General features: G+C 37.7%; 36 protein-coding genes, 1 tRNA gene and 2 pseudogenes (1 of these 39 running past the window's edge). 12 read left to right on the forward strand and 27 right to left on the reverse strand.

Features of this window, described 5'->3' with window-relative positions; translation table 11 throughout:
• On the reverse strand, nt 1-5,923 hold a 5,923-nt coding region (locus MM236_RS08400), incomplete at its 3' end, for an MBG domain-containing protein (protein ID WP_241274522.1).
• 831 nt (nt 5,924-6,754) lie between these two features.
• On the opposite strand from MM236_RS08400, the gene MM236_RS08405 reads away from it, so the two are divergent.
• From MM236_RS08405 to MM236_RS08420, 4 genes are all read left to right on the forward strand, one after another.
• Nucleotides 6,755-7,693 (forward strand): App1 family protein phosphatidate phosphatase, encoded by a 939-nt coding sequence (locus MM236_RS08405; RefSeq protein WP_241274523.1) that lies wholly within the window; start codon nt 6,755-6,757, stop codon nt 7,691-7,693.
• 65 nt (nt 7,694-7,758) lie between these two features.
• Complete coding sequence (locus tag MM236_RS08410) at nt 7,759-8,631, forward strand: diacylglycerol/lipid kinase family protein (RefSeq protein ID WP_241274524.1); 873 nt, start codon at nt 7,759-7,761, stop codon at nt 8,629-8,631.
• A 159-nt stretch (nt 8,632-8,790) separates the two neighbouring features.
• Nucleotides 8,791-9,348, forward strand: a complete 558-nt coding sequence (locus MM236_RS19845; protein ID WP_241274525.1) for a Crp/Fnr family transcriptional regulator — start codon at nt 8,791-8,793, stop codon at nt 9,346-9,348.
• 77 nt (nt 9,349-9,425) lie between these two features.
• Nucleotides 9,426-10,109, forward strand: coding sequence for a hypothetical protein (locus MM236_RS08420; protein ID WP_241274526.1), 684 nt, complete (start codon nt 9,426-9,428; stop codon nt 10,107-10,109).
• Nucleotides 10,110-10,275: 166 nt separating this feature from the next.
• Here MM236_RS08420 and fucP read toward each other — a convergent pair whose 3' ends face one another.
• The 3 genes from fucP to MM236_RS08435 form a co-directional block, all read right to left on the reverse strand.
• Complete coding sequence (fucP, locus tag MM236_RS08425; RefSeq protein ID WP_241274527.1) at nt 10,276-11,532, reverse strand: L-fucose:H+ symporter permease; 1,257 nt, start codon at nt 11,530-11,532, stop codon at nt 10,276-10,278.
• A gap of 184 nt (nt 11,533-11,716) precedes the next feature.
• Nucleotides 11,717-12,628 carry a ribose-phosphate diphosphokinase gene (prs, locus tag MM236_RS08430; protein ID WP_241274528.1) on the reverse strand — a complete coding sequence of 304 codons (912 nt, stop codon included), beginning with the start codon at nt 12,626-12,628 and terminating at the stop codon, nt 11,717-11,719.
• Entirely contained in the window at nt 12,621-14,102 is a 1,482-nt protein-coding gene (locus MM236_RS08435) for a nicotinate phosphoribosyltransferase (protein WP_241274529.1), read from the reverse strand. The genes prs and MM236_RS08435 overlap by 8 nt, the downstream gene beginning before the upstream one ends.
• A gap of 554 nt (nt 14,103-14,656) precedes the next feature.
• Here MM236_RS08435 and MM236_RS08440 point away from each other — a divergent pair.
• Nucleotides 14,657-15,385 carry a hypothetical protein gene (locus MM236_RS08440; protein ID WP_241274530.1) on the forward strand — a complete coding sequence of 243 codons (729 nt, stop codon included), beginning with the start codon at nt 14,657-14,659 and terminating at the stop codon, nt 15,383-15,385.
• A 64-nt stretch (nt 15,386-15,449) separates the two neighbouring features.
• On the opposite strand, the gene MM236_RS08445 is transcribed toward MM236_RS08440, so the two are convergent.
• Nucleotides 15,450-16,256: a DMT family transporter gene (locus MM236_RS08445; protein WP_241274654.1), complete on the reverse strand. Its 807-nt coding sequence runs from the start codon at nt 16,254-16,256 to the stop codon at nt 15,450-15,452.
• A gap of 145 nt (nt 16,257-16,401) precedes the next feature.
• Between MM236_RS08445 and MM236_RS08450 the strand changes: the two genes are divergently transcribed.
• Nucleotides 16,402-16,854 carry a peroxiredoxin gene (locus tag MM236_RS08450; RefSeq protein ID WP_241274531.1) on the forward strand — a complete coding sequence of 151 codons (453 nt, stop codon included), beginning with the start codon at nt 16,402-16,404 and terminating at the stop codon, nt 16,852-16,854.
• Nucleotides 16,855-16,870: 16 nt separating this feature from the next.
• Here the strand turns inward: MM236_RS08450 and MM236_RS08455 are convergent, their stop codons facing one another.
• Nucleotides 16,871-17,530, reverse strand: coding sequence for an ABC transporter ATP-binding protein (locus MM236_RS08455; protein ID WP_241274532.1), 660 nt, complete (start codon nt 17,528-17,530; stop codon nt 16,871-16,873).
• Between the two features lie 138 nt (nt 17,531-17,668).
• On the opposite strand from MM236_RS08455, the gene sucC reads away from it, so the two are divergent.
• The 3 genes from sucC to MM236_RS08470 all read left to right on the forward strand — a co-directional run bounded on the left by sucC (nt 17,669) and on the right by MM236_RS08470 (nt 20,523).
• On the forward strand, nt 17,669-18,880 hold the full coding sequence (sucC, locus tag MM236_RS08460) for an ADP-forming succinate--CoA ligase subunit beta (RefSeq protein ID WP_241274533.1): 1,212 nt from the start codon (nt 17,669-17,671) through the stop codon (nt 18,878-18,880).
• 50 nt (nt 18,881-18,930) lie between these two features.
• A tRNA-Arg gene (locus MM236_RS08465) sits at nt 18,931-19,004 on the forward strand.
• A gap of 367 nt (nt 19,005-19,371) precedes the next feature.
• On the forward strand, nt 19,372-20,523 hold the full coding sequence (locus MM236_RS08470; RefSeq protein WP_241274534.1) for a site-specific integrase: 1,152 nt from the start codon (nt 19,372-19,374) through the stop codon (nt 20,521-20,523).
• On the opposite strand, the pseudogene MM236_RS19775 reads toward MM236_RS08470, so the two are convergent.
• Together MM236_RS19775 and MM236_RS08475 are read right to left on the reverse strand one after the other, a co-directional pair.
• Nucleotides 20,449-20,649 (reverse strand): annotated as a pseudogene (locus MM236_RS19775) (hypothetical protein); the annotation flags it as partial. The gene MM236_RS08470 and the pseudogene MM236_RS19775 sit on opposite strands and share 75 nt — an antisense overlap.
• Nucleotides 20,650-20,761: 112 nt before the next feature.
• Nucleotides 20,762-20,983 (reverse strand): hypothetical protein, encoded by a 222-nt coding sequence (locus tag MM236_RS08475; RefSeq protein WP_241274535.1) that lies wholly within the window; start codon nt 20,981-20,983, stop codon nt 20,762-20,764.
• Between the two features lie 392 nt (nt 20,984-21,375).
• Here MM236_RS08475 and MM236_RS19850 point away from each other — a divergent pair, with 392 nt between their 5' ends.
• Together MM236_RS19850 and MM236_RS08480 are read left to right on the forward strand one after the other, a co-directional pair.
• Nucleotides 21,376-21,663, forward strand: a complete 288-nt coding sequence (locus tag MM236_RS19850) for a DUF6922 domain-containing protein (RefSeq protein ID WP_439648014.1) — start codon at nt 21,376-21,378, stop codon at nt 21,661-21,663.
• On the forward strand, nt 21,660-22,421 hold the full coding sequence (locus tag MM236_RS08480; RefSeq protein ID WP_241274536.1) for a nucleotidyl transferase AbiEii/AbiGii toxin family protein: 762 nt from the start codon (nt 21,660-21,662) through the stop codon (nt 22,419-22,421). The genes MM236_RS19850 and MM236_RS08480 overlap by 4 nt, the downstream gene beginning before the upstream one ends.
• Before the next feature lie 461 nt (nt 22,422-22,882).
• On the opposite strand, the gene MM236_RS08485 is transcribed toward MM236_RS08480, so the two are convergent.
• The 12 genes and pseudogenes from MM236_RS08485 to MM236_RS08540 all read right to left on the reverse strand — a co-directional run bounded on the left by MM236_RS08485 (nt 22,883) and on the right by MM236_RS08540 (nt 41,625).
• Nucleotides 22,883-23,890 carry an alkaline phosphatase D family protein gene (locus MM236_RS08485; protein WP_241274537.1) on the reverse strand — a complete coding sequence of 336 codons (1,008 nt, stop codon included), beginning with the start codon at nt 23,888-23,890 and terminating at the stop codon, nt 22,883-22,885.
• A gap of 18 nt (nt 23,891-23,908) precedes the next feature.
• Complete coding sequence (locus MM236_RS08490) at nt 23,909-24,544, reverse strand: Crp/Fnr family transcriptional regulator (protein ID WP_241274538.1); 636 nt, start codon at nt 24,542-24,544, stop codon at nt 23,909-23,911.
• Nucleotides 24,545-24,647: 103 nt separating this feature from the next.
• Nucleotides 24,648-27,839: a TonB-dependent receptor gene (locus MM236_RS08495; RefSeq protein ID WP_241274539.1), complete on the reverse strand. Its 3,192-nt coding sequence runs from the start codon at nt 27,837-27,839 to the stop codon at nt 24,648-24,650.
• Between the two features lie 421 nt (nt 27,840-28,260).
• Nucleotides 28,261-28,395: a hypothetical protein gene (locus tag MM236_RS19690; protein WP_255742359.1), complete on the reverse strand. Its 135-nt coding sequence runs from the start codon at nt 28,393-28,395 to the stop codon at nt 28,261-28,263.
• Between the two features lie 428 nt (nt 28,396-28,823).
• A pseudogene (locus tag MM236_RS08505) lies at nt 28,824-30,437 on the reverse strand (beta-N-acetylhexosaminidase).
• Between the two features lie 47 nt (nt 30,438-30,484).
• Nucleotides 30,485-31,633 carry an N-acetylglucosamine-6-phosphate deacetylase gene (locus tag MM236_RS08510; RefSeq protein WP_241274540.1) on the reverse strand — a complete coding sequence of 383 codons (1,149 nt, stop codon included), beginning with the start codon at nt 31,631-31,633 and terminating at the stop codon, nt 30,485-30,487.
• A 3-nt stretch (nt 31,634-31,636) separates the two neighbouring features.
• Nucleotides 31,637-33,118, reverse strand: coding sequence for a sodium:solute symporter family protein (locus MM236_RS08515; RefSeq protein WP_241274541.1), 1,482 nt, complete (start codon nt 33,116-33,118; stop codon nt 31,637-31,639).
• Nucleotides 33,119-33,120: 2 nt separating this feature from the next.
• Nucleotides 33,121-34,683 (reverse strand): family 20 glycosylhydrolase, encoded by a 1,563-nt coding sequence (locus MM236_RS08520; protein ID WP_241274542.1) that lies wholly within the window; start codon nt 34,681-34,683, stop codon nt 33,121-33,123.
• Nucleotides 34,684-34,803: 120 nt separating this feature from the next.
• Nucleotides 34,804-35,565 carry a 6-phosphogluconolactonase gene (locus MM236_RS08525; protein ID WP_241274543.1) on the reverse strand — a complete coding sequence of 254 codons (762 nt, stop codon included), beginning with the start codon at nt 35,563-35,565 and terminating at the stop codon, nt 34,804-34,806.
• 94 nt (nt 35,566-35,659) lie between these two features.
• Entirely contained in the window at nt 35,660-37,108 is a 1,449-nt protein-coding gene (locus MM236_RS08530) for a CBM96 family carbohydrate-binding protein (RefSeq protein ID WP_241274544.1), read from the reverse strand.
• A 36-nt stretch (nt 37,109-37,144) separates the two neighbouring features.
• Nucleotides 37,145-38,512, reverse strand: a complete 1,368-nt coding sequence (locus MM236_RS08535; RefSeq protein ID WP_241274545.1) for a RagB/SusD family nutrient uptake outer membrane protein — start codon at nt 38,510-38,512, stop codon at nt 37,145-37,147.
• An 11-nt stretch (nt 38,513-38,523) separates the two neighbouring features.
• Entirely contained in the window at nt 38,524-41,625 is a 3,102-nt protein-coding gene (locus MM236_RS08540; RefSeq protein ID WP_241274546.1) for a SusC/RagA family TonB-linked outer membrane protein, read from the reverse strand.
• A gap of 241 nt (nt 41,626-41,866) precedes the next feature.
• Here MM236_RS08540 and MM236_RS08545 point away from each other — a divergent pair, with 241 nt between their 5' ends.
• Nucleotides 41,867-42,889, forward strand: a complete 1,023-nt coding sequence (locus MM236_RS08545) for a LacI family DNA-binding transcriptional regulator (RefSeq protein WP_241274547.1) — start codon at nt 41,867-41,869, stop codon at nt 42,887-42,889.
• A gap of 161 nt (nt 42,890-43,050) precedes the next feature.
• Here MM236_RS08545 and MM236_RS08550 read toward each other — a convergent pair whose 3' ends face one another.
• The 7 genes from MM236_RS08550 to MM236_RS08580 form a co-directional block, all read right to left on the reverse strand.
• Complete coding sequence (locus tag MM236_RS08550; protein WP_241274548.1) at nt 43,051-47,043, reverse strand: hybrid sensor histidine kinase/response regulator transcription factor; 3,993 nt, start codon at nt 47,041-47,043, stop codon at nt 43,051-43,053.
• A 226-nt stretch (nt 47,044-47,269) separates the two neighbouring features.
• Nucleotides 47,270-49,306 (reverse strand): alpha-galactosidase, encoded by a 2,037-nt coding sequence (locus MM236_RS08555; protein ID WP_241274549.1) that lies wholly within the window; start codon nt 49,304-49,306, stop codon nt 47,270-47,272.
• Between the two features lie 4 nt (nt 49,307-49,310).
• Complete coding sequence (locus MM236_RS08560; protein ID WP_241274550.1) at nt 49,311-50,606, reverse strand: purple acid phosphatase family protein; 1,296 nt, start codon at nt 50,604-50,606, stop codon at nt 49,311-49,313.
• Between the two features lie 330 nt (nt 50,607-50,936).
• Complete coding sequence (locus MM236_RS08565; RefSeq protein ID WP_241274551.1) at nt 50,937-52,487, reverse strand: beta-helix domain-containing protein; 1,551 nt, start codon at nt 52,485-52,487, stop codon at nt 50,937-50,939.
• Nucleotides 52,488-52,519: 32 nt separating this feature from the next.
• Complete coding sequence (locus tag MM236_RS08570; RefSeq protein WP_241274552.1) at nt 52,520-54,121, reverse strand: beta-helix domain-containing protein; 1,602 nt, start codon at nt 54,119-54,121, stop codon at nt 52,520-52,522.
• Nucleotides 54,122-54,127: 6 nt separating this feature from the next.
• On the reverse strand, nt 54,128-56,920 hold the full coding sequence (locus tag MM236_RS08575) for a TonB-dependent receptor (RefSeq protein WP_241274553.1): 2,793 nt from the start codon (nt 56,918-56,920) through the stop codon (nt 54,128-54,130).
• Between the two features lie 412 nt (nt 56,921-57,332).
• Nucleotides 57,333-57,671, reverse strand: the 3' end of a protein-coding gene (locus tag MM236_RS08580; protein ID WP_241274554.1) for a VCBS repeat-containing protein. 3,252 nt of this gene lie beyond the right edge of the window; only the last 339 of its 3,591 coding nucleotides appear in the window; its start codon lies beyond the right edge, outside the window — the gene reads right to left on this strand; it ends in the stop codon at nt 57,333-57,335.

The following is a 57,671-nucleotide window of genomic DNA, read 5'->3' on the forward strand; positions in this document are numbered from 1 at the left end:
CTGACAAGGCTATTGGATAAGTTCCTGTATTGGAGCTTGCTGTTGCTGTAGTAGAAATGCTTGGTTCAGTGGAAACTTTCTCGTCTCCATTTACCAATCCATCATAAGTAAAGGTCAAGCTTGGATTTGATTCACCGTATATCTTCGATTTGTCATCAGCTATGATCGTTAATGTTTTCTGCCCTACCGTCAATGTTCCATTTGCAAGCGTGATTGCATAGTTTGCATCTGATCCACCTGACAAGGCTATTGGATAAGTTCCTGTATTGGAGCTTGCTGTTGCTGTAGTAGAAATGCTTGGTTCAGTGGAAACTTTCTCGTCTCCATTTACCAATCCATCATAAGTAAAGGTCAAGCTTGGATTGATTTCTCCATAAACTTTGGATTGATCTTCTGCTGTGATCGTTACTGCTTTCTGACCAACTGTCAATGTTCCATTTGCAAGCGTGATTGCATAGTTTGCATCTGATCCACCTGATAAGGTTATTGGATAAGTTCCTGCATCGGAGCTTGCTGTTGCTGTAGTAGAAATGCTTGGTTCGGTTGCAACTTTCTCGTCTCCATTTACCAATCCATCATATGCAAAGGTCAAGCTTGGATTTGATTCACCGTATATTTTCGATTTGTTATCAGCTGTGATCGTCAATGATTTCTGCCCTACCGTCAATGTTCCATTTGCAAGCGTGATTGCATAGTTTGCATCTGTTCCACCTGACAAGGTTATTGGATAAGTTCCTGCATCGGAGCTTGCTGTTGCTGTAGTAGAAATGCTTGGTTCAGTGGAAACTTTTGAATCTCCATTTACCAAACCATCATAAGTAAAGGTCAAGCTTGGATTGATTTCTCCATAAACTTTGGATTGATCTTCTGCTGTGATCGTTACTGCTTTCTGACCAACTGTCAATGTTCCATTTGCAAGCGTGATTGCATAGTTTGCATCTGATCCACCTGATAAGGTTATTGGATAAGTTCCTGTATTGGAACTTGCTGTTGCCGTAGTAGAAATGCTTGGTTCGGTTGCAACTTTCACGTCTCCATTTACCAATCCATCATATGTAAAGGACAAGCTTGGATTGGTTTCTCCATAAACTTTGGATTGATCTTCTGCTGTGATCGTTACTGCTTTTTGACCAACTGTCAATGTTCCATCCACAAGCGTGATTGCATAGTTTGCATCTGTTCCACCTGACAAGGTTATTGGATAAGTTCCTGCATCGGAGCTTGCTGTTGCTGTAGTAGAAATGCTTGGTTCGGTTGCAACTTTCTCGTCTCCATTTACCAATCCATCATATGCAAAGGTCAAGCTTGGATTTCCTTCACCGTATATCTTCGATTTGTTATCAGCTGTGATCGTCAATGATTTCTGCCCTACCGTCAATGTTCCATTTGCAAGCGTGATTGCATAGTTTGCATCTGATCCACCTGACAAGGTTATTGGATAAGTTCCTGTATTGGAGCTTGCTGTTGCTGTAGTAGAAATGCTTGGTTCAGTGGAAACTTTCTCATCGCCATTTACCAATCCATCATAAGTAAAGGTCAAGCTTGGGTTGGTTTCTCCATAAACTTTGGATTGATCTTCTGCTGTGATCGTTACTGCTTTTTGACCAACTGTCAATGTTCCATCCACAAGCGTGATTGCATAGTTTGCATCTGATCCACCTGACAAGGTTATTGGATAAGTTCCTGTATTGGAGCTTGCTGTTGCTGTAGTAGAAATGCTTGGTTCAGTGGAAATTTTCTCGTCTCCATTTACCAAACCATCATATGCAAAGGTCAAGCTTGGATTTGATTCACCGTATATTTTCGATTTGTCATCAGCTGTGATCGTTACTGCTTTCTGCCCTACCGTCAATGTTCCATCCACAACCGTGATTGCATAGTTTGCATCTGATCCACCTGACAAGGTTATTGGATAAGTTCCTGTATTGGAGCTTGCTGATGCTGTAGTAGAAATGCTTGGTTCAGTGGAAATTTTCTCGTCTCCATTTACCAATCCATCATATGCAAAGGTCAAGCTTGGGTTGGTTTCTCCATAAACTTTGGATTGATCTTCTGCTGTGATCGTTAATGTTTTCTGCCCTACCGTCAATGTTCCATCCACAACCGTGATTGCATAGTTTGCATCTGATCCACCTGACAAGGTTATTGGATAAGTTCCTGTATTGGAGCTTGCTGTTGCCGTAGTAGAAATGCTTGGTTCAGTGGAAATTTTCTCGTCTCCATTTACCAAACCATCATATGCAAAGGTCAAGCTTGGGTTTGATTCACCATAAACTTTGGATTGATCTTCTGCTGTGATCATTACTGCTTTTTGACCAACTGTCAATGTTCCATCCACAAGCGTAATCGCATAGTTTGCATCTGATCCACCTGATAAGGTTATTGGATAAGTTCCTGCATCGGAGCTTGCTGTTGCTGTAGTAGAAATGCTTGGTTCGGTTGCAACTTTCTCGTCTCCATTTACCAATCCATCATATGCAAAGGTCACGCTTGGATTTGATTCACCGTATATTTTCGATTTGTCATCAGCTGTGATCGTTACTGCTTTCTGGTCAACTGTCAATGTTCCATCCACAAGCGTGATTGCATAGTTTGCATCTGATCCACCTGATAAGGTTATTGGATAAGTTCCTGTAGTGGAGCTTGCTGTTGCTGTAGTAGAAATGCTTGGTTCAGTGGAAACTTCTGTATCACCATTCACCAAACCATCATATGCAAAGGTCAAGCTTGGGTTTGATTCACCGTATACTTTGGATTGATCTTCTGCTGTGATTGTAACAATTGCTTTATCTATTGCTAAAGTCCTAATCACTGGTGTTGCTTCGATAAAATTATCATCACCTGATTGGGTTGCTGTAATCTCAGTTGAACCAGCTTTCAGAATCGTCGCTTGATTTCCTGAAATTGAAACAATACTTGGATCATTTGCTGTATAAACTATGGTCAAACCTTGATCTGTCTCTTCAGCTCCCAATATGAAAGCATCATCTCCATAGATTTTATCGGAAATTTCAGGGAACGAGATTGTTTGGTTTTGTTTATTGAGAGTACGGAAATTCCATGTGTTAGAAGAAGCAAGGAAGCCGGCAAAGTCATTGTCAAAATCGTCTTTGAAAAATCCCTCAGTAATCCCTATTGAAATTGTTGTGTTCAATGCTAAGGGATTGGTTATTTTTACCAAAATAGAAAGTCTATCTTCCGAAACTTCGATCAACTCCCTTTCTTCTTGAATAGCTAAATCAAAAGATTGCAAGATGCTTCCACCACTTTCAATTGAAAGAACTCCAATGTTACCAAGAACAATTTCCTCATCAAAAGTCAACGTTAACTCTGGTGTCAATTCTACATCATCAGCATTTTTCTCTGGGCTAAATGTGGTAAGTAAAGGCGCTGTTTCGTCAGTTACTGTGATGGTAAACTCTTGTTCTGTATAGCCATTGTCATTTGCTGCACGAAGAACAACAGGATGTTCACCGATATCTGATTTTGCCGGGATTCCTGTTAATATTGCTCCAGTCTGAAGTCTGTAAACTTCATTTGTACCTTGTCTTGAATACACCAGTGAACCAGCAGCAGTCAAGGACAAACTCCAGACATTGTCGTTTGCATTTACTGAAACTGTTTCAAAAGAACTAAAGTCAGCATTATATTTTCTAACACCTCCACCAGACATTGACAAATAAAAATTCCCTGCAGCATCATTTCTAATTGAAGAAACATTATTCGGTAAATTAGTCAATACGGGGGTAACAGATGATCCGTCATATTTTATAATAGATCTTACTCCATAGGTAGCTATAAATAAATCGCCGTTTTTATCAAAAGTCATTCCAAAGGGACTATAAGATGAAAGGCCAGTTTGGTTATTGATTAGAATTTCAAAATCTTTGGTCGTTTCATTAATCTTTATTATTTCTCTACTGTTGTAGATTGCCGCATATATAAAGCCATCTTTATCTGTCAAAGACAAAGCGCCACCAGATCTTGAAAGAAAAATTTCCTCTGGTGCATTCGGATTGTCTAAAGGAATTCTAGTGATGGATTGGCTTGAATTACCATATCTAGGAATATAAACAAACCCATTTGCTATATGTAGTGCATAGACAGTACTACTCGTTAACCCTGACTTCCAACTAGTCGTCGTTCCATCAGGTTCTATCTTAAATATTTCTGTTCCGTTATTACGAATGGCAAAGACATTTCCTTCACCGTCACCCGCAACACCTGAAAGGGCTACCCACGCTGGAATATCCCCAAATCTTGAAGAAACACCTTGGCCATCACTACTGAATGTTAGCCAATTAGGTAAAGTCGTTGCAGATAAGGTTGTCTCCAATTCATTGTCAACTGTTCCAACAATGGAATAATTGTATTGCTGACTATATGGAGCTGTCAAAATTGGCGTGCTTGTGATCGTCGGAGCACTTACTTGATTCAAAGTAGTAAAAATCTCTACTCCTCCATAACTCGTCCCCTCACTATTGGTGGCATAAGCTTGGAAATAGTAAGTAGTCGAAGGACTTAATCCCGCTATCGTCTCTTGGAAAGCTCCTGTACCGCTACCAATGGTTACATTCGTCACACCTCCTTCACCTAGTATTGGCGAATTGTCCGAACTTGAATAGACAAATCCTCGTGCAGTAACATTTGCCCCACCATCATCAGAGATATTTCCATTAAGAGTTACTTCGGAAGCTAAAATGGAAGTAGCCGCATTGGTGAGTACTGTGGGAGAAGTTGCAGTATTTGCTGGCCCTATTTCTATGTCATCTATTCTGAAATTCTGAAATGAAGACCCCACAAAATTAAATTCAATCCTAATTTCATCTACTTCATTAAATGCAGGAATAGACAAAAAACTATCATTATAAATAGTTCCCGTTGTCATATTACTTCTATCCAAATTAGCATTAGAAACCTGAACTCCATTAAGGTATCCCTCATAGGTTATTTGCAAGTCACTAAAAGTCCCAAATGGCTGAACTTTTATTGACTTAAAGGAAAACGAACTTCCATCATTTGATTTGATGATAGCTCTTTTTAAATTAGCATTTGGTGATGTTCCAACCCCTTGGATAATCAACAGCTCATTACCGCTTATTGAAGTCCCTGTTACCCTAGCTGTATGGCTTGGGTTCAATGTTTCTGAAGTAATATCAAAACAAGCTACAGTAGCAGTTGCCGAACCTGTTCCAGAATTCAATTCTGTAAAAGTGCTATAAAACCCTTCAAAATCTGTAACTCCATGATTAGGAGCACAATTTGCCGCAACAACACCAGGTGCCCAACTCATAGCATCAAGAGCTATATATCTGATATTTCCAGTGCTTAAAATTGTAAATTTGTCAATTTCAATTTCACTATTGTTGTCCCCTCCAAAAGTGGACATATTGATAAAAGTATAGCCGTTTTGCGAGTTTGTAGAAGTATTGTAGCCAGAATTGACCGTATTCGTAAATTGAGTAACTCCATTCTTGCTTCCGACAATCGTAATATCACCATTGACGCCAGTAATTACACCAGTCCCTTGAGCTATAAATAGGTAAAAACTCTTCAATATAAATGCTTTATTATCGCTAGTAGCAATAGTTAAGTCTATATTATTATCTACACTTGAGGAATTATCTATAAATTTTGAATCTGCCGATGATCCGTTCCAACCATATAAATCCCCTCCTGAATTATAAATATCAAACAAGTTTGAGTTGCCTGATGATATGGTAAACTCCTGCCCATTACTTGAGAATGTCTTTGAGTTGATAGATTCATCTTCGAAGTCTTCAAGAATTGGAGATTCGGCCTTGGATGAAAATGGATGATGGAATTCAAAACCTTTTTGAATCTTTATTTTGTTGTCGGCCAAAATCAAACCTGAACAAAACAATCCCATAATCAAATAGAGTATTGTAAATGTTTTTTTCATTTTAGAAAATTTTGATAAATAATTACTATTTCTCCTATACTACCTTGATAGCTTTGACAATCAATGTCAGATGCGGAAAAACTCGCGCGGTCAAAGTGAAGTAGAAAAAAGGATTGGAAATAAATATTAAATTGGGTGAACTAAAAGGCAATTACATGCCAATTACAGGTTATACTTAATCGTCAAAGTGAAGTGTAAGATCGAAGTATAAGGTGATAGGTATTCTTGCTTTGGTGAAAACAAAATACATTTTGAATAAAAGTGTCTTAAACTAGATTTGTAAATTTTCTTCATATGCTGTGTGGTTCAATAGTTATAATTTACATTTTACAGCGATAAAAGTAATTGAAGGACTCAATATTTGTTCGATAAATATGTCTCAAAATCGGTTTTTGAAACACATAGTTAGAGAACTTCATTTTTAGGAAATTGAAATGCAGAAAATATTAGTCAAAAAATGATGTTTCAAAAAATATTTTTATGTAACAATTTAAAAGGAACAATATTTTTCATGAAAAAAGGAAAATTCAAGCAACACTATTTCAATATTTTTTCAAGCTGATGGCTTGTGAGTCCACCTCTGCTTATGTCTTTTGGGATTAAAGCTATTTGAAAACATGGGAATATATTTCCACAAATTTTCTTTTAGGAAAAGGAATTTTTAGTAAAAACATATCCAAATTTCCATTTTCAATAGTCTTTCCTCTTGGCTTGGGTTTTGCACAGTATTTGAAAAAAACACAAATGAATTTCACCCATTGGCTTACTTTTCCCTTTCGATATTTCTTTTCAAAATTCAAAAGAAGGATAGGGAAATTAGATCTTGTCCGAATGGAAATTTTTTTGGCATTTGGAAATGAAAGAGTAATTTTCATAAAAGGAAGACTGGTAGAAGCCTATAAACAAAGCAAACCATCCGAAAAAAATACAGCATTACAGAATTTTCTTGGCACATTAAGAAGATATGCTGGAAACAGTGTTTCAGATGGAAGAATTATTCTACAATATCAAGGTATCAAAGAAATATTGGTAAGCAACGAAGAAGGATTGTTTGAAACGCATCTGACTGTCCCAGCTCCTAAAAATGGGCAAAGGGACATTGCAACGTTGACCCTGATAGAAGATGAAGGAATCACCGCTGAGAAAAATTCCATAGAAGTAAGTATTAACAGGATTTCCGAAAATCATCCCACAGGTATTGTATCGGATATAGATGATACGATAGTTGTATCCCATGCGACTTCCTTAGGAAAAAAACTTTGGTTGTCGATTTCCAAAAATGCCTATACCCGAAGACCATTCCCAGGAGTGAGTGAGTTCTATGATTTACTCTCAAAGAATGGTCAAAATCCAGTTTTCTATGTATCTAGCAGTGATTGGAATCTTTTTGATCTGATTCAAGATTTTCTTGATTTCAGGACTATTCCCAAAGGTCCTATTTTACTCAAAGATCCACATGTGTCTTTGAAAAATATCTGGAAGTCTGGTGGTGGAAATCATGACCATAAGCTTGAAAAGATTAGCCAGCTCATGTCACTTTTTCCAAAGATGAAGTTTATCCTGATTGGAGATAGTGGTCAGCATGATCCTGAACTATACATTAGGATCATAGAAAAATTCCCTGATAGGGTAAAAGCAGTATATATCAGAAGAATAAAAAAAGTGGATGAAAAACGAGAGAATCAACTCAACCAATACAACTCCGAAATCCCAGTGGCTTGGGTAAAGGATTCTTTGGAAGCGATATCACATGCAAAAAACTTCCTTTAGATCAAAGTTGTCCTTGTACGTAAGATTTTCAAAATCAAAATCAAAAACCTTAACCAAACTTATAAATGCAAAAACAAGCATTGCTTATTGTAAATCCTGCTTCAGGAAATCTTGACAACAAAACTGAGCTGATTGAAGAAATTTCAAAAAACACTACGGACTATTCCATCACCGAATGGAATACAACGGGTGAAGGAGATGATCAAAAGATACTACAATTATTAGAAAATGGCACTTATGATTTGATCATGGTGGCTGGTGGCGATGGTACAATCAAACTTGTAGGATCCCAAATGGAAGGTATAAATATACCCTTACTTCCCATTCCCTTCGGATCGGCAAATGGACTGTGTTCTTGTTTGGGTATAGAAACGTGGGAAGATAGCATAAGGGCTTTGTATGGTGGAAGTATCATCAATATGGATGTACTGGACGTTAATGGTGATATTTGCCTTCATGTCTGTGACTTTGGTTTCAATGCTGGATTGATAAAGAAATTTGAAGAAAGTGATGAAAGGGGCATGGGCAGTTATTTTAAAAGTTCGTTAGCACAGGCTTTTGAAAACAATAAATACAAATTCAACATTCATGTCAATGGAGAAAGAAAAACGATAAGCGCCAAAATGCTAGTCATAGCAAATGGTGATAGATACGGCACTGGGGTTAAAATAAACCCAAATGGAAAAATGGATGATGGGAAATTTGAAATAGTTGTGCTCAATCCTGACAGTCTTAAGGAATGGATAGCCCTCAGTATTGCATTTATGAAAGAAGATTTATCTGATTTGGGTTTTGTACAAACTTACACCACAGAAAAAATCACCATAGAAAATCTTAATAACGCCTCCTGTCATGTTGATGGGGAAATCAAAGAAGATAAAAAAAACATAACAATCAAGATGAATGGCACCAAAATCAAATTTCACTCAAACCTATAAACTAAAAGGAAAAGGACTGATTGTAAGACATATGTAATTAAACTATTAACCAAAGAAAAGTATCCAAAATAAGGGTATAATAATCGAAAAAAAAGAGATGGATTTGAGCAGGATTCTATATTTTAGGAATTATTCTTAAATTGAGTTATGCATCAAATTTTGAAAACTTACTTTTTGGACAAAATCAAAGTCAGTGATGACAATTTATCCAATATATCATCTTTTTTTAAAGAGTATTCTTTTGGCAAAAACGAATTTTTGCTCAAAGAAGGAGAAGTCTGTAAGTACGTATATTTTGTGACAGCAGGTTGTCTAAGATTTTATTCTGTCAATACAGATGGAATTGAAAACACAAGATATATTGCGTTTGAAGGCAAATTCGGAACTTCATTTACAAGTCTGATTACAGGCGAAGAATCTATTGAATACATTCAGAGTTTGGAGAAAACTACATTGCTGGCCATAAGGAAAGATGATTTTTACCACTTAGTAGAGAAAGAACCCGCAGTCAACGTAATATATAGAAACATCCTTGAATCTGCTTATATCACTACACAAAAACGCATTTATGATCTGCAAGGATCAGATAGTCTCGAACGATTAAGGTGGCTTCTCAAACGTCAGCCTGATGTATTCAACAGACTTTCCAATAAGGTAATTGCAAGCTATCTTGGAATTACCCCTTATACATTGAGCCGTTTGAAAATAAATCTCTAAAAACTGAGATATTGCCATAGAGCAACATTTTTCAAAATCACATAGTCGAATTTTACATAGTATATTAAAAATGATCTATGCAAAGTTTCGATTTAGAAAAAACTAGTAGAAAATATTTTTTACTCAGTTTGCTATTGCTTTTGTCTGTTTTACAGCCAGTCTTAGCCCAACAAACTCCTCAGAAAATCCCAATCCCTACAGAATTTCTAATTGGTAATAATAGGATGTTCTATCAAATGGTAGTCAAAAGAAAATTTACATCTGAAAGTAATTTTGGGATTTTGAGTGTGTCATCACTTTCTGTGAGCTACCAGAATGATTTGGATGAATTGGATATGGCTATACCAGTACTGATGACCTATCAAGTCTACAAAGGATTCGGGTTGGTAAGTGGAATCACAGTAAACAATAGCGTTGGTGTAGCCCCCCTAATTGGCGCCCAACATTCATTTACAAACAAAAAATGGGTGTCTGTAACCATTTTTTCAGCATTTCTGAACGAATCAAAGAATATAGAGCTCTTTGGGATATATGAATACAAGCCTCAATTATCACAATCTACAAATCTTTATTCAAGGATTCAATTTATGTATATCCACAATACAAAGGACAATCATCACGCACGAAGTTTTATTCAATTTAGGGCAGGGCTAAAAAAACAAGACTTTAACTTTGGTTTAGCCGCAAATTTGGATCAATATGGAGTCCAAAAAACTTTCAAACCAAATTATGGATTATTTGTAGGTTGGGCATTTTATTGATTTCTAAACATGGATTTAAGGAATTTTGCCACTAAATAAATAAAAAGCTGACACAGCTTATTTCCGATAATATTTGATACTCACGGATATTGAACACAAGCTGACAATCAACCATACATCTAAAACTACTGGCAAATAAGCTGAATCATCAACTGCCAAGGGACAGCTACGACACATTTCCTGAAGCAACTCTTTTAGATATCATACCAAAATAGAATACAACTGCAAAACAAATCATAGGTACAATAAAGGCGATTTTGATACTTCCAAAATAATCTGAAAACTGCCCTTGGATCGCTGGCAATATAGCGCCACCTAAGATCGCCATGATCAGTCCGGCCCCTCCTACTTTGGCGTCATCTCCAAGATCCTTCAGTCCCAGACCAAAGATAGTCGGAAACATAAATGACATACATGCTGAAACCATCAAAAGACTACAAACCCCAAAAAAACCATTCCCGACAATTGATAACCCAACTAACACTATGGCTACTATTGACAAAATCTGAAGAAGGTATGCAGGACTATAAAATTTCATCAAGTAAGTAAATACAAACCTAAAAATCAAAAACAAAACCAAGGCAGCAATATAGTAAGTTGATGCATCGGCTTCGTCAAGTGCCAATTCTTCCATAATATACCTGATAGTAAATGACCAAATGCCAATTTGTGCTCCGACATAAAAGAATTGGGCTATCACTGACATGACATAATTTTTATTAACCATCAATCTGCTAAAAGAGTCACTCAGATGCAATCTACTGTCGTCTTTGGCCTGAGGCATAGTAGTAAAATAAATAATGATCCATAAAATGATCAATACGATAGCTACTCCTACATAGGGTCCCATAATCGCCTGAAGTTCTTTGGCCTGAATAAACTGAAGCGCATCCAAATCCATACTACTTCTATCTTCAAAAGATGCTGAATCCAATTTGGAAAGGATAAAATATTTGCTCAAGACAACTCCTGAAATAGATCCGATCGGGTTGAAGGATTGAGCCAAATTCAACCTTCGGGTAGCATTCTCAGGAGGTCCCAACTCAAGGATGTATGGATTGGCTGCTGTTTCCAAAATAGATAAGCCTCCTGCCAAAACAAAAAGAGCCAATAGAAAATGTCCATAGACCATTGTATTGCTTGCAGGGAAGAAAAGCAATGCACCAGCAATAAACAACCCAAGTCCAACTAATATTCCTGTCTTATAATTATACCTCTTAATCAAAAATGCTGCAGGAAGAGCCAAGCAGAAGTATGCTCCATAAAATGCACTTTGAACAAAAGATGTTTGAAAATCTGAAATGCTCAAAACCCTCTTGAAAGCTGCTAGCAAAGTATCTGTCATATTGTTGGCCAAACCCCACATAAAAAACAGGCTGGTTACTAAAACAAATGCTAGGATATTCCTTTTTCTTTTGGTCATGGGAGATGGGTTGATTGGGTTCTTGTTTTATTCTTTATAGCGAAGACCTTTGATATACCGTACCATACCAAAGGTCTCTTTCATCTTTTTACTGCTTTCTTTACTCTTGTCTTTGTCTTGTTTATCGCGTGTCGTTTCTTGCTAATCATTTTTCTCTTCTCTTGCTTCTAAACTCACTTTTTTCTCACTTCAGTTCTTCTACAATCAAATTGGCCACAGTTTCCACTCTTAATATATCAGATTGCAAAGAATAACTATTTATATGGGTATCTGTTGCAATCACTTTTTCGATTACTCCAGAATCTTGGATTTTTTGCAATGCATCATTTGTAAACAAACCGTGGGTTGTAATAGTAAAGATTTTGTTTGCCCCTGCTGATTTGTAGGCTTTGGCTGCACTGATCAATGACCCTCCTGTTCGTATCATATCGTCGTAGATTACCACATCTTTCCCATCGACATCCGCAGAAATACTGGTCACTTCTGTTTGGTCACCAGAAACTCTCCTTTTGAAGACAAAAGCCGCATTTACGCCCATATCGTTTGCCAAGGATTCTACCCATTTTGCCCTGCCAGCATCTGTGCAAGCCATCACAAAATCTTTAGAGGCCAATTCTTGAGCAACTCTAGTGATGATTGATTTGCAATATACATGGTTGATCAACACTTGTCCTTCAAAATAATGGGGAATTCCTTCTGAATGTAAGTCAAAAAACATAAAATGATTACCTTGACTTGTTCTAGGCAAGGAAGAAAACATCACTGCTCTAGATTTTGCCGTGACAACTTCCCCTTTTTTGATTGCCCTTTCCATAGTGGAATACCCAAAATATGGGAATACAATAAAAATAGACTTCGCACCATATTTAATCAAGGCGTATGCTAAATCATATATTTCCAGTGTATCGGAATCAGAAATCGTCCCTCCTATCAATACTACATCTCTTTCATAAACATCTGTAAGTATCCGCTGATATCTTTCCCCATCAGGAAATTTCATCACTTCTATTTCTCCTTTGTCAAAATCTCCAACATTCAAAACCTGATCTCTCAGGTAGCAATAGGCCTGCGTGGAAAATACAATCTTTTTATTCATTGTCGTAATTTTTCATTTTGAATACCAAATCTGTTCTCAGTTGATATAGTTTTTCTTCCAAACCAACAGGATAAATATGTGGATTGACTAGCCTTTTGTGGGTTTTGTCAAAAAATTGAAGATTCTTTTGGGTGTTTTCTTTGATCTTTTCGATAGCCGGCGGATCATATACTAGTGTTCCATTCTCAAAAATAGACTTCAAAAGAATTGTTTGTTCTATATATTCACCATTGATCTTTTTTCTTTTCGTCGGATCGATCGGGTCAATAATGGTGTAGGTATTCTTCTTCGCTAGGTCCTCTTTCAAACAGATCATGTCTGCTACGGCCTTACCATTTTTAGAAAACCTGATGACATCATGATCACCGGGGATATTGATCTTGATGGACTGTTGGGAAACTTTCACTTTGGGTTCCCAATTTCCATTTTGATCTTTGATTGCCGCGAGTTTATAAACAGCACCCAAAGCCGGCTGATCGTATGCTGTCACCAATTTGGTACCTACACCCCATACATCAATTGATGCTTCCTGCGCTTTCAGAGAGGTGATAATATGCTCATCAAGATCATTGCTAGCTACTACTTTGGCCTCGGGAAAACCGGCTTCATCGAGCATTTCTCTGGCGATATTACTGTAGTAAGCCAAATCTCCAGAATCAATTCTTACTCCAACCATCTCTTTTCCCTTTTCCCGCAAAAACTTACCTACTTCAATCGCATTTTTTATTCCATTGATGGTATCATAAGTATCCACCAAAAAAACACATTTCTCAGGAAAAGCTTCTGCATAGGCGTAAAAAGCCTCTAGCTCAGTATCAAATGACATAATCCAGCTATGAGCATGTGTTCCAGATACAGGAATGCCAAATAGTTTCCCCGCCATCACATTACTGGTAGCTGAGCATCCACCAATAAATGAAGCTCTACTCGCTGCCAAAGCCCCATCTATCCCTTGTGCCCTACGCAATCCAAACTCCAAAACAGCATCCCCTTTTGCAGCAAAAACCACCCTTGCAGCTTTTGTCGCTATCAAAGTTTGGAAATTGGTAATATTCAACAAAGCCGTCTCCAAAAGCTGACATTGGATCAGAGGTCCTTTGACTTTGATCAAAGGTGTGTGGGGAAAAATAACTGTTCCTTCTTCCACTGCCTCCAAATCGCAAGTGAATCTCATTTCACTCAAATATTCAATAAAATCAGTCTCAAAAACCACCGTGCCATCGGAATTTTTCATCTCGCTCAGATAATCCAAATCCCCCTTATTGAAAGCGAAACTATTGCAGAAATCTATCACATATTCAAGACCCGCTGCTATTGTAAATCCACTTTGGAAGGGGTTTTTCCTAAAGAAAAGGTTGAATATGGCTTCTTGTTCTGCTTTTCCAGACTTCCAATATGCATAAGCCATGGTAAGCTGATAAAAGTCTGTCAAAAGTGCTAAGGAACCTTGGTAGAGGTCTTTTGTGATTTTCATTCTTTTTGAATTTTGGCTGGATTAAGTTTTATAGGTTCTGTTTTAAATAGCTATTAAAGCATGCTTTTGATCAATATTAATGCTTTTACACCATCCTTCATTATATTATCCTAAAAATCCATATTTAGAATAATCCAAATCAAATCACTTAAAAAAAGTTATCTAAATCAATGTTACACTTAACTTTCAAATGACTTTCAGCTTTGGAATTCTCAAATATAGCAGTTATCATCTCTTTTTTACTTAATTGACAAAAGCAAAGAAATTATTACGTTCTGAAAAAAAAATTAGTATGTTTTAGTTTTTGAAAATTGGTAAAGTTTAGACTTATACCACGATAAATATAATACTACTTTTTATGATTTTTTCACAAATGTAATGACTGATAAATGCAACTTGATCACATATTAATTTCGCATATACATTTTTATACACCTTTTGTTTATGATGTGAAAAATTGTTAAAAAACTAGTACAGTTATTGAAAAGCAAATTAAAACATCAACAAAAAATAATTCAATCACCTGAATTGTAAAATTTAAAAACCAAAATCACATGAAAATTTCTAAAAACATCCTTAAGCTTCTAACGCTTGCGTTAGCAATTGGCTTTACATCATGCAACAATGACGATGATCCGCTTGGAAGCGGTGAAGGGAAACTTGGCTTTGCCTTTGTGTTAAACAATGGGACTCAATCGTCTCAAAATGGTAGAGTTGCAAACAGCAATCTGACTATTGAAAGTGGTTTCATTCAAATCAAAGAATTGGAATTGGAAGTTGAGGGAAGAAGAGAGTCGGGTAATTTCTCCAAAGAAATTGAGATCAAATTCAATGATATCAGGAAAATTTCCTTTAACGAATTCGACGAGTCCACAGACTTTATTATCAATATTGAAGCTGGTGAGTACAGGGAGATTGAAATAGAATTGGACCTGATTGATTATAGAAACGAACCTTCGATATTCATAGAAGGAACCTATTCATTTGCAGATGGTTCCACTGCACCATTGATTTATGAGTATTTTGGTGATGATATTGATTTCGAAGTTGAAATAGAATCTGAGGGTCAGTTTTTTACGATTGATGCAAGAAATAATCCACTTGCATTGTTCGAAATCAATGCAAATAATTGGTTTAGGGGAATTTCAGACGCTGATTTTGAGAGTGCAGAATTGGTAAATGGAACTTTACTTATCAACAGGAATACAAATAGAAACATTTACAATAGAGTAAGTGATAACATAGAGGAATTTGCAGATATCGAAATCGAATTGAAAAATTAGGAATAAAACGAGATTAGAATCCAGAAATAAACACCCATCCATCTGTAAAAATGGATGGGTGTTTTTACTTTTTCGAAGTTACATTCAAAATCACTCCTGCCAAAACCAGCACCATCCCCATGTATGTAATCAAACTATAGGTCTCATCAAAAATCAAAAAACCAAAACTCAAGGCATAGATGATTCCTACATAGCTCAAACTTGCCACTTTGGAAAGATTCGCATTCTGATATGCTAAAGTCATAAAATATTGGGCTGCCTGTGTCAAAACACCAACAATCACCAAAACCAACCAATCCCAACCAGTAGGCATCACCCAAAAAAAGTAGGATACTATCGCTGCTATTGGCGTGGTGATCAAAGGGAAATAGAACATAATTACCAATGGATGTTCTGAATTTTTCAATCTTCTGATCACATTGTAAGCCACACCCATTGCCAAGGACGCGATCAATCCAATCCCCAAGTCAAATGCACTAATCCGAGGATCAAAACCTTCGATAATGACCACTCCTAAGAAAGAAATCCCGAAATAAATGTATTTCCTTTTAGCTACTTTTTCCTTAACTATAAAAATCCCCAGTATGGTGGTAAATATCGGAGCTAGGTAATTTATCGTCACAGCACTTGCCAAAGGGATCGTTTGAAGATTGTAAAAGAATGCTATGAGACCAACAGAACCTGCTATACCTCGAAGGATCAATAAAGATCTATTATTTCCCAAAAGTGGAATATTGAGTCTTTTCAAGACAAAATAGGTCATAAAAAAGCTCATAACTGATCTGAACAAGATAATCTCAATTGCAGGGATGTGAGGAATCAATTTTACCGCAACATTCATCAATGAAAACAGAAATCCTGCCAACAGCATGTGCTGTACACTTTTTTTACTCAAAGCTTAATTTTTAAAATTATGAATTGATGATATAACCCTTTTGAATGGCTTTAGTTCCAAATTGACTTAAGTTGAACATTATGAACGAATTTTAGTTTAACCATGTACAAAAACAAATAACATGGCACTCAAGATCGGTCAAAAAGCACCAAACTTTACTTTACCTTCCACATCTGGAAATGATTTTACATTAAATAAAGATGCAGCAGGTAAGTCTTGCATCATCTACTTTTATCCAAAAGACTTCACCAGAGTATGTACAGCTGAAGCTTGTGATTTTAGAGATCAATTTGCAGCTTTTAGAGATCTCGACATTCCTGTCTATGGCATCAGTCGGGATTCAATCGAAACCCATCTCAAGTTCCAAAAAGAATTCAAACTACCCTTTGAGCTACTGAGCGATGGAAAAGGAGATGTTTGCAAAGCATATGATGCTTTAATTCCCTTGGTCAGAATGCCAAAAAGGATTACCTATTTACTTGATAGCAATCATATTGTTCAAGGCGCATATTCAGACATGTTTGAGTCAAAAAAACATGTTGATGAGATGTTGGGAGTATTGAAAAGGGAATAATACTTTTATTGAATCATTAAAGCCCCGAAACAATCTTCCCGTCTTGCATCGTCAGCATTCTATCTGCCATCTCTGCCAATTCTTGGTTGTGGGTGACAATTACAAAGGATTGACCAAACTCATCGCGAAGCCTAAAAAACAGCTCATGTAGATCTTGTGCACTCTTTGAGTCAAGGTTTCCACTTGGTTCATCAGCAAAAATGATTTTAGGGTCATTGATCAGCGCACGAGCTACAGCAATTCTTTGTTGTTCTCCTCCAGATAGTTCCGAAGGCTTGTGTTGCAATCTTCCTTCTACTCCCAAGATCATGGCAAGTTCTTTTGCCCTGCTTTTAAGTTCTTTTTCATTTCTTCCAGCGATCAAACCTGGAATAATGATGTTCTCTTCTCCTGTAAACTCAGGCAAAAGGTTGTGAAATTGAAAAATGAATCCTATTTCCCTATTTCTAAACTCTGCTAATTTATCGCCTTTAAGTTTTGTGACATTGGTTTCCCCAACTTTCACATCACCCTTGTCGGCTTCATCCAAGGTGCCCAAGATATGTAAAAGTGTGCTTTTTCCTGCACCCGAAGCCCCTACTATAGAAACCACTTCACCTTGACTGATCATAACATCCACTCCCTTAAGCACATGCAGATCACCATAATATTTCTCTATTCCTTTTGCTACCAGCATAGTCAAGTTTTAAAACATTCAAAATTACAACCTATAAGAAGTATTCCGTCAAAATTGCTAAATATTTACCAAAACAGACTGTTTTTAACTTGAAAAATCGAGTTGAAGGCCTTAACTTCGTGCAAAAATTTCACAAGGATGAATATACACGAATATCAAGCAAAAGAAGTTTTAAAAAGTTATGGAGTGAAAATCCAGGAAGGTATCGTAGCAGATACTCCTGAAGCAGCACTTGAAGCGGCCAAAAAACTCAATGCAGAGACAGGCACTTCATGGTATGTGATCAAAGCACAAATCCATGCCGGTGGACGTGGTAAGGGCAAAGTTCAGGAAACAGATTCCAACGGTGTGGTTCTTGCCAAAAAATTGGAAGATGTTGCTGAAAAAGCCAAAAACATTCTTGGGGGAACTTTGGTGACAATCCAAACAGGTCCTGAAGGAAAAAAAGTAAATAAGGTGCTCGTAGCTCAGGATGTTTATTATCCAGGTGCTTCTGAACCAAAAGAATATTATTTATCCATCCTTTTGGATAGAGCGAAAGGTTGCAATGTAATCATGGCTTCTACTGAAGGCGGTATGGACATCGAGGAAGTTGCAGAGAAAACTCCTGAAAAAATCATCAAGGAATGGATAGATCCTAAAGTTGGTTTGCAAGGTTTCCAAGCTAGAAAAGTAGCTTTCAAGCTTGGTCTTGAAGGAAATGCATTCAAAGAAATGGTGAAATTTATCACAGCTCTTTATGCTGCTTATGAAGGAACTGACTCCTCTCAATTTGAGATCAACCCAGTATTGAAAACATCAGATGATCAAATTTTGGCAGTTGATGCTAAAGTTAACATAGATGACAATGCATTATATAGACAAAAAAATCTTGCAGCTTTGAGAGATATTGCTGAAGAAGATCCTTTGGAGGTAGAAGCTGCTGAATCAGGTTTGAACTATGTGAAACTTGACGGAAACGTAGGTTGTATGGTAAATGGCGCTGGTCTAGCGATGGCGACTATGGATATGATCAAGCTTTCTGGTGGAGAACCGGCTAACTTCCTAGATGTGGGTGGCGGGGCAAATGCTACTACTGTTGAAGCTGGATTTAGAATTATCTTGAAAGATCCAAATGTAAAAGCTATCCTTATCAATGTATTCGGTGGTATCGTAAGATGTGACAGAATTGCAAATGGTGTGGTAGAAGCTTACAAGTCTATCGGTGATATTCAAGTACCTATCATCGTAAGGTTGCAAGGAACAAACGCTGAAGAAGGTGCAAAAATCATCGATGAATCAGGATTGAAAGTTTCTTCTGCGATCACTTTGAAAGAAGCTGCAGAAAGAGTAAAAGAGGCAATCGCCTAATATAAAACCATATTTTAGAAGGGATTGAACTTGATTCAGTCCCTTTTCTAGCGCTCGTAGTTCAACTGGATAGAATATCAGATTTCGGCTCTGAGGGTTGAGGGTTCGAATCCTTCCGAGCGCACTAAAGTTGTCATTAAATCTTTCAAAATTGATTTTCCCAATTCGATTTCCTGAGATTTAAGAAAGTAAGAAAAAGCTAAAAAGTGCCAAATTAAGCAATAGAGGTACTTTTTTTATCAATTATTTAATATTTGGTCTTTCAAAAGCCCCCTTGGTTGACGAGGTGAGCTTTTTGATTTTTGGTGGTAAAACAACCAAATTTTTCAAAAATCCCTCTATTTAAAAAGCGTCATCCGTGGAGTCATTTTATTTTGAAAAAAAGACGCAACGAAACATAGATAAAAACCTGATTATAAGCATGTTCTAAGATCGAACATCTTGTGTTTTGAACCCTGTTTTAGTATGTTTAATTCTTAATTGTAAAAGCCATGTTAGAGTCAAGTTTCGGGATGTTTTTCTTTTTGAAAACCTCCAAGTCAAAAAAAGCTAAAAGTCATTATATCTATATCAGGATAACAGTGGATAAAAGTTCAGTAGAGTTATCGACTAAAAGAACATGGGTCCCTAGTAAATGGAATAGCCGATTGGGCCGTGCAACTGGAAAAACCGAAGATGACAGGATCCTAAATACATTTCTAGATTCATATCAATTTAAAGTATTGCAAGCAAAAAAACACCTTATGGATACAGAAAAGGAGATTTCTGCAATAAATTTAAAGAATGTATTGCTCGGTATTACAGACGATCGAAAGATGATTTTGGAATTATTTCAGGAACACAATGAAAGGATGGAAAGCCTTGTTGGCAAAGAATTCGCACATGGAACTTTCAAAAGATACATGACAGCATTTAGGCACACACGTTCATTTATCCAATGGAAGTTTGGGAAACCAGATATTGAAATCAGAAAGTTAGATTATGAATTTTTGGCTGACTTTTCTTATTGGTTTAGAAGTGTGAAAAACTGTAGCCATAATACCACTGTTAAATATTTAATCTATTTCAAGAAAATAGTTTTACTCTGTGTAAAAAAAGGTTGGATACTTCGTGATCCTTTTATTGATTTTAATTTAGCCAGCAAGGAAGTTATAAGAGAAATTCTCACTAAAGAGGAATTAGATTTAATAAAATCGAAAGAGTTTTCAATATTCAGGTTAGATAATGTTAGAGATATATTTCTTTTTTCTTGTTATACAGGTCTAGCTTACATAGATGTTAAAAACCTGAAAAGGCAACAGATTATTAATGGTATTGACGGTGAGAAATGGATATTTACGCAAAGACAAAAAACTCAATCACCTACTCGGTTACCACTGTTACCAAAAGCGCTGGAGATTGTAGAAAAATACAAGGATCATGCGGAATGTTTAGCTAGTGGGAATGTTCTTCCTGTATTGAGTAACCAAAAAATGAATGCTTACTTAAAAGAAATTGCCGATATCTGTGGTATAGAATACCCTTACTACCTGGTTGGCATTGACACCGATGGCATTGATTTCCTGGTGGATCAGGGAAAGTTTATCAAGAAACACATCAAGACTTTTGTCGTAGGTGGTAACCACCAGTTTCTGCTTGCATAATATGTCTCTGATAAGGCTGCTCATCGTCTGGTTCTGGGAAAGTATGGTCAGCAATTCTTGGAACTTGGTTTCTGAGATTCTGCTTTCTACCCTTCGGGTCAGGTTGTTTATTTTGTTTTCTGGCATTATGTATTTGCATTTGAGAATTAAGGTCTTTAACTATCGTCTCGAACTGTGTTGGGGCTTTGGCTTTACAGGATTCTTAGATTTTGATTTAACTAGAACCCACTTCAAGCCATCAGTATCCAAGGTTTCCTATCCACTGTTTGGCAAAAGGTTTCCAGTCTAAAATTGGTACTCCGCTGTCTGTTCTCCACCCTACTGATTCATGGAAGTAATAAAACAGTTCTGCCTCCTCTAATGGTACCTTTCTTTCATAAAAGAATGACTGGATTTGTCCAATCGCTGGATAGACATTGATGCTATTTTCAAAATGGGTTTTCATACTTACCGCTTCCATGGTTTTGTTTTAGTTTGGTTGGATATAAATTTTGGAAACAGGAAATGAAATTTATCAGTATTGCTACTGAAGGTGGGAGAAAAATCCTTTTGCAAAAATGATTTTGCGTTTGGAAAAACGGCCTAAAACGGAAAGTTGAGAACTATCAAAATGTCAAGTTTTAGGATTCAAAAACTTGATAAAAATTCCAATTGGTATTCCTGATTTTTTAAGAAATTCTTAATTATTGATACCGGAAAAACATAATATTTTTGCCTCGTTCATTTTACTTGAAAATTTTGGTTGAAATCATCTAAATCATTTTGGTCAAAAACAGAACTAAGCATTACTTTTAACTGGTATGAAAATTGAGATAATACAACAATATTTTATACCTTTGTAAAAAAAATAGCGTGGAAAAGCGGATCAACATAGCAGAACTGTTCCCAAAGTATTTATTTTGGGATATGGATACCAACAAGCTATCCGTTAAAAAAGACAAGGCTCTTATTATTCCAAGGGCTCTATTTGCAACCACAAAAAATAGTTTTGAGGAAGATATCCAAAAATTGGAAAACCTGTACTCGCATGAAGTCATTGTTTCTATTTTAAGAAACACAAAAGAGCTTATTAGTAATGAAGTTTGCACCCTTGTATCTGATCGCTACAATACCAAGCCATTTTTCCGGTACACTCTATGAAAAAAGCAGTATCATCCATACTGCTCAACACCATAAAAGAATTACAAAGCTTACAAAGTCTTGAAAAATTTTCTTTAGCTGGAGGTACAAATCTAGCATTGCGCTTCAACCATCGTGAATCTGTTGACATTGATCTGTTTTGTACAGAGATAATTGGATTTAAAGGCTTCAAGAGTATTCAACAGGAAGTTGAAAATTATTTTAGAGACAATGCATTTAGTTTTATTGACCCTACCAACATTAACGACCAATATACTTTTTTGCGATTCTTCATCAAGTGCAACTCAGTGGTAATCAAAGTAGACTTGATACAAAATATGAAGACAATGGATCCTATTGAGGAAATCGAAGGTATCCGATTATTTTCATTAAGGGATATTGGTTTGTTTAAATTGCTCAGTGCTTCAAGTCGACCTGCCAAAAAAGACATTTATGATTTGTACTATATCACAGAACAAATCCCAATAATTGAATTGTATCAAACACTTTTAGAAAAGTATACTAGGTTTAATGGAGAAAAAGATAGAAGTATCTTTGATTTAGACAAAGAAGAAAATGCAATTCACAATCCTTTATTGTTATTAAGGTTTGACAGTAACTACAAATTAAGTAAAGATAAGATGATGCATTCCCATGATAACATCATCATTATGGAAAACTCAGTCTCATGGAGGATGGCAAGTATTCATTGGAGGATGCAAATAAGAAGATTATGTTTACATTTAAACATTGAATATCCCTCTCCAAGAAAACACTAATTGATTGTATTTTTGAATCATTTTATAGACCCAAATCCAAATAAAGAAAAAGACTTCCGAGCGCACTAAAGTTGCCGTTAAATCTTTCAAAATTGATTTTTCCAATTCGATTTCCTGAGATTTAAGAAAGTAAGAAAAAGCTAAAAAGCGCCAAATTAAGTAATAAAGGCACTTTTTTAATCAATTATTTAACATTTGGTCTTTCAAAAGCCCCCTTGGTTGACGAGGTGGGCTTTTTGATTTTTGGTGGTAAAACAACCAAATTTTTCAAAAATCCCTCTATTTAAAAAGCGTCATCCGTGGAGTCATTTTATTTTGTTTAGAACAGAAAGTTGAGATTAGTTAAGAAGTAAATCGATGAATTGGATTTAACCAATCAGGATTGGAAAATTAAAAAAACCCATCCAATACTCAATTGAATGGGTTTTATTTAATATGCTCTAAGCTCTTTGTTGGCAAAGTCAATCACGTATTTGAATAAGCTGCTCCAAATAAACTTGACCTTCTTCTCCTTTTATTTGGTAGGTCATCTGACTGTTTTCCCAGTCAAATTCTACCAAGCCATAATGAAGTGAAGCAATCAACCCTCCAACTCTATATGGGTTGTACTCTTCTTTGTAAGTCTTCCATACGTGAGTCATCCCACTTGATGTGATCTCATACAGAGCATTAGGAAACCTACTGTCCTTCAGTCTTGATATTTCTGCAATATGTCTATCTCCACTTATCAATACAGGATTTTTAGCTTTTGAGCTTTCAATTAGCTTAAACAACCTTTCTCGTTCTTTGGGAAAATTCTCCCATTTCTCAAATGGGTGTGCTGTTGGAATAAATTGAATTCCTGAAGCAATAATATTTACTTGCGCCTTACTTTTACCCAATTCTGAAGCCAACCATTCCCATTGTTCTTCACCAAGAATGGACCCTTCCAAATTTGGTAGGTATTCACCGTTTTCACGATATAGGGAGTCCCTGTTATATCTGGCATCCAAAAGAAAAACCTTGACTTTTTCATTTCCACCACCAAATTCATGAACAGCATAAACCCCACTCTGCTTTCTACGTGGACTATCTTTTGCCTCATCTAGAAAATCAAGCATCAATTCCATGGAAGCCTCTTTTTGGGCATAGAACTTTCCTCCGTCATTGATACCATAATCATGATCATCCCAAACACCGATAACTTTGGCCGACTTTTTAAGATTTCGATATCCATCTACCATATTTTGGGCATCATATTTTGATTTTAGCAATTCCATATCATCGGTATCACCATACACATTATCTCCCAACCAAAGAAACACATCTGGTTTATCTAAACCGATGGGTCCCCAAAGTGGCTGCGGGAGATCATGCTTGTTGCAGGATCCAAAAGCAATTTTGCTGATCTGTTGGGCAAAGGAAGAAAATTCTATGGCTAGCATTGTAATGATGCACAGCCCAATCGTTTTTAATTTTATAGTTATCATGTTTTTTATTAATTCAAATTATTTAGATAAGTCAGTTTCTAATCTGTGCGTTTTAGCTTTTGCTTCCATACTTTTCATCAATTTTGAGACAGTTTGCCTACAGATCCCAGTCATTTGAGATATATCAACTTTATGCAATAGATCTGGTATAAAAACCTTACATGACCGGGCATCAATAATAGTATCATCAAACTCTTTGAAAATAGCTTTTATCCTTTCTGATGGGGAGAGTGTGCATATTTTGAACAAGCGGGTTTCCATTCGACACCAACGCTGTATGACAGACTTGTTGAACCAATCAGACACCTTCGGGTCAAAGACTATCATTTTCTTATAAAATGAAAGCTCATAAGATACAACCCTACAATCAGTCAATGCTTTGGCAAATTCAAAGAATTGCCCATTTAGATATCTGAGGTTACCAAACACTTCATTTTTGTAAAGGATGTCATAGCATACTTCTTCCCCGTCCTCGGAATACGTCCCGATTTTTATAGCTCCCTCAAAGATTTGAAACATCTCATTAGGTTTATGCGGAGGGTTATACAGATACTCACCCTTTTTGTAATATTGCTCTTTTATCAATTGTCTGGCTTCTTCTTTGGAAAGTTGGCTCTGAAAATAAGAGAGGACATCCATGGCTTTTTTCTTCAAAATTCAGGAAGTGTAGTGACATAATCACCCCACTTCCTAAAACTTCATGATAACTTAAACCGCACTTAACATAAAGTTCCATTATTCCCAAAAAGCTAACAGACTAAAATGAATACCTTAATCCCAGCTGAATCCTCCAAGGTGTTCCATTGATAGGAAGTACACCTACACCCTGCTCTACATTATATACATATTGTCTTGTATCTTGGTCAAATCCCCTAATACTTTGCAGGTTTCTTGAGCTTCCTAGGTTATTGTTGACACCCCATTCCCTGTTTAGCAAATTCATAAAATTGAATACATCTCCTGACAGTTCAAACCTATGGGAACCTGCAATACTGATCTGTTTTAACAGTCTTAAGTCAAGGTTAAAAAACATGGGGTTTTCACCACCATTTCTTTCTGCAATTTTCCCAAAACTTTCTCTTAGGTATTTCTTGGTGCTCTCGGAGGTATTTGGATCATTTAGGATTGCATTGTATCCATCCCTTATGTTATCCGGTGTGTTTGGATCATTTGGGTCAAATACAAATGCAAGGGCATTATTTAGTGGAAAATCCCCCTGTAAGGATCCATTGGAAACAAGGAACGAGTACCTTGAACCACTGACACCAATCAGTGTTGCACCCATGGTAAAACCCTTCCATGTAGGTGATGCACCGTTCAATACTATTTTGTGTTTGAATTGATTATCAGAGTATGCCCAATTCAGTTTTCTGGAATCATCTACCACCGGAAGAAAAGTTGAGGTATTCGCCACACAACAATTGTATGAGGTATTGTCAAAAGCTTGGTTGAAGGTGTAGGAGGCTGTAAGGTAACCATCTTTGCCTATCCTCATGCTACCATCAAGGATCAAAGCGTATTGGTAGCCTGCCCCAACGGAATTCAATTCCAATACCCTACCTACATCATTTGATTTTCTTGAATTCAGCCAATTGGTCTGTCCATTTTGACCAATGGTGTTTGCCGGAACAAAAACTCCTCTATTAGCTTCATTTTCCAACCTAAAGAATGGTTCATCAACTAAGTTCCTTTCTAGATAGACATAGTTGTTGAATGTATAGGAATAAATAATATTTGCTCCCAACCTGTATCTGTTTCCCAAGAGTTTGTTATAGTTCAGGTTTGCCTTGATTGTATTTGGCACTCTAAAATCATCAGACACACTGTTGATTGTAGATATAAAATCAGCTCCTTCTGGAATACCAGGTGCAGGAACTCCATTCCTGTATCCTATAAAATCCGCCTCGGGTACAAGTTCTCCCTGTACATCAATTGCCGCAAGCATGGATCCTGAGTTTTGAATATTGTTTACTTGGGCATAATAGTGAGGCTGTGCTGCAAAAATACCAGCGCCAAATTTGAGGACATCCGTATTCCTGCCTTTGATATCCCAAGAAACCTGAACTCTAGGCTGAAGGTTTCTAAAATCCATAGGCTTATTATCTGTCCTTATCCCTAGTTCATTAAAAACACTTGAATTGAAAGCAGCCTCGTCCATAAACATTGTGGCATCATATCTTAGCCCTGCAACCAAATTCACATCTCTGTGGAGATTGACTTCCATTTGGGCAAAAGCAGATAGGTCAACAACTGTCTGCTTGACGATAGGAAGCCCTTGAAGCGGTACTTCCCTGGCATACCTGAAAGGATTGTTGTTTTCAAAATCCTGCAAACTATTGTAGAAGAACCTACCATTTTGCTCACTGCTCAACAAGGTTTCTAGATAGGTAACCATGTTGTCTGTACCAAAAGTAAAATTGAACTTACCCATTTGCGTGTAGGTGGTATTTACAATATGTACCTGTTGTTCCAAATTGGTCTCTGGAAGAAACCTTTGCCCACCTATCTGAACGTTAGTAGTTTGGACGGCATCAGGATTATTTTCTGTTGGAAAAGGAGATACCACCCTGACGATTGCCCTAGGCATGTTAGTGGCAGGTAATTGCCTATTCACTGCAAAAGCTCTTTCTGCATGTTGGAACTGAACTTTCAATTCGTTGGTGGTATTAGGATTGACAATTGTCCTTAAAGAAAGCAATAAGCTATTCTCTTTGGAGGTAAAATCCCCATTCACTTCCGCAAGGTTGATAGCTGTATTGTCATCTACAGAGAAAGGATTTGACCAATCTGTGTAGTTATTCCTAATAGTCAGCTTATTTCTTTTGTTGATCTGCCAATCCAATCTTGCAAAAAAAGTGTTGGCTACAGTTTTTCTGCTAAACTCACCAACCTGTTGCTCTTGGCCTACTCCATAAAGTCTTCTTGCTACATCGATAAACTTGTCCAAAGTATCTTTCCTTATCCTTAGCCTTCTTTCGTCATCTTCGTTTCTAATGTCAGCGATAAATACGGGTTCACCTGCATCCTGCCTGTCAAAAACAGTAAAAAAATGGAGTTTATCCTTTATAATTGGTCCTCCAAGACTAAATCCCCACTGGGTGTTGTTAAATGCTACTTCCCTTCTATTTCCTCTGATATCATAAGGACTGGCAAGATTATCATTTCTATGGTATGCAAAGGCAGATCCTTCAAGTGTATTGGTGCCTGCTTTGGTCACTGCATTGAGTGCCCCACCGGCTTGTCTCCCCTGTGTTACATCATAAGAGTTTGTGGCTACTTCAAATTCACGGATTGCTTCTATGGAAACTGTATATGGCCCCCTTCCTATCTCGCCTGCAGTCAACTGGTTTCTTGCATTTACCCCATCTAGGGTAACATTGGTAGAGGTTCTTCTTTGTCCTCCCAAGTTAAGCCCTCCACCTCCTTGAAGTGGGGATAGTGCTGTTAGATTTGTAAAGTTTCTGCCTTCCGTGGGAAGATTTTTGATCTGTTTTGAGTCTATGGCAGTTACCGCCCCAAGCTTATCAACCTGGTTTTTGAAGCTTTCACCCGACACGACTACTTCAGCCAAATCACTGCTCCCATAATCCAACTTCAAGTCAAGGTTAATTCTATCACCTTGGTTGAGCTGGTAACCTGTGAGTTTTTGGGTATTGAAACCGATGAAACTTACAGTGATTGAATAGGGTTTCCCCAAAGGTAACTGTTGAAACTGAAACCTTCCGTCAACACCAGTTACTGTGCCTGCTTCGAAACCTGTAGATTCATTTCTGACAAGCACATTTGCCCCAATAAGTGGTTCATTTGAATCATCCAGTACCAGGCCACTTACAGTAGCATTGGTTGCTTGGGCAAAGACTGAATGAATTGAGATTCCCAACAAAAATATCCATGTTAAGACAAATACTTTTGTGGCTTTTTTCTTTTGTTGTGTAGATAAATTGTACATAAGATTAATGGTTTACTCCCACAAATCTTGCTGAGTAAATCCCAGAAAAATGTTAAATTTTAACATGTTAAGTCATATTAAAATTATGTTCATATGGCCTTAACACAGCTAATCGCTTGCGATAAATTTAATACACTGTTTTAAGATTTAGACATATTAAAAAGGGGTTATTTAATCAAATTGAAAAATTATGTGTGAGGGCCTATCCGCTTTTAGGCAGCATCAATACTCCTAACACTAGAACATAAACGGAGGCTAAAACAACTTAATTCCAATTCCAATCCATTAAAAACATCGATTATTCCTGCAGTATTCTGTCTATACAAAATCACTTTCTCAGTTTATTTTGTGTTGGGTACAAAAGTCTCTCCTGAACTGACAGCTCTTTTCCTATCAAAATAGCAACCTTTTTTGGCTGTGTTTAAAAGGTGGCTGGACTATAATTATAATATTTCCCATTGCTAAAGCTGACCAAAGTCTCTTGGTTATCAAAAAATAATCTCAACATTGCTTTATCCTTCTCATCTTCCAATTCATGGATATCTTGCTCATTCACTCCTAAATCTTGTTGGGATTTAAAGTAGGCACTTAGATAATGACAAAAAAAGTTGGGATTTCGATAATACCACTCAAAATATTTACCATCAATGGATATTAGGCTGAATCATAACCACCTGAATTATGTCTAACATCAACGACAATAAATACTTTCTTCAATTCAAATTTAATTTCATTTAGCTTCCAGTCTTCATTTTGATTAGACAAAACCACTCCAACATAAACCCTTTTGGTATTTCAGGATTTTGAACCTAATTTTTTTTCCAATACACAACAACCTTCCTAGAAAAACTAACTTTCAAAATACATATTTTTGGGTTACTATCAGAGATTCTGGAAAGAAAATAAACTTTAGCAGATCTCAACCTTTTTAAACCCCATTATTTCATGGCCAGACTTAGCTTTTTTAATCAATACCAATGCGAGTCATTCTATGTTTTGGTGAAATTTTACCCCAAGTAAGCTTAGCTTTTTCTGGTAGATAAACAGATTTTCTTTGAATCTCTCGAAATTTTTATTCTCCAATTCTGTCCATCCCACTTCTGCATATGCTATCAATCTTGGAAAGACTTGTTTCTCCATCGATTCGATATTTGGAGTATATTCAGTCCATATTTGGGTACCACTTCCTAAGATATTCTTGTGGTATTTTTCCTCTAAACCGTCGGGAATGGGGTTGAATGCGTAGGACTTGGAAAGCGGCAACCTTTCATAAGTATAATCAAGATAAGTATCCTAATGGTTTGAGTTTACCACTTGATAACCTTCCTTCACTGCTTTTTGGATCAATGATAAGTCTCCTTTCCAGAAATGGACTATGGATGATGACCCTAGTTTTTGTCCAATGTCCTGAGGTGATTCTTCCCGCTCTTCATGGATATCATCTCCCATGATTTCATTCCATCCCATCATGCGTTTTCCTTTGCCTTCAAGATAATTTGAAATTTGGTTGGTGAAGAATATCTGTAAATCAACGGGTGACTTTAGCCCTTCTTTTACCATAAACTCTTGGACTAAATCAGACTTTAGCCAAGGCTCATAGTTCACTTCATCTCCTCCAATATGAATCGCTTTTCCCGGAAATAAATCAATCACTTCATCCAAAACATCTTGAAGAAATGCAATCACTTTTGGGTCGGCTATGTTAAAAGAATCAGGCATTTTCCCGAAAGTCTCAGGAACTTCTTTTGTTGTACCTAGAGATCCAAGCCAAGGATAAGCAGCAATTGCAGCCATAGCATGTCCCGGCATTTCAATTTCGGGAACAATGGTGATATGTCTGTCTTTTGCATAGGCAATAATTTCCTTGATTTCCTCCTGTGTATAAAACCCTTCATGGGGCTCTCCAAAGCGTTTGTCGCTCTCTCTTTCTACTTGTGTATCTTTCCGCTTGGATCCTATTGCCGTTAGGTTGGGATACTTTTTAATTTCTATCCGCCAACCTTGATCATCTGTGAGATGCCAATGAAAAACATTCATTTTCAACATAGCCATTTGGTCCAAAAGCTTTTTGACCTGCTCTTTTCCCATAAAATGCCTTGATTCATCCAACATAAATGCACGCCACCCAAACCTTGGCTTATCAGTGATTTCTAACATTTTTATTGCCACTTTCTGATGACCTGACTTAAATCCAAAATCCGCTGGAAAAAGTTGCTGAAAGGACTGAATACCATAAAATATACCTGTGGAAGAGCTAGCCAGAATGCTAATCCTATCGGTTTCGACACTAAGTCGGTAACCTTCCTCTCCCAGTGAATCCCTTAATCCCTTATCGATCAAAAGCTTGATTCCTTCTCCTTTTTGAAGTATTTCAGGTCTTTTTCCAAATCCTTTATCCAGAAAATCTGCCAAAAATCTTGCTTCATTATGTAATTCTGGAGATGAAACTATATTCAAACCAGCCTCTATGATCAATTCTCCACCATCAAATTCCATTTGTTGAGGCTGCGGAATGATTTGAGCCTTTGCATTGAATAAGGAAGCCCAACCTATCAAGGAAGAGGCTAATAAATACAAGAGGTTCTTTTTCATATTCATTTTTTAATTTTTTCTATTGTGAATTATTGAAAATACTTTTGATTCCATCAAATGTTTGAACAGACAACTTCGCCAGCTTTTATGGTTTGCTTGATAGATATTTTTCCTTCTTCCAATCCAAAAACTATCAAATCTGCCCTGTTCCCAATCTTCAAACCGCAATCTGTCCTGATTTCCATAGCTTCCATAGGTTTTACAGATGCCATTTCAATCGCATTTTCATGCGACAAAATTTGATTGCTTGTCAGATGATCGATACAATCCAGTAAAGATTTGGCAGATCCCGCCAAAAACCCTGGAGAATCTCTCATAGATAACCGTCCGTTTTCATCCAAGGCTACCGCCCCACCAATATGGCTTTGGTAAATCCCAGGCTTCATTCCAGCAAATTTTGTGGCATCACTCACCAATATGCCTTTTTCTGATTTCACTTTCAAAAACACTTTTAAAATCGATTTGGGTAGATGAAAACCGTCAGCAATCATTGTAGTCCAGAGACTATCTGAGGCCAGTTGTTCCCATAGGTAGTTAGCATGTCGCGGGAGAAAGGCATGGGCAGCATTTCCCAAATGGGTGGATAAACTAGCTCCTGCATTTACGGCTTCACTGATTTGAGATGGACTCGCTGCGGTGTGACCTATTGCGACTTTCACTCTTGATTCTACACATTTTTTTATGAAGAAAACTGATTCAGGCCATTCTGGAGAAAGGGTGATCATTTTGATTTTTCCTTTGGCTAATGATTGCCACCTGCAGAAAAGATCCCAATCTGGTGCTTTGATATACGCAATGGGATGAGCACCTCTTGGACCTTCTTCCATGGACAAAAATGGCCCCTCCAAGTGAATCCCTTCGATTGTTTCATCGATTGATTTATCCTCACAAGCTTTTATAATCTTCTCTATCGCAAGGCCTATTTTTTCTTCACTATTTGTAATTAAAGTCGGAAAATAAGTAGTCACCCCAATAGCCCAAAGATCCTTCGTGATATCCTTAACATCTTCTACCTTGAGTACTTCTTCATTAAAGTCTTTACCCTTAAAACCATTTACTTGAAGATCCACCAACCCCGGTGCTATCCAAAATAGATCGGTGTTTGATTCTTTTTCAGAAATATCCAAAATCCTATTCTTTTCAAAAGAAACACTAACAGGTTTTTGCGTTTTGAAGTGGATGCCTTTTATGGATTGTGTCATGGTTTATCTATTTTCTTCATTATTTCCTAAACTGGCATGTAGATCATTTACTTCTTGAGGTACAGGTTTATTGCTTAAATACCCAAGTATCACAAAGAGCAAAAATGAAACTATTGTTGGTGAACCAATCTCAGCTGACAAAGAATCAACAGGAAATATTTTTAGCATAACAAATGTAAATAATCCTCCAACTATTGAAATCATTGCTATCCTTCCATCACTTTTTTTGAAAGCTGGTAATAAGCCTAGTATCATCGGAATTGCTATCGGTCCCAGAAGTGCTGCAAACCAAGATATGATCAAACCAAACACACCTCCGAAATATCCTGAATTCAAAGCTGTAATAATTGTCAATACCGTAAAGCAAAAGGTTGTAATTCGGGCAACTTTCAAAAGTTTGGTTTTGGAAAAGGTTTTGAATGAAGGGAAAATTACAGGCAATATATCTCTACTGATGACAGCCGACACGGTATTGGAATCCGATGCAGTCATTGACAAAGTATTTGCAAATAAAGATGCCAAAACCAAACCAACCAGACCTGCAGGCAAAAATTCCAATACCATAGTACCGTAGGAAAGCGTAGGGTCAGCGATATTTTGGAAAAATATCGGAGCTGCAAACATTGGATAAAGCAAAACTATAGGCCAAACAAAATAAAGCGAGGATGATAATATGGCTGCTTTTTTGGCTACTTTTCCAGAGGAGGTAGAGATAAACCTAGTTGCTAGATTCCAAGTACCTCCACTATAACTGAAAAAATTTATCATCAACATTACTAGTGCAAACAAGATGGTGTAAGGATCATTGAAGAAGTCAGAGTTACCCTCAGGAAGTCTTTCCCACATCGAAAAAACCCCAGCAATACCATCTTCAAGCTTTAGCAAAATCATCACAAACATCGTCAAGCCGGCAAGCAGCTGTACTATAAACTGTCCAAAATCATTCCACACATCAGCCCAAAGTCCCCCAATGGTGATATAAACCAAGGAAACTATCCCAACCAAAAGAATCCCTACTGTAATGGACGTGCCACTGAATACATTCAAAAGCACAGCAATTGCTGCTAGTTTGCCACCCGTATCAAAAATCTTGATAATTGTACCAGTCCATGCAATCAGTTGCTGGGTGGATAAATTGTACCTTATCAGCAAATATTCTGTTGGCGATTGGATCCCTGCATATATTCTCAATCTCGACCACCTTGGTGCTATATAAAAAGCAGCTATCAAGGTAGAAAGCCCTACTGTAAAAGCCCACCAAACATACAGCGTAAATCCATGTGTATAGGCAATCCCTGCATAGGCAACAAAAACTGCCCCACTATAACCGGAAACATGATGTGAAATACCAGAAAGCCACCAGGGCAGCTTTCCTCCAGCAGTATAAAAATCCGCTGAATCTTTGACACGGAAATAAGCCCAAAGACCTATAGACAGGAGCATCAGGAAATATACGGACAGAACTATCCAGTCGAGTAATTCCATTTCTATTTGAGCTTGGATAAACGGTTATGGAGCACAAGCATTTGTTGTGTCCTTAGGATATTTTGATCTTCAAGCTCAGATTCATACAAAAACCCTTTGTTCAGATCAACAAACCTTTCACTCAATATTTTTGCATCTTCCAAAACTTCATCTAGTTGACCGATAAGTTGGGAGGTCATATCTTGGGAAAATGATTCCGAATTGTAGACTGCTTCAATTTGCTTGTAATCCAAATAGTGCATTCTCAAATCAGCCATCAACTTAAAGTGTTCAAATTCCATAATATTACTCTTGGGGGCAACTTTGAGCAAGTCATCTCTGACTTCCGCAAATTTTGCTTTCATCTCTTCTACATTATCACTTTTTTCCGGCTTGCCATTCACAATCAGTTCTGGGGGAAAAGATAAAAATGACCATAAATTCAAAGCCTCATTCTCTTTAATACCGAAGCGTTCGGAAGCATAAGCAAGAACGAATTCTTTGGCATCAATAGGCTCTTCTTTTTCCAAAGATGCTGCATAGCTAGCGATCAAAATTCTAAATCCAGACATAGGATAGGTATTTCTTATCTGTGTCATGTCCACAACGTCATAACCTACATCCCAAGTAAATCCATAAAGTCCAGTCGTAGACCAAGAAGTCATGACCATTCCTTTGTAGTTATTTTTTCTTCCATGGGGAATAAACTCCTTCTGGTTTTTGAAATGCGTTGGCCAATCTGTCACATACCAATTATCAGGATGGCTTCTGATGGAAGGCGCTCCCCAAAAGGAATAGCCCAATTTCTGAAGATTGGGTATGTCCCCAAAATGGTTGATTTTCCACCCATAATTCCAATCAATAAATATCGTCTCACTTGGCAACTCTGAAGCAGCTTCTGGATATTTCAAAATAATATCTGCCCACATCAATGGGGTCTTACCCATTTCTATGACAATGTCAGTGATCATTTTCATATGATCTACAAAAAGCTTGGACTTACCTACTTCTTTTACCTTTTGACTACATAGCTCACAATGTCCCAGTAGATAGGTTTCATCTCCTCCGATATGGATGTAATCAGAATTATGCGATTCTACCAAATCTCTGAACAAATCTGTAAAAAGCGCTCTACTCTCTTCTGTTTTTAGAGGACAGATTTGGGAGATATCTTTCCTGTCTTCTTTCAAATGACTATACCTTGGATTTCGTAAGATGTATTCCACATGCCCCAAACTTTGCTGAAGGGGTATAACCTTGATTCCCAACTCCTCGCAAAAAGAAATGAAATCTTCAACTTCTTGGCGCGAGTACGAATATTCATTCGATATAGTAGCGTGTTTGGAAAATGGGTAAGTACCCTCCCACTCTACAATCAATGTATTCAAGCCAAAGCCATGCATTTCTTCTGCAAAATCCTTGAGTGCCTGAGGTGTCATTACCTGAATTCTCAGATCAAGGTGAAAACCTTTGATTTTGAAATCCTCTTCTCCTTTATCCCATACATTTGCTGCAAAACCAAAAGTTGCATTAAATATTGAAACTACAAATATGGCTATAAATATATAAAGCTTTTTGTTGGTCATGTTTATCGGGAATTAATATGGTTTATTAGCTAATATATTGTTAAAATTCGATGTTACTTTACTGTAAAGACCCACAGTGTAAAGTTTCATTTTCCACTGTGGGTTTGAGACCATATGTTTTTATTCTAACAAGTCTTCAATTTTTTTTACGGCCTCTTGATCGAAATAGAATTTACAGTTGGGGTGTGTCGTAAGGATGGAAGCAGGGCAGGATGTAGCTATTGAACCTGACAGGGTGTTTTTGACTGCTTCACTTTTGTTTTCTCCCAAAACAACACAAAATAAGTTTTTTCCTTTCATCAATGTAGGTATGGTAAGTGTAAGTGCGGTCTTGGGAACTTCCTCTATGGATCCAAAACAACCATCATTAACCTGCTGAATCTTGCAGTCATCGTCCAATTCCACTATCTTGATGACTTCTGGATCATCAAAATCTGCAACAGGAGGGTCATTGAAGGCTATGTGACCATTTTCTCCTATTCCCAGGCAAACTATATCGATGATGTCTTCATTGATCAATTTTGTATATCTTTCGATCTCATTAGCTGTTTGGGCATGAGTATTGATCACATTTTTCTCCTTCAGAAATACTTTTGAAAACAACTTTTCTTCTAGAAATTTAGAGAATAATTGGTCTGAATTTTCAGGCAAGCCAATGTATTCGTCCATATTCATAGCGACTACTTTGTGCCATTTAATTTTTTTTGAAGCAGCCAAATATTCCAGCATGCCATTTTGTGAAGGGGCAGCGGCAAATACAATTCTCACCTCGCTTTGCTTCTCCTGTAATTGCAGAATACATCTTTCAACCGCCTGCCCTGCAGCAATTCCTACCTGCTTTCGTTCTGAAAAGACATAAATGTCTTTTTGAATATCTATCATTTTAATTAGGTTTTTATGAAACAGTAGGGCTGAAGACAAAATTTGTCCTTGAGATTATCTTCAGCCCTATTACATATGAATGTGAAAAGAATATTTATTGGATTGATATCATTACTTCAAATGCATCTAACCTGGCACCTGCTCTATCCCTAGCTGACAACACAATCTTGTCTGTAGCACCATTCCCATCATTGACGTATGAAAGATTCATGACATTGATGTCATTTTGGGTAAATCTATTTCCAACTTGCAAAATACTGGCTCCGCTAACTATCCAGCCGTTTTCTGGTACTTCTTCTACCGTATAGATGATATCATTGGCTCCTGCACCTGAAATCTCAAGAATACTATTGTCCCAGGCTATTGATCCTCCTCTTTCTACAGAAAACCCTGCATTGGTGACAAATTCAAGAACACTATTCCCAGTTGCTATGGTGGCAATTAACATTGGTGGTGGGAAAGTAGGGTGTTCTTTTGATGCCAAATCATTTGTCTCATCTTTGGTAGCTTCCCCATCAAGCATCAGTGTGATTTTGCCCCTAGACTCCCTAGTTTCAAAAAACTCAGTAATGTCATAATTGAAGGCGGGAATTCTGGTCGTCCTCAATGAAGCAATTGGGCCATCATCAGGCATGGTTGCATTGTTCCAGTTCAAACCCATCTCAGTCCATGTAGTATCATTGACATTGTAAAGATCCAACAGGTCATTTCTTGCATGCGTAAATACCACTCCTATCTGAAACCTTAAGTCTGTGATTACACCTTCACTCTGAAACTCATTGAGATCAAAAAGCAAATATGCCCTTCTATCAAAATCACCAGCACCTGTCACATTCTTAACTCTCAAAAGAGGATTCGTACCATAATTGGTACCTGCAAAAGAACCTCCGTTGACAAAAGCATCATAGATCGGGAAAATTGTATCTGTTTTGACTGATGGATCAAGGGCGTCAAGATTTACTGATTGCGCGGAAAAGAATACGATTGCATTTACTACATGAATCACACCATTGGTCGGCTCAAGGTTAGAAGTGGCTATCTCCCATTGCCTGCTCGTATTCTGATTGATAAGCCCAATAAAATTGGCATTATGCGAAAGAAACATCGTCTGACCACTTTCTGTTTCGTAGGGTAAAGGACGGTTACTCTCAAACAATTCTGGATCCGTAAAGATCACTCTTGCCTTTACAATATGATACCTCAAGACATTTCTCAGTATCGGTACGGGTACTTCAGAAAGACTTCCGTAACCATTACTTTGAAGGTAGGCATTGAATGCTGCATTTGTCGGTGCTATAAATGTCCTGATCTCTCCTCCTCCATAGACCGCTTCCAGTCCAGTAAGCTCAATAGCGTTTCTCAACATTGAAAAAGAATCATTTGTCTGAAAAAATTCCAATGCCGAAACTCCCAATTCGCCAGTTACGCCTGATTCCTGATAATCAAAATTATCCTGAATTACACAACTGAAAAACATACTAACCCCAACTAAGCTAATAGCCAAAGAGGTTATGATTTTGTTTGATTTTATATTTTTCATCATACTTTATTTAAATTTTGCCTTGACAAAACCATCGTTCTACTGGTAAAATGGGTTTTGCACCAAGCTAGGATTTCTGTTTATGGCATCTTCATGAATGGGCCAAACCAAATTTGCTTCATCACTCAGTCCATTGATAGGATTCATGACTTCTATCGCTTTGCCTGTCCTCACCAGATCAAACCATCTATGCCCTTCAAAAGATAATTCTATTAGTCTTTCATGTAGGATTGCCGATTCCACATCTCCATACAGATTGATGGCAGCAGCTTCATCTAAGTTGGGTAGACCTGCCCTTACCCTGATGGTGTTCAGGAGTGTAAGTGCTTCAGCTGTCTGCCCCAACTGATGATGGGCTTCGGCTTTTAGCAACATAATATCCGCCAACCTAAACATTACTATATTTTTGTCTGAAGGCTCAGGACTTTCATCACTAAATCCCTCTCCGAAGAATTTCCAGATTTTTCTTGGCTGTGTCTCTGTAACGTCATAAATCAAGTTCTGTCTCAAGTCTCCTTCTTCAAATGAATCCCTAAAAGACTGACTTGGGAAGAAATTACTATCTGATCCCAAAGCATATAACACTCTCAGTGAGTTTCTTTGGACTTCATTATAACCTATTTCAAAAATACTCTCATTGGTATACCCCTGAGTAAATATCCTTGACCAATCATTGATGGTTACCAAAGAGTACAGGCTGTTGGACATCACCCTATCTGCAGAAGCAATGGCATTTGCATAATCATTTTTCCACATGTAAAGATGTGTAAGCATCGCATCCGCTGCACCTCTCGTGATCAAAATCCTATCCCGCTCTCCACCGAAGCTTGCTCTGCAATTTTCAGATGCAAAAATCAAATCAGCTTCAATTTGCATCAATACGAGTTCTTGATCGGTTCTCTCAGGAAAGATATTCTGTTGGATACTTTCATAAGGTTCGATAATCAAGGGAACATCTCCCCATACCCTCACAGCATAGAAGTAAGATAATGCTCTCAAAGCCCTGGCTTGGGCAACAAGTTGTCTTCCAAATTCACTATCCTCTTCAAAAACGGTAGGCACATATTTGATTGCGTAGTTTGCCCTACTGATCGTCTCATAGATATTGTTCCATCTTGCAGAAGCCAATATAGTGTTCAGCGTATTTTGCTGAAGCAAAAATGGATCTCCCGCTTGATTGGTGCTGACAGCATCCGCACGACCTTCTCCCCAATAAGAGAAATTAGTGGAAAATGTGGCTTGGACAGCATCGTAGATACCATATACTCCAGCCTGTGCATCACTTGAAGTTTGATAGAAACCTTGGGCTGAAAAGCTACTGACAGGATCTCTCTGCAACAAGTCCTCCGAACATGAATAAGTGGCCAGTAACAAAACCCCCAGAAATATTTTTATTGTATTTTTCATAACTGTCATCTTTATAAGCCAATATTTAAACCTAGGATAATCGTACGGCTCTGTGGATAAGAGCCCTCATCTACACCTACTCTCAATCCGCTAAATGAATTTACATCTGGATCATATCCTGTATAGTTGGTCCAAGTGATCAAGTTGGTAGCAGTGACATATGCATCCAGTTTTGATATTTTCCAGCGTTCCAAAACTTTGTTTGGTAAGCTATATCTGAAATGAACATTTTTGAGTTTGATGTATGAACCATCTTCTACCCATCTGCTTTGGATCCGACTCATGGATTGCAAAGGGTCATCTCTTACTGGCTTAGGATAATCAGTGATATCACCCTGCTGTCTCCATCTGTTCAAAGCATCTGTAGAAAGGTTGTTATACCTTACAATGGAGTTTCTTTGATGGTTGATTTCACTGTAAATATCATTTCCATATGAAAATTGGAAGAAAAGACTCAAGCTGAAATTTTTGTAGGAAAAATCATTGTTGATCCCGCCAAAGAAGTCAGGTGTAGCATTACCGATGATCTGTCTGTCATTTTGGTCAATAAATCCATCACCGTTGAGGTCATTCCATATTGGGTCTCCGCCTCTATATGCAGGCCCTTGGGCTCCATTTGTGATTCCATTTACATTGTCTTCATCACTTGCATAGACCCCATCAAACCTCCAACCGAAGAAGGTTCCTATTGGGTAACCTTCCTGAAGGATATGATATGCTCCATTTTGGATAAAACCATTAGTAAGCACATTCTCAGGAAGACTTTTGACCATGTTTCTATTGGTGCTTATATTGAAATTAGTACTCCAACTAAAATCACCTCTATCCATATTTCGGGTAGTGACCATCAATTCAATCCCCTTATTTTGAATGCTGCCTATGTTTTGTGTTATGAAATCAAAACCAGTCTCCCGTGGAATTGGGACATTATAGAGAAGGTCATCTGTATTCTTTAAGTATGCATCTACATTGATCATCAATTTGCTTTCCCAAAATGAAAGATCCAAACCAGCATTGTATTGAGTAGTAGTCTCCCAAGTAAGTCCGGCATTAGGCATTACTGTTGGGGAGGCACCGGAATAGTCAAGATAGTTGGTCCCAACCATAAACTCACCTTGCGAAGTATAATTCCCTATGGCCTCGTTACCAGTCTTTCCGGCACTGAATCTGAATTTACCGTCATCAAGAAAATTCAAATTGTCAAAAACCCCTTCATCCGAAAACCTCCAGCCCACAGAAGCAGATGGGAAAAATCCAAATCTATTGTCTCTACCAAATCTTGAAGATCCATCAGCTCTGATATTGGCCTCAAACAAATACTTTCTTTCGAAATCATAAGAAACCCTACCAAAATATGACAACATAGAGTGCTCAGTAGCAATATTGACATCTTGATTGGAGATTGTACCTGCACCATTCAATGTCCTGATATTATCACTGGCGAAAAATAGTCCGTCTAAACCAGCTCTTTCGTATTTCCAATCTTGATAACTGAACCCTGCTAATGCACCAAAATTGTGGCTAGTACCAAACTGTTTTTGGTAGGTCAAGATGTTTTCGTTTGCCCAAGTCATGTTATTTGAAGATCTGACTGAACCTGTATTATATCCTTCTCTGAAATCAAGAGTTGAAGGTATAAATGTGTCTTCTTTCATTGAAACGAAATCAACATTGATGCTACTTCTGAATTTTAGTCCTTCAGCAATTCTAAATTCCGCATATTGACTAGCAATAATTCTGTTGCTTTTGTTCAGGTTAGTGGATAGTTCAGCCAAACCTACAGGATTTCTCCTACCAAGTTGATACCCATTCAGTGAACCATCAGGCAAATACATTGCAAATGTAGGAGGCCTAATCAAAAGTTCCCTTACAATACTCAGGTTTCCAGAACCAGCTGCATTGGACCTGTTATTCACTGCATTTGTAAAAGATACGCTTTGCCCAATTGTAAGTCTGTCCGAAACGTCAAAATCCACATTCAAACGAGAAGTAATTCTTTTGTAATTCGAATTGAGAATGATTCCATCTTGGTCAAAGAATGAAGAACTCCAAGCGTAACGCACATTGTCGGAACCTCCTCTTATGGAAAAATCAACATTATTTTGCCGTGCAACTCGAAACATTTCACTTTGCCAATCAAAATCCCCATTATTAACAGCACTTAGAGAATCCAAGACTGCGGGAATGATCGGCTCTGAGCTATTTGCATTCGCATAAGAATCCAAAACCGCACTTCTATATTGGCTGGCATTGAGTACGCCAAGCCTTCGGGAAACAGTGCTGATTCCAGAATGTATATTCAAATCTACCTGTGGCTTGCCAGACTTTCCTCTTTTGGTAGTAATCATAACAACACCATTTGCCGCCCTAGATCCATATATTGCTGTAGATGCAGCATCTTTCAATACTTCTATGGATTCGATATCAGTCGGGTTGATATCAGCAAGGGGGTTGAGACCAAAATTTTCAGTTCCATTGAGTGAAGAAGTAACATTAGTCTCTATGGGTACACCATCTACGACATACAATGGTGAATTGCCCGCATTCAGAGAAGAATTACCCCTGATATTGATCGTCATAGCACCACCGGGAGCTCCCGAATTGGAAGTTACCTGCACACCAGCAGCGCGACCTTGAAGAACAGAAATAGGGTCTTGAAAATTTGTTTGTGAAATTTCATCTTTTCCTACCGATACAATTGACCCCGTCAAATTTCGTTTTTCCTGAACTCCATATCCGACGACTACGAATTCATTCAAGTCACTTGTAGATGAAACAAGAGAGACATTTAATTCACTGAAATTTCCAACTTGGATTTCTTGGGTTTCAAAACCTAGATATGAAAATCTCAGGATATCTTGATCTGATATGTTGTTTAATGAATAAAATCCATCTATATCAGTAGATGTACCATTTGAAGTCCCCTTCACAATGACTGCAGCTCCAAAAATCGGCTCTCCTGTTTTGCTGTCTGTAATTTTCCCTTTTATAGAAATGTCCTGTGCATTTACTGAAAAGGCAAAAAAGAGCAAAACCAAAAGAGACAGACCTATTTTGGATGCGAATTGTTTACCCTCCAATTTATATAGGGTATTTCTGATTCTTTGGCTCATAGAATTGATGTTAAACGTGTTTCAATAGAATTTTAATTAAGTACCTGTTTCAAATGTAAAATTTTAGTAATTAAGATGCAAACGTTTGCATAAAATTTTCCAAATTTTGCATTTTAGTTTATTCAGAAAATATGCTTAAAACCTAATTTAAAGTGTTTTTTGAGCCTATAAATTTGATTTTATAAATTTTCTTATTGGTTCAAAAATTCACTATATTGCAAACGTTTGTTATTTTAATCGAATGAATAAAAAAAGAACAACCCTCAAAGACTTGGCTAAAGAACTCGGTTTGGCTGCTTCTACCATCTCACGAGCTCTTGATGACCATCCTGGTATCAGCCAGGAAACCAAGGAGAAGGTACTCAATAAAGCAGAAGAGCTGGGTTTTACCAGAAACTCAATAGCTTCTAGCTTTAGGAAGAACAAAACCTTGACCATTGGGGTGATTGTTCCTAGAATAGACATTCACTTCCACTCTCTTGTCATCAGTGGTATTGAAGAGTATGCTTATAAAGCTGGTTACAATGTGACCATATTCCAATCTAGGGATTCCATCAAAAGAGAATCAAAGATTACCAAAATCCTTCAAAACAAAATGTCAGAAGGTGTAATCATTTGCCTTGGAACTGAAACCAATTCATACGAACATTTTGAAAAACTGAATCGGATGAAGATACCATTGGTGTTTTATGATAGAGTTCCCACAGGATTCGAGGCAAACAAAATCATAATCAACGACTATGAATCTGCCTTCAAGGCTACAGAACATCTTATTGAAGTCGGATGTAAGCGAATAGCTCATATAGGCGGAAGCCAATCTACTGGTATTTTTAAAGCAAGATTTGAGGGTTACAAGGCTGCACTTGTCAAACATGATTTTCCTATGGAAAAAAACCTTGTTCATTTCACCAAAGACTTGAGCTATGAAGAAGGTGCTTTGGTAGCCAAAAAATTACTCGCTTTAAAATCCAGGCCTGATGGTATATTTTGTTCAAATGACTACACAGCTGTAAGTGCCATACAGGTTTTTCAAAAAAACATGGTCAAAATCCCTCAAGAAATTGCTATTGTTGGTTTTAGTAATTACCCTATTTCCAAAATCATTGAACCCCATCTGACCACTGTCAATGACAGGGCTTTTGAAATGGGTATGGCAGCGGCTAGGCTCTTGATCCGACAAATTGAGGAGGAAGAAGATATCATCCAAACAGAAATCGTAACAATAAAAACAGAACTTTTGATCAGAGAATCCAGCACAAAATAATATTAGAAGGGCAGAAATGATCATAAAAACAGGATAAAATAGCAAGTAGCATGGCTTAAGTTAAAATATTGTAGATTAACCATCATTGCCTCCAAAATTGATTACTTCTTAGGTAGCTTCACCCAAAAAACTGCTATGTAGCTATAAGAAACGACCTAAGATCAATCCTCTTCTGTTTTAAACTCTTTTGGGCTTTGACCATAGTGTTTTTTGAAAACTTTACCAAAATAGGCTACATCCTGAAAACCTACGGCATAGGAAACATCGGCTACTCTGTACTTCCCGGAAGAAAGCATTTTTTTTGCCTCTTTCATCCTAAATTCCTTGATCAAGTCAGAAGGCGATAACCCTGTCATAGCCTTCAATTTCCTGAAAAGATGTACCCTACTCAATCCGACTTCATCACCAAGAGCGTCAACTGTCAAGTTTGGCTTGTCAAGTTGTCCCAGAATAGCCTTGTAAACTTTATCCATCAGAAGCTCATCTTGGCAACTTATTTTTGTCTTGAATTCGGGGATTGCACCTCTGCCTTTAAGGTATTTTTCCTGAAGTAGCTTTCTGTTGTGTAAGATGCTCTTCACCTTCGCCTTGAGTTCGATGATGTTAAAAGGTTTGCTAATATAATCATCTGCACCATTTTCCAAACCTTCCAACTTATTTTGCTGGGCATTTTTTGCGGTCAAAAGAATTATTGGAATATGACTGAGGATCGGATTGCTTTTTATAGATTTACAAAATTCGTATCCATCCATTTCTGGCATCATCACATCTGAAATGATTAAAGAAGGCCCTTTTTCGATAGCCTTTTTCAATGCTGAAACGCCATTTTTCGCTGTCACTATATCATAAGATTTTTTGAATTCTGCTTTCAAATATCCTTTTAATTCAACGTTATCCTCTACTATCAGCAGTAATTGTTTTTCTTCATTTTGGTCATTATTGATTTCTGTTGAAGAAATCAGCGTGGTATGCTGGTATTCGAGTGGAATGGGTTTCACAAAAGGCTTGGGAGGTTTCACAACATCCTCCCCTTTTTTGAAAGGTAAAAAATCCAAAATCAAATCAAACTGCGAACCTTCACCAGGCTCACTATGAACTATAATCTGACCTCCCAAGATCTCAACAAGAGAATGTGTAAGAGATAGTCCTATTCCTGCTCCATATTGTCCCTTACCTTCTTTGAAAAACCTATCGAAAACTTTCGGTAATGCTTCTTTTCCAATTCCCATTCCCGTATCCTTGATCGAAAAATGATATCCTTTTTCAGCTTTGGATACCACCACTGAAATCTCTCCTCCAGCAGGGGTAAATTTGAAGGCATTTGACAAAAGGTTGAAAAGGATCTTTTCTACCTTATCCTGATCGATCATCAATGCTACCGCAGGAACATCAATCAGTTGAAATTCCAGCTTGATTTTTTGTTTATCAGCTAAACCTTTAAAACTTCCAACCACTTCTTCCAGCAATTCTGAAAGATAAAGCGGCTTAGGGTTCAGGGTATGATGACCTGTTTCTATTTCCCTTATTTCCAAAATCTGATCAATCAGGTGTAAAAGTCTTTTGGAGTTGAACAACATGATTTTCAATCTGCTTTTCAACCAAAAATCTCCTGTCTTGGTAGCGATTATCTCTTCCAGAGGACTCAAAATCAAAGTCAGAGGTGTACGGAATTCATGCGAGACATCTATAAAATATTTGAGTTTGAGGTCATGGATATCTTTCCATTTCTCCTTTTCCAATTGTTCCAATTTCAAGGTACTTTTCAATTGGGTACTTTTCACAGCATTATACCTTATCAGCAAAAATCCTCCTATAATCATAAAAGCATAAATGCACATTGCCCACCAAGTTTTCCAAGGAGGTGGCAAAATGACTATTTCTAAAGAAGTGGGGACATTATTCCAAACGCCGTCATTGTTTGAACCTTTTACCAAAAAGGTATAAGTACCGTCAGGAAGGTTTGTATAAGTAACGGATCTTCTTGCTGAAGCATAAACCCAATCCGGATCAAAACCTTCCAGCTTATAAGCATACTGGTTATTTTCCGGCCTGACAAAATTCAAGGCAGCAAAATCCAGAGAAAGAATAGATTGATAATAACTCAGTGTTATTTTTTGGGTTTTATAGATACTTTCTTCCAAAATTTTAGTTTCATCCAGAGGAGAAACCCGCTGATTAGAAACACTAAGATCTGTAATGACGATTGGGGGAATAAAATCGTTGTCAAAGAGTGATTTAGGATTGAAGCTTACATATCCATTACTTCCCCCGATCAGAAAATCTCCATTTTTTGTCTTGAAAAATGCTCCTTCGTTGATTTCCTCAAGTGGAAAACCGGAAGAATAATTATAATTTTTAAAAAGGCTGTTTTCGGAATTTTGTTCCATTTTCGTAAGACCATTGTAACAAACGAACCATAATGCCCCTGAGTCATCTTGCATTGTACCGAGTACGATATTGTTTGAAAGACCATCTTCGGCATGGTATCTGAAAAATTCATTTGTCTTGGGATCAAATCTAAAGACCCCTTCTCCATTTGAAGAAAGCCAAAACTCGCCACTCTTTGAGACAAAACAATGGTTGAATTCATCCGCCTGAATCACTTCTCCATCTATTTCAATGTTGCTGTAGCTTGTAAAGGCTCCAGTATTCGAATCAAAAAACACAACTCCCCTACCCTTTGTAGCCAACAAAAGTTTGCCATCCGCTAATGTTGCTATGTTTTTTACGGAATAATTGCCCAAATATTCCTGTAATTCTTCCCCTCCTTTGAAATTTTCAAAAAGTAAGGTTTTGGCATTGAAAAAAAACAATCCTCCACGATCATCTGTTGCAATCCACAACCCTTCCGGCACTTCAATTATTGAATTGATAATGGCTTTATTCAAAAAATTATACTCTTTCTGAACTCCATTGGGATAGGATTTGGAATTTCCTGAATTCAAATTTATATGGTTTAACCCCTTCCTAAATACACCAGACCAAACCCTTCCATCTGTGGCTACATGGAGAGATTTGATGGTAGCTTGACCATCTCCAGATACTTGGTGCATTCCATCAGGTCCATATAGGTTCAGCCCTCCTCTTTCTGTACCAATAATTATCTCCCCATCACTTGATTCTCCAAAAGCCCCCACGACATTATAGCTGAGAGAACCTTGCATCGATGGTCGATAATAGGCATGTTTGAAACGTTGGTTGTTTTGATCAAAAAAGTTGATTCCACCCATATAAGTACCTACCCAAATAGAACCTTTCCTGTCTAAAAGCAAAGACCTTACACTGCTGTGAGCCAAGCTTTTGGGATCAGCCTCAATAGGCTCAATCTTCACGTTTCTTCCTGATTTGTCAATGATATTCAAGCCATCAAAGGTTCCAACCCAAGTATTTCCTTCCAAATCGGTGAGAATATCCCTCACATTGTTGTTTGAAAGAGACATGTTTGGATCGGAGGAATTGCTAGAATAATGATTTAATACATTTCCATTTTTGTCGATCTCTAACAAGCCACTTCCATATGTTCCAACCCAAATATTTTCCCCTTCTATGTGGATTGTTTCAATCCTAGAACTTAGGGAACTTTCAGACTTGATCGTAATTTTTTCAGATTTCAGTCTTTTATCGACTTTATAAAGACCCAGTTTTGTCGTCCCTACATATACATTTCCATCAGAATCACCTTCAAGAGCACTTACCATTCCCATCAATTGAAAATCTTGATTTTCTTCACGGTAAAAAGTTTCTTTTTCTATGTCAAAATGAAATAACCCATACTTTCCGCCAATCCAAACCCTTCCCAATTCATCTACTAAAAGTGCATTGAATGCTGTAACATCATATTGGTTTTTGGGAAGTGAATAATTCTTGAAAAACCCTAATTTCCTATCAAAATAACTTAATCCATTCTCTGTGACTACCCAGATATTACCCAGTTTATCCTCCTTTATATCTGAGACAATATTTCCTCCTATACTTTCTTTCTGCCTAACATGATGTTTGAAAACTTCAAAAACATATCCATCATATCTGTTGAGCCCGTCTCTTGTCCCTACCCAAACAAAGCCAAATGAATCTTGGTAAAGACACAAAACAGAACCTTGGGACAAGCCCTCTTGGATCCCTATTCTGTCGAATTTGAGATCCTTACCTTGCATTGTTTGACTATACACAGTACTACAAAGAAGGAAAATCAACAAACAAGTTGGAAGAATCAGTTGCTTTATGCTTTGGTTTTTGGGTGACATTGCTAAATTTAATTAAAAATGAGCATGAAATTATAACGAACAAATCTCGACTCAAAAATTCTTGTGTTAAATTTATGTTGCTTCATCAATTTGGATCTCTAATTTTTATTTGCAAGAAAATTGAAAAAGGATCATTTTATTGCTTTTCCAACTTGAAAACACAGAAAGAATAATGCTTTTGAAACTTAACCTGAATCCCATTTTCTAAAATTTGCGTTTCAAATTCATCACCAAAAAGAATGGAAGCTTTTCCATATTTCCTTGGCAGAGGGAAGGTATGACTGTCAGTGTCTGTCAATTCTCTGTAGACAAGAAGGTAGTCAACCTCTTCCGCTTCTATTAGAAACCCAGTCCAGGAGCTACCAGAAGGTTCCTCTCCAATTGGTATAACCAAACCTGAATGAATATCATGGGCAAATGTTCTGTATTCAGAAATTATGGTTGATAGGGAATCCTTGACATCCTCAAGACCGCTCAATTCCATCCATGCCAAAGGCTGTCCAACCAAACTAGCCGCAAAAGCATATCTTTGCCCCACATGAAATGGTGCATGGGGATCATCTTCTCCATATTTGTCTTTATTTCTACCTACATTCAACCATTCTGCTTGAAGCCTAGCAGCGGGCATATATCCTGAAAGCAACCATAAATTCCGCAAGGTTCTATATGGAAAATAATTTCCCCAATCGGTATATCTATTTTCAAGAAATACATTTCCATATTCCTGAAAAAAATGGTATCCAGTCCTTTTTCCCGCAGTCACGTCAAGATTGAATACAACCTTTCCATTGCAGTGTCTCATGACTTTATCGAAAAGGTTTTTGATATTTTTTTCTGCTTTTTTGCTCCCAAGAGCTAATCCATCTATTTTAAATACCTTGATACCATATTCTTGATAAAATCCAATCAGTATATCCGCATCCCTTTCCCAATTGTTATATTCTTCTGCTTTGCTTGGATTAAACCACAGACAAATTTCAACACCCTTTGCATTGCCTTCCTGGATGATCTTTGATAGCCCATTTGGAAAGCGTTCTTTATGGGGATTCCAGTCTTCCCTATTCCAATCGTCCCACTTTTTCCCAGCTTTTGAAGCTGAATTTCGGGACAAGCCTTGTTGCCAACCATCATCAAGCTGAAGATGTGTAATTCCAAGAATGGAAGCCATTTCGATTTCTTCCAAAATAAACTTTTCATTCATCCTTGAATCTTTGCTTCTATCTCCCCATGTATTAGCAAGAAGCATTTCGTCCCTATTAGCATCATATTTTCGCAACTGTTGTTGGTATTTTATAATCGCCTTTTGTTTAGACCAATGATTTGATTTGCTGATCCCTCTTGCAAAACCATATACTTCATTCCAATTTTGCGGATCATATTCTTTTTCACCGATCCCAAGTCCATTTACTGCCACTCCCCAAGGATAGATGGTAAAATCAAATCCGGGGTAATTGGCCTGAGATGCTGCTATTGGGGAGTCTTTGATAAACCAAATTGCATTATCTGCATGTTTATCTACAGCATAAAGAATGTTTCCATCAACCTTTTGAGGCTGTCGGAATGGCTTAATGACTTTTACACTTACAGGATCATCATGATAGTCTGTGGCCTCTTTGAAGCTAATGACTTCATAATCCAAATGGTAAGGCTTTCCTGAAAAGACCCCAACCCTATTGTCATTGGATCCAGACTCCTTTAATTCTTCTATCATCATCAAGTCTTCATTCATACTTGATTCCCAGGTAATATTTTGTTTGTTACCTTTTATAAATGACTTTTGATAGAGTGCTCCTGAATTTGCAAACATTTTCAATGCATACCTAATCGCCAATGAATCTTCAGTTGATTCCAAGATAACTTCCAAATATTCATGCTCTGTAGGGAAATCTTTTTTGTAGGCACTTCTAACGGATACATTTTCTATTTGATCAGCTACATGCGATAAAAAAAGATCAGGTTTTGGTGCCTTGCTTTTCCAAAAGATACCTTCCTCAAAACTATCTATCCCAAGTAAATGGAGTTGTCCATTCCATAAAAAATGATGGGCAGCCAAATCATTTGAAATAGTCAAGGTATCTCCATTCCAAGTTAATTGGGGGTTCTGTGCATTTATTTGACTATTGACAAAAAAGAAAAAGATATAAAGCCAAAATTTGACATTAGGATTTTGCATGGAATCAATAGTTTAGGTTCTCTATCAATTCGTTAATACCTGAGGATGTTTTTTTGATTTCGAATTTATCAAACAAGGATCCATCTGTCTTAAAGGACTCAAAGACAATCTTATTGGTTTCCACTGAAATCACCTGGAATGTCTGAAGATTTTGTGCTTTTTTTTGCATCCATGGGTGGTTACTGATGGGATACATTTTTCTACCAGCCACAGATACCACATAGACAGTCCCAGATGCTTCATCCCACTCATTGAGCTCTGAATCGACTTTGTTGCCCCTTGCATATACATGGTCATGGCCTTGGAGGACTAAGTCAACCTTGTATTTGTCCAACAAAGGCTTCCAATTTCTCAAGACTCCTTCATTGATCCTTCCTTCGGCCGCAGAAATCACCGGATGGTGAAACATGACAACAGTCCAGGTATGGGGGTTATCTTTCAATTTTCCCTCAAGCCAAGATACTTGGTTTTCGATCTGTTCATTGGAATTGAGCATGATGAATCTGCAATTTCCATAGTCCACTGAATAAGCTGTATTTGCCAATTCTTTTGGTCCGTTTTGTGGGAAATTGAAGTGTGGGTTCCATAAGGGACTGATCCCTATTTTTTCACCTTTTTCATTTTTAACATATTCATGGTTGCCCGGAACAATAATCTGTGGGACAGAATTAATCATGGAACTACCTGCCCAAAACCACTCAGCCCATTCATAGTCATTTTGGGAATGGTTAATCAAATCCCCAACATGCATGACAAACTTTGCATCAGGGGCTTTTTTCGATGCGGACTGCACCACCCTTGACCATAGGCTGTACAAATCACTTTGGGCATCTCCCAAGTAGATAAATTTAAAACTTTCCTCTAGAATATTGGTGTCAAAATCAATCCAAGAACTCCAGTTATCCCCACTTCCTACCCTGTATGAATAGCTCGAATTGGGAATCAGATTTTCTATCTTTACAGAATGGTAGCGTGCCGAATCTTTTTGGAGGCTTACAAAAAGAACACTCTTTGCATTAAAAATATCTGGGTCTTTATAGAAATCAACTGAGCCATCATTTTGGGCAATTTGCAGTTCTTGAGTAGCTTCAGCTGTAATTGTACGCCAAGTAAACACTCTTTCCGAATAGGGATTTTCCCCAAAACCCATGATCAACCTGTCTGGGATAGCAGAAGCTTTAAATGGAATCTGTGGGTTTTCTGTAGGTGTATTCTTTTCCAGACTTTGGGAAAAAGACAGTGAATAAAAAAATACCACGTAGGTAAAGATGGCTGATTTGATAAAGATTTCTTTAAACATTGATATCCTGTCTTTTTTGGGAGTTTAAATTCACTGATTTTGACCTGAGTTTAAATACAGGAAATACAAACACTTTGATATTTGCAAAGTATAAAATTGCCAATTGAATCAATCTAACAGCTGCTTATCCGCTTTTTTAACACTAATAAATCAAGCAAACCATCAAGATGCTAATAATCCTCAATTTTCAAGGGTTAGAAAATTCCCTAATTGGAAAAACAATTATGACTAATAGCTATGTAATGGATCTGCATGCTCAATTATTTTATACAACATAAAAGCAGAAACTGGCCTATCCTAAGACGGACCAGTTTCAGTGAATTTATATTATTATCTGATAGATCCATTTGGATTTTTCACCCATCCTGCTGTCCAGTCACTTGAGGCATTTTGAACTGCACCAACAAAAGCAGCTGATGAAAACCCTGTGATTGTGCTTGGATTGAATTCAGAAACCTGAGCTGTGGTAGGTATAAAATTGTTTGTTGCTATTCCTGGTATTTCAGTCAAAATAGGAGTATTACCATCCAAACCTGTAACATTGTTGAAGAATGGGTTCTGGAATACTCCCTGATCATCGATAAAACCTCTAAATGGATTTCCATTTGAAGTATCATCCCTATAGGGGTCGGAGTCCACATTGAATATAAAGCTGTACGCAAAGATTGTTTCACCGTTTAGATCACTGATATTCACATTGTCATTCAACCTCAGCCCTCTTCTTGGGAAATCCGCAATGATTGTATTGTAAATCTTCCCACTGCTTGCTGCCCTCATTCTTATACCCGATGTGTTCTCAGCATCCATTCCTGGACCTATTACGGTAAAGTTTGAGATTGTTGGGGAAGCTGTTTCTCTGATATCCATTTCAGAATTATCACCCCAAGTTTGGCTAATCAATGAAATTCCAAACTGAAGATTACCCGAGTAGGCATCTCCGATCCTAAATCCTCCACCTTCACAATCGGTAGTCACAATGTAACTCATATTAACATCCCCATTGGTAGGCATAATTCCTTCTCCTGCTGCCCTAAATACCTGGATGTGGTCTATTGTAGTACCACTACCCACATTCTGTAACCTGAAATTTCTGGCATTTCCATATTCAAATCTAATATAGCTGTAAGTCCCACTATTCGATCCATCACCTGTTCCCCTAATATTGAATACACCCCAATCTCCAGAATCCTGAGATTCTGTCAAGACATTCACCGACGTAAATACAACTGGTTTTTCGGCTGAGCCTATAATTTCAGCTTCTGCCCCTTCATTGATCACGATGTCGGTCAGCAGATCACCATCAGTTCCCAGATATACTTCAACCCCTTCCTGAATGGTCAAGGAAGATCCAGCAGTAAAGCTTAATGTGCTTTCAATAAAATATTTCCTCCCTGCAATAAACCTAATGTCATTTTCCACCAATCCATCTACCGGAATCTCGACATTGTACAATGTTTCTCCGCCAATCGTAATCGTATCATAAGCCAATGCTATGACTTTCAATGCTACTCTCTCAGAACTCGTACCCTGCGTGTTAAAAACCGCAAATTCAAAATCAAACTCTTGGCCTTCTATTGCATTTGCCGGTACTGTCTGATTTGTATAGGTGTATGTCGTGGCTGCAGCTTGAAGTGGGACTACTTCCAAAACGCCGCCATCCCTATACACAACCAATTCTCTATTATTTCCATCTGTAGCAATATTCAGGTTAACAGTGATTGTCTGTCCCCTTCTTACCTCGAAACTATTACCACCCTCTATTGAAATTGTGGGGTTTGGCAAGTTTGGCTGTTCATCATCCCCACAGGAAAACATACCTAGTGAGAGCATTGAGAGGCTGAAAATCAGCACTCTTAAACGGTTAAGATTTAAATGTTTCATGGCAATGTATTTTATTTTAGTATGAATATTGATTATCGAATTGTCCCATCCAGGTTCTTGAACCAAGATCCATCGGCAGTCCAATCATTTGAAGGATTCACCGCCCCCGCATAGGGTGCTGAGGAAAAGAAGTTTCCCAAGGAGCTTGGGTTGAAGCTGGTTGGCTCAACTCCCACGAAGTTATTTAGACTAATTCCTGCCACAGGGTTTGTATTGACATTGTTGCTTGGGTTTTGGGCAAAAATCGGAGCATCTTGTTCAAAATTTCTCCTGTTGTTGAAAGAGAATGTATTAGACAAAACCATTTGTTGACCAAAATCTGTAACTGGCAAATCCTCTATCCTCACGCCATCATCTGGGAACTCAGTCACCAGCATATTTTGGAGGGTTCCCCGAGCTCCTGTTCTAATCCTTACCCCTCTTCTCGAACCACTGTTCACTTCTTGCTGAAAACCATTTCCGATCAAAGTGACATTTGAAATCCTAAAGGTGGTTCTTGGTTCGGTTTCGAAGAAGCTATCATTGCTTCTCATTTCCAGTGACCTGGCAATATTCCAAAAATTCACAGGCACCAGTGTCGCTTCACGATCAGTTTGGAAGAGCCAAAACTGTCCATTTCCCTGCCATCCCTCATCACACCAGATGCCGTAACCCCCATGGCCTATCCCAGCCAAATATTTGAAATTGACACGACCTCCACGAACCCTTAGTGCAATATTTTCATTTTTAAAGATCTGAAGATTTTCAACTGTAGTCTGAGCACCTACACCAAAAAAGTTCATCGCATGAAAACCAGCTTTCCCTGCATATTCTACTCGTATATACTTAAGAATACCTGAATTGTCATTGGGTCTATTTCCACCATATCTGTAGCCATCGTTGATCAAAGTGCTGCCGGCATTGGATGGTGCATTTCCCAAAATATAAATACCTCCCCAATCGTTGGGCTGCGGAGTTTCTCCATATAAAACCTTGTCACTAGTAAAGACTATCGGCAGGTCTTTGTTCCCTTCTGCGATAATTCTAGAATCCCTCAAAATCGCCAACTGTGAAAATTCATTTGGATTGTTGTAGGTTTTAAAATATATCGTAGATCCAGCATCAATGGTGAGTGTTGCTCCATTTTCTATGGAAAGGACACTGTCAATCATGTAAGTTTTTGATACCTCAAATCTGTAATCATTGTTCAACTTTCCCTTGACCACAGTAACCTCCTGCCCATTGATTTCTTCGACAATTTCAGAAAAAGTAGATCTGACCAAAACGCTTAAATCAAATCTTGCAGGTCTTTCCTCTCTATCAGTAACAATAAATTCAAATTCATTTTGCGAACCTATTTCCTGATCAAGTGGAACAACGTAGTCAAAAACATAAATCGATGAAATTTCATCTGTATAATTGATTTCATCTATCAGTTCACCGTCTTTCAATACAATGAAACTTGCCAATCCAGCTGATGCCAAAACATCGAATTCAAGGTAAATCTCATTTCCGGGTTCTTGTACAATCAAATCATTTGTAGGGGTTCTCAAAACTAAGGAAGGTGCTGGAAGATCAAAGGCCTCTTCCCTATCACAAGCCACTGAAATGATAAGTACAATGAAAACAAAGGTCAATATTTGGATATTTTTCATAGTTATTTAAAATCTAAAGCCTACACCAATTCTTGTCCACCATCCAAAATATGCTATTCTTGATATCCTAGACCGGTCTCCCTGATACCTTACACTTGGGGAATTTGTGAAATTGACCCATTCCCCAAATACTCGCCATCTTTTTGAAATATTGTAACTTGCATTTGCATCAAATTGAAGCCTAGCTTCCTGAATGATATCATCTTGTCTTTGCGAAGCAAGGGAGTTTACAAAGTCACCATTATAGTTGGCCATAATCCTTCCTGTAAAGTTCCCAAAATCACCCGAAAGAGCAGTATTGAATGTATGGGCTGCCTGGCCGGGTAAGGATATCCCTTCTCTGTCTTGGGTAAAGGCGTCCGAATAGGCATAGGTGTAGTTGGCGTCTACACTCAAATTCTTAAGTACTCCGGGCAAAAAATCCAATGCCCTAACAAAATTAACCTCAACTCCAGCTACTTTGGCAACCTCACCATTTTGCTCTTGCTGAAACCTAAAGCCTTGTGTGCTTGGATAGCCTGGGAAATCTTGGAGTAATGATGGATCAATCCTGCTAAATTGGAATTGATCGATATTCTTGAAAAAAGCCCCTACTGAGAAAATCCCGACGTTTGCAAAATAATGTTCGTACATCAGATCTAAGTTGAAAGCCTTTGCAGGTTGTAAATCTGGATTTCCAAGAATCAAGGTTACTGCATCTGCATCATAATTTACAAAAGGCACAATATCCACAAAATTTGGACGGGCATAATTAAATACTGCCGAAAACCTCAATGCCTTGAATTTGTCTATACTGTATTTTACATGCAGATTAGGCAATAAAAAGCCATAATCTGTACCTCCTCTCAAAGGTGTTCCGCGAACCTCTGTCCCAACTCGTATGACTTCAAATGCATCATAAGCCACCTCGTTGAATTCATATCTAATTCCTGCCAAAACCATCCATTTGTCTATTTGGAATCTCCCCATGGCATAAGTCGCATAAATATCCTCAAAAGCATCGTAGGTGTCACTCAGGGAAAGCCTTCTCGAATCCCAAGCATCATCTCCTTCTGTCAGCAAAAGCCTGTTTGACTCGATATAGGTTTGAAAAGGGCTCCTTCCAATCAATGGCCCGAATCTATAACTGTCATTCAGAAACGAAATGGGCTGGGTTCCGCTCAAGACCCTCAGAAAAGCTTCGGAAGTATTGATCAGACCATTTGGGTCATTGAACCGAAGGACATTGTTATCCCTAAACTTGGAATTAGTCTGTTTCCTGATTTTCCCTCCAAACTTGAAATACCCTTGATTGTCACCTAAAAAGTTGAAATTTCTCTGTATATCAATCCGAGTGACTACATTGGTGGCATCCGTAGTTTCATAATCTTCTTCATATCTCCTAAAATCATTATAAAAGAAAGGATCATACATACTCTGTTCGCCAGCTGCTTGTCGGAAAAGGGGCACATCACTGTAAATACCACTTGGATTATCTGTTACAATTCCCACTAAGTCTTGTGAAAAATCACCTCTATCTGAGCTAAAGGTTCTATTTGAAAGTGTGTAGTATGCCGACCAATCAATTTTCCAAAGCCCTAAGGTATGAAAACCCTGAAGGTTGAAACTCTGGTTTGTCTTGACTTCGTCGAAAATATTTATATCCCTTCTGATCCTTCCATTGGTGATCGAATCAAGTGATTGGTAAATTGATCCACTCCTATCCAAATCAAATCTCAACCTATTTCTTAAATCATTGTCTTCCCTTCTGTTATACATATAGTTGAAGACGATTTCATTGTTGTCATTGAATTTATAATCCAAGGTTGCTGTAGCACCAATCCTTTCTCTTTCATTGATTGTGCTCCTATACTGATAATTTGCCATTACGATTTCAGGCTGCTCGAGATTGCCTACTGGTCTTGGTATCCCTTGCCAAGTAGCATCTATTCTATCTTCGGAGTTATTGGTGCTGTAATAACTACCTCCCAAAATCAACCCCAATTTCCCCTCAGGAGCCTTATCTGTCACAAAAAATCTTTTGTCTAGCCTCAATTTACCAATTCCATTGAGTCCACCCGAAATGTCATTGTACCCAAGTGCAGACTCTGCCCTAATCCCCAACTCAAGTTTCCTGGCCACGGGGGTTTTTAAGTTTATCACACCGCCGATGGCATCACCATCCATGTCTGGTGTTGGAGCTTTTGTGATTTCCATACTTGCAAGCTGATCCGCAGGTATCAAATCCAAAGCCTCATTTCTGGAACCATCCTGCTGCACGGATGGGATCTGCTCCCCGTTTATTTGTATTGAGGTGAAATGCTGCGGAGTCCCCCTGATGGAAACTGTTGATCCTTCCCCTTTGTCTCGTTGGATATTTACCCCTGGAACACGCTGCATAGCTTCCGCAACATTCAGGTCTGGAAATCTCCCTATCAAATCGGCAGAGATGATGTTTTTGATATTGTCTGCAGTCCTTTGTTGGTTAAATGCCCGCTGTTGCCCTTCGAGACTTGCCCTCACTTCAAAAAGTGCAAGGTTTTGTGCATCCGACCCCATTTGGATAATCCCTAAGTCTAGTTCTTCGGAATTGATGTCAATGTTGATTCTCTTTGTCTCAAACCCCAAATAACTAATGATTAAAACCTGTTTCCCTGTACTTGTGGTAAGAAAGAAAAACTCTCCTGAAGCGGCAGTAGCAATTCCACTTGCAGAACCTTCCAAGATAATACTTGCACCAAAAAGTGGTTCTCCAGTTTCCGCTTCAATTACTTTCCCTTTCAGGGATGATGACTGAGCAAAAGATAAACTATGGATCATAGTTATCAATAAAATAAGCAAGGGTAATTTTGGATTCATATTTTGGGCTAAAACATTAGGGTTAACAGTAACAAGAACACCAAGAAGAGAATGCCAAAAAGCACTTCCCTTAACTGATATAGCTTGAGCTTTTTCGAATTTGGAATTTTGTTAAATTTCAATTCATGTTGGTTTTTGATTACGCAACAAATTTGTCTATTCCATTCCAAAATCAACCAATCCAATTGTTTCAAAAACTAGGCAATTTGGTTACATGATGGATTGACGCTGAGTGGAGGGCGTTTTTGTATTCAATTTTCTAAAAGAATTAGATTGATTGAAAAAATCCACACTAAAAAAACTCTTCAAAAAATTTTAAATTGAGGTAAAAAAATTAGTTTCTCATTTTTTAAGAATCAAAAAAAGACATCTTTCAAAATGTACCATCCGTAAGTTTTATATCTCTTGTAGATCCATCAAATTTTCGAATATTCATTTTGATACAATTTTCTGGTATTGGGACAACTCTACTTGACTGGGAAAGGTACCCGTTACCATAAGCAAATTCCAATTCAATATTTTTTCCATTATCAAGCCCAAAAACTACTTTGTAATCATCATTTTCTAAACGTAATTGTTTTGAATTATGAGTTGCTTCCTTCTTTTTGAATACCTTGACAGCTCCGTGATGCTGACTTGCAATAATTACTGATTCTTTATTTTGAAGTGTCAGGCCCACCATAGACCTACCTTCTCCATCTACCAGAAAACC

Origin of the sequence: Belliella calami, from assembly GCF_022549695.1 — a bacterium.
Taxonomy (GTDB): Bacteria; Bacteroidota; Bacteroidia; order Cytophagales; family Cyclobacteriaceae; genus Belliella; species Belliella calami.

Bases quoted from the DNA above. Each gene is read 5' to 3' on its own strand.
- MM236_RS08510 (WP_241274540.1), bottom strand. From the start codon at position 31,633: ATGACACAATCCATAAAAGGCATCCACTTCAAAACGCAAAAACCTGTT.
- MM236_RS08515 (WP_241274541.1), bottom strand. From the start codon at position 33,118: ATGGAATTACTCGACTGGATAGTTCTGTCCGTATATTTCCTGATGCTC.
- MM236_RS08480 (WP_241274536.1), top strand. From the start codon at position 21,660: ATGAAAAAAGCAGTATCATCCATACTGCTCAACACCATAAAAGAATTA.
- MM236_RS08570 (WP_241274552.1), bottom strand. From the start codon at position 54,121: ATGAAAAATATCCAAATATTGACCTTTGTTTTCATTGTACTTATCATT.
- MM236_RS08475 (WP_241274535.1), bottom strand. From the start codon at position 20,983: ATGGAAGCGGTAAGTATGAAAACCCATTTTGAAAATAGCATCAATGTC.
- MM236_RS08560 (WP_241274550.1), bottom strand. From the start codon at position 50,606: ATGTTTAAAGAAATCTTTATCAAATCAGCCATCTTTACCTACGTGGTA.
- MM236_RS08540 (WP_241274546.1), bottom strand. From the start codon at position 41,625: ATGAGCCAAAGAATCAGAAATACCCTATATAAATTGGAGGGTAAACAA.
- MM236_RS08545 (WP_241274547.1), top strand. From the start codon at position 41,867: ATGAATAAAAAAAGAACAACCCTCAAAGACTTGGCTAAAGAACTCGGT.
- MM236_RS08535 (WP_241274545.1), bottom strand. From the start codon at position 38,512: ATGAAAAATACAATAAAAATATTTCTGGGGGTTTTGTTACTGGCCACT.
- MM236_RS08455 (WP_241274532.1), bottom strand. From the start codon at position 17,530: ATGCTGGTAGCAAAAGGAATAGAGAAATATTATGGTGATCTGCATGTG.
- MM236_RS08445 (WP_241274654.1), bottom strand. From the start codon at position 16,256: ATGCTGTTGGCAGGATTTCTGTTTTCATTGATGAATGTTGCGGTAAAA.
- MM236_RS08440 (WP_241274530.1), top strand. From the start codon at position 14,657: ATGAAAATTTCTAAAAACATCCTTAAGCTTCTAACGCTTGCGTTAGCA.
- MM236_RS08575 (WP_241274553.1), bottom strand. From the start codon at position 56,920: ATGATCCATAGTTTATCTTTTGCTCAGTCATCATCCCTGAAAGGGAAA.
- prs (WP_241274528.1), bottom strand. From the start codon at position 12,628: ATGAATAAAAAGATTGTATTTTCCACGCAGGCCTATTGCTACCTGAGA.
- MM236_RS08450 (WP_241274531.1), top strand. From the start codon at position 16,402: ATGGCACTCAAGATCGGTCAAAAAGCACCAAACTTTACTTTACCTTCC.
- MM236_RS08530 (WP_241274544.1), bottom strand. From the start codon at position 37,108: ATGATGAAAAATATAAAATCAAACAAAATCATAACCTCTTTGGCTATT.
- MM236_RS08565 (WP_241274551.1), bottom strand. From the start codon at position 52,487: ATGAAACATTTAAATCTTAACCGTTTAAGAGTGCTGATTTTCAGCCTC.
- fucP (WP_241274527.1), bottom strand. From the start codon at position 11,532: ATGACCAAAAGAAAAAGGAATATCCTAGCATTTGTTTTAGTAACCAGC.
- MM236_RS08485 (WP_241274537.1), bottom strand. From the start codon at position 23,890: ATGATAACTATAAAATTAAAAACGATTGGGCTGTGCATCATTACAATG.
- MM236_RS08410 (WP_241274524.1), top strand. From the start codon at position 7,759: ATGCAAAAACAAGCATTGCTTATTGTAAATCCTGCTTCAGGAAATCTT.
- MM236_RS08520 (WP_241274542.1), bottom strand. From the start codon at position 34,683: ATGACCAACAAAAAGCTTTATATATTTATAGCCATATTTGTAGTTTCA.
- MM236_RS08405 (WP_241274523.1), top strand. From the start codon at position 6,755: ATGGAAATTTTTTTGGCATTTGGAAATGAAAGAGTAATTTTCATAAAA.
- MM236_RS08420 (WP_241274526.1), top strand. From the start codon at position 9,426: ATGCAAAGTTTCGATTTAGAAAAAACTAGTAGAAAATATTTTTTACTC.
- MM236_RS08525 (WP_241274543.1), bottom strand. From the start codon at position 35,565: ATGATAGATATTCAAAAAGACATTTATGTCTTTTCAGAACGAAAGCAG.
- MM236_RS08550 (WP_241274548.1), bottom strand. From the start codon at position 47,043: ATGCAAGGTAAGGATCTCAAATTCGACAGAATAGGGATCCAAGAGGGC.
- MM236_RS08435 (WP_241274529.1), bottom strand. From the start codon at position 14,102: ATGAAAATCACAAAAGACCTCTACCAAGGTTCCTTAGCACTTTTGACA.
- MM236_RS08555 (WP_241274549.1), bottom strand. From the start codon at position 49,306: ATGCAAAATCCTAATGTCAAATTTTGGCTTTATATCTTTTTCTTTTTT.
- MM236_RS08470 (WP_241274534.1), top strand. From the start codon at position 19,372: ATGTTAGAGTCAAGTTTCGGGATGTTTTTCTTTTTGAAAACCTCCAAG.
- sucC (WP_241274533.1), top strand. From the start codon at position 17,669: ATGAATATACACGAATATCAAGCAAAAGAAGTTTTAAAAAGTTATGGA.
- MM236_RS08495 (WP_241274539.1), bottom strand. From the start codon at position 27,839: ATGTACAATTTATCTACACAACAAAAGAAAAAAGCCACAAAAGTATTT.